The 49,874-nt window shown below is 68.5% G+C and carries 39 protein-coding genes, 1 tRNA gene and 3 pseudogenes (1 of these 43 cut by a window edge); 17 read left to right on the top strand and 26 right to left on the bottom strand.

Features of this window, described 5'->3' with window-relative positions:
- The 12 genes from QZ607_RS10700 to QZ607_RS10645 form a co-directional block, all read left to right on the top strand.
- A partial coding sequence (locus QZ607_RS10700; protein WP_295882570.1) for an AAA family ATPase occupies positions 1-1,297 on the top strand: 1,297 nt, incomplete at its 5' end.
- Positions 1,297-1,836 carry a hypothetical protein gene (locus QZ607_RS10695; protein WP_295882567.1) on the top strand — a complete coding sequence of 180 codons (540 nt, stop codon included), beginning with the start codon at positions 1,297-1,299 and terminating at the stop codon, positions 1,834-1,836. The genes QZ607_RS10700 and QZ607_RS10695, both read left to right, overlap by 1 nt.
- Positions 1,833-2,039: a hypothetical protein gene (locus QZ607_RS10690; RefSeq protein WP_295882565.1), complete on the top strand. Its 207-nt coding sequence runs from the start codon at positions 1,833-1,835 to the stop codon at positions 2,037-2,039. Before QZ607_RS10695 ends, QZ607_RS10690 begins: the two co-directional genes overlap by 4 nt.
- Complete coding sequence (locus QZ607_RS10685; protein WP_295882564.1) at positions 2,029-2,262, top strand: hypothetical protein; 234 nt, start codon at positions 2,029-2,031, stop codon at positions 2,260-2,262. The genes QZ607_RS10690 and QZ607_RS10685 overlap by 11 nt, the downstream gene beginning before the upstream one ends.
- Entirely contained in the window at positions 2,216-2,590 is a 375-nt protein-coding gene (locus QZ607_RS10680; RefSeq protein WP_367268180.1) for an HGGxSTG domain-containing protein, read from the top strand. The genes QZ607_RS10685 and QZ607_RS10680 overlap by 47 nt, the downstream gene beginning before the upstream one ends.
- Positions 2,591-2,850: 260 nt before the next feature.
- Positions 2,851-3,741, top strand: a complete 891-nt coding sequence (locus QZ607_RS10675; protein WP_295882560.1) for a hypothetical protein — start codon at positions 2,851-2,853, stop codon at positions 3,739-3,741.
- A gap of 41 nt (positions 3,742-3,782) precedes the next feature.
- Positions 3,783-4,025 carry a hypothetical protein gene (locus QZ607_RS10670; protein ID WP_295882559.1) on the top strand — a complete coding sequence of 81 codons (243 nt, stop codon included), beginning with the start codon at positions 3,783-3,785 and terminating at the stop codon, positions 4,023-4,025.
- Positions 4,022-6,061, top strand: coding sequence for an N-6 DNA methylase (locus QZ607_RS10665; protein WP_295882557.1), 2,040 nt, complete (start codon positions 4,022-4,024; stop codon positions 6,059-6,061). Before QZ607_RS10670 ends, QZ607_RS10665 begins: the two co-directional genes overlap by 4 nt.
- Positions 6,051-7,382 carry a restriction endonuclease subunit S gene (locus QZ607_RS10660; protein ID WP_295882555.1) on the top strand — a complete coding sequence of 444 codons (1,332 nt, stop codon included), beginning with the start codon at positions 6,051-6,053 and terminating at the stop codon, positions 7,380-7,382. Before QZ607_RS10665 ends, QZ607_RS10660 begins: the two co-directional genes overlap by 11 nt.
- 4 nt (positions 7,383-7,386) lie before the next feature.
- Positions 7,387-10,539 carry a type I restriction endonuclease subunit R gene (locus tag QZ607_RS10655; protein WP_295882553.1) on the top strand — a complete coding sequence of 1,051 codons (3,153 nt, stop codon included), beginning with the start codon at positions 7,387-7,389 and terminating at the stop codon, positions 10,537-10,539.
- A gap of 7 nt (positions 10,540-10,546) precedes the next feature.
- Positions 10,547-11,332, top strand: a complete 786-nt coding sequence (locus tag QZ607_RS10650; RefSeq protein WP_295882551.1) for a M48 family metallopeptidase — start codon at positions 10,547-10,549, stop codon at positions 11,330-11,332.
- Position 11,333: 1 nt separating this feature from the next.
- A complete protein-coding gene (locus tag QZ607_RS10645; RefSeq protein ID WP_295882549.1) occupies positions 11,334-12,335 on the top strand; it encodes an Abi family protein in 1,002 nt (333 codons plus the stop codon).
- A 1,275-nt stretch (positions 12,336-13,610) separates the two neighbouring features.
- Here the strand turns inward: QZ607_RS10645 and QZ607_RS10640 are convergent.
- The 12 genes and pseudogenes from QZ607_RS10640 to QZ607_RS10585 form a co-directional block, all read right to left on the bottom strand.
- Positions 13,611-13,701 (bottom strand) — tRNA-Ser (locus QZ607_RS10640).
- Between the two features lie 345 nt (positions 13,702-14,046).
- Positions 14,047-14,268 carry a carbon storage regulator CsrA gene (gene csrA / locus QZ607_RS10635; protein ID WP_295882547.1) on the bottom strand — a complete coding sequence of 74 codons (222 nt, stop codon included), beginning with the start codon at positions 14,266-14,268 and terminating at the stop codon, positions 14,047-14,049.
- Between the two features lie 281 nt (positions 14,269-14,549).
- Positions 14,550-15,773, bottom strand: a complete 1,224-nt coding sequence (locus QZ607_RS10630; protein WP_295882546.1) for an aspartate kinase — start codon at positions 15,771-15,773, stop codon at positions 14,550-14,552.
- A gap of 430 nt (positions 15,774-16,203) precedes the next feature.
- Positions 16,204-18,819: an alanine--tRNA ligase gene (gene alaS, locus QZ607_RS10625; protein WP_295882544.1), complete on the bottom strand. Its 2,616-nt coding sequence runs from the start codon at positions 18,817-18,819 to the stop codon at positions 16,204-16,206.
- 149 nt (positions 18,820-18,968) lie between these two features.
- Positions 18,969-19,532 carry a regulatory protein RecX gene (locus QZ607_RS10620; protein ID WP_295882542.1) on the bottom strand — a complete coding sequence of 188 codons (564 nt, stop codon included), beginning with the start codon at positions 19,530-19,532 and terminating at the stop codon, positions 18,969-18,971.
- A 19-nt stretch (positions 19,533-19,551) separates the two neighbouring features.
- Positions 19,552-19,992: pseudogene (locus tag QZ607_RS10615) on the bottom strand (DNA recombination/repair protein RecA); the annotation flags it as partial.
- Positions 19,993-20,355: 363 nt separating this feature from the next.
- Positions 20,356-21,084 (bottom strand): annotated as a pseudogene (locus QZ607_RS25840) (recombinase RecA); the annotation flags it as partial.
- Positions 21,076-21,687 (bottom strand): annotated as a pseudogene (gene recA / locus QZ607_RS10605) (recombinase RecA); the annotation flags it as partial. The pseudogenes recA and QZ607_RS25840, both read right to left, overlap by 9 nt.
- Before the next feature lie 146 nt (positions 21,688-21,833).
- A complete protein-coding gene (gene thpR, locus QZ607_RS10600) occupies positions 21,834-22,364 on the bottom strand; it encodes an RNA 2',3'-cyclic phosphodiesterase (RefSeq protein WP_295882541.1) in 531 nt (176 codons plus the stop codon).
- 40 nt (positions 22,365-22,404) lie between these two features.
- Positions 22,405-22,887, bottom strand: coding sequence for a nicotinamide-nucleotide amidase (gene pncC / locus QZ607_RS10595; protein ID WP_295882540.1), 483 nt, complete (start codon positions 22,885-22,887; stop codon positions 22,405-22,407).
- The gene (locus QZ607_RS10590) at positions 22,884-23,321 is read right to left on the bottom strand and encodes a hypothetical protein (RefSeq protein ID WP_295882538.1); all 438 of its coding nucleotides are present in this window, start codon (positions 23,319-23,321) and stop codon (positions 22,884-22,886) included. Before QZ607_RS10590 ends, pncC begins: the two co-directional genes overlap by 4 nt.
- 86 nt (positions 23,322-23,407) lie before the next feature.
- Positions 23,408-23,851: a hypothetical protein gene (locus QZ607_RS10585; protein WP_295882536.1), complete on the bottom strand. Its 444-nt coding sequence runs from the start codon at positions 23,849-23,851 to the stop codon at positions 23,408-23,410.
- Positions 23,852-24,259: 408 nt separating this feature from the next.
- Here QZ607_RS10585 and QZ607_RS10580 point away from each other — a divergent pair, with 408 nt between their 5' ends.
- Both QZ607_RS10580 and QZ607_RS10575 read left to right on the top strand, forming a co-directional pair.
- Positions 24,260-24,493: a ribbon-helix-helix protein, CopG family gene (locus tag QZ607_RS10580; RefSeq protein ID WP_295882534.1), complete on the top strand. Its 234-nt coding sequence runs from the start codon at positions 24,260-24,262 to the stop codon at positions 24,491-24,493.
- Positions 24,478-24,843 (top strand): type II toxin-antitoxin system PemK/MazF family toxin, encoded by a 366-nt coding sequence (locus QZ607_RS10575; RefSeq protein ID WP_295882532.1) that lies wholly within the window; start codon positions 24,478-24,480, stop codon positions 24,841-24,843. Before QZ607_RS10580 ends, QZ607_RS10575 begins: the two co-directional genes overlap by 16 nt.
- 178 nt (positions 24,844-25,021) lie before the next feature.
- Here the strand turns inward: QZ607_RS10575 and QZ607_RS10570 are convergent, their stop codons facing one another.
- Together QZ607_RS10570 and QZ607_RS10565 are read right to left on the bottom strand one after the other, a co-directional pair.
- A complete protein-coding gene (locus tag QZ607_RS10570) occupies positions 25,022-25,168 on the bottom strand; it encodes a hypothetical protein (RefSeq protein ID WP_295882531.1) in 147 nt (48 codons plus the stop codon).
- Positions 25,169-25,257: 89 nt separating this feature from the next.
- Positions 25,258-27,093 carry a formylglycine-generating enzyme family protein gene (locus tag QZ607_RS10565; protein ID WP_295882529.1) on the bottom strand — a complete coding sequence of 612 codons (1,836 nt, stop codon included), beginning with the start codon at positions 27,091-27,093 and terminating at the stop codon, positions 25,258-25,260.
- Positions 27,094-27,322: 229 nt separating this feature from the next.
- On the opposite strand from QZ607_RS10565, the gene QZ607_RS10560 reads away from it, so the two are divergent.
- Together QZ607_RS10560 and QZ607_RS10555 are read left to right on the top strand one after the other, a co-directional pair.
- Positions 27,323-28,294, top strand: a complete 972-nt coding sequence (locus QZ607_RS10560) for a ChaN family lipoprotein (protein WP_295882528.1) — start codon at positions 27,323-27,325, stop codon at positions 28,292-28,294.
- Positions 28,295-28,715: 421 nt separating this feature from the next.
- On the top strand, positions 28,716-28,937 hold the full coding sequence (locus tag QZ607_RS10555; RefSeq protein WP_295882526.1) for a hypothetical protein: 222 nt from the start codon (positions 28,716-28,718) through the stop codon (positions 28,935-28,937).
- A gap of 236 nt (positions 28,938-29,173) precedes the next feature.
- Here QZ607_RS10555 and QZ607_RS10550 read toward each other — a convergent pair whose 3' ends face one another.
- From QZ607_RS10550 to mtnA, 12 genes are all read right to left on the bottom strand, one after another.
- Entirely contained in the window at positions 29,174-30,112 is a 939-nt protein-coding gene (locus tag QZ607_RS10550) for a prephenate dehydrogenase/arogenate dehydrogenase family protein (RefSeq protein ID WP_295882524.1), read from the bottom strand.
- Complete coding sequence (gene hisC / locus QZ607_RS10545; RefSeq protein ID WP_295882522.1) at positions 30,109-31,221, bottom strand: histidinol-phosphate transaminase; 1,113 nt, start codon at positions 31,219-31,221, stop codon at positions 30,109-30,111. Before hisC ends, QZ607_RS10550 begins: the two co-directional genes overlap by 4 nt.
- Positions 31,222-31,268: 47 nt before the next feature.
- Positions 31,269-32,354: a prephenate dehydratase gene (gene pheA, locus QZ607_RS10540; protein WP_295882521.1), complete on the bottom strand. Its 1,086-nt coding sequence runs from the start codon at positions 32,352-32,354 to the stop codon at positions 31,269-31,271.
- 83 nt (positions 32,355-32,437) lie between these two features.
- Positions 32,438-33,643, bottom strand: a complete 1,206-nt coding sequence (locus QZ607_RS10535; RefSeq protein WP_295882519.1) for a phosphoglycerate dehydrogenase — start codon at positions 33,641-33,643, stop codon at positions 32,438-32,440.
- A 638-nt stretch (positions 33,644-34,281) separates the two neighbouring features.
- Positions 34,282-35,364, bottom strand: a complete 1,083-nt coding sequence (gene serC, locus QZ607_RS10530; protein ID WP_295882517.1) for a 3-phosphoserine/phosphohydroxythreonine transaminase — start codon at positions 35,362-35,364, stop codon at positions 34,282-34,284.
- Between the two features lie 299 nt (positions 35,365-35,663).
- Entirely contained in the window at positions 35,664-38,309 is a 2,646-nt protein-coding gene (gene gyrA, locus QZ607_RS10525) for a DNA gyrase subunit A (RefSeq protein ID WP_295882516.1), read from the bottom strand.
- A 381-nt stretch (positions 38,310-38,690) separates the two neighbouring features.
- Complete coding sequence (locus QZ607_RS10520; protein ID WP_295882515.1) at positions 38,691-43,262, bottom strand: TIR domain-containing protein; 4,572 nt, start codon at positions 43,260-43,262, stop codon at positions 38,691-38,693.
- Between the two features lie 202 nt (positions 43,263-43,464).
- Positions 43,465-43,809 (bottom strand): Uma2 family endonuclease, encoded by a 345-nt coding sequence (locus QZ607_RS10515; protein ID WP_295882512.1) that lies wholly within the window; start codon positions 43,807-43,809, stop codon positions 43,465-43,467.
- A 98-nt stretch (positions 43,810-43,907) separates the two neighbouring features.
- Positions 43,908-45,125, bottom strand: a complete 1,218-nt coding sequence (locus tag QZ607_RS10510; RefSeq protein ID WP_295882510.1) for a hypothetical protein — start codon at positions 45,123-45,125, stop codon at positions 43,908-43,910.
- Between the two features lie 289 nt (positions 45,126-45,414).
- Positions 45,415-46,632, bottom strand: coding sequence for a hypothetical protein (locus QZ607_RS10505; protein ID WP_295882508.1), 1,218 nt, complete (start codon positions 46,630-46,632; stop codon positions 45,415-45,417).
- A 246-nt stretch (positions 46,633-46,878) separates the two neighbouring features.
- On the bottom strand, positions 46,879-47,397 hold the full coding sequence (locus QZ607_RS10500) for a cupin domain-containing protein (RefSeq protein ID WP_295882506.1): 519 nt from the start codon (positions 47,395-47,397) through the stop codon (positions 46,879-46,881).
- Positions 47,398-47,598: 201 nt separating this feature from the next.
- Positions 47,599-48,660: an S-methyl-5-thioribose-1-phosphate isomerase gene (mtnA, locus tag QZ607_RS10495; protein ID WP_295882504.1), complete on the bottom strand. Its 1,062-nt coding sequence runs from the start codon at positions 48,658-48,660 to the stop codon at positions 47,599-47,601.
- 411 nt (positions 48,661-49,071) lie between these two features.
- On the opposite strand from mtnA, the gene QZ607_RS10490 reads away from it, so the two are divergent.
- Positions 49,072-49,874: the 5' portion of a TRZ/ATZ family hydrolase gene (locus QZ607_RS10490; RefSeq protein WP_295882502.1), read on the top strand. It continues 553 nt past the right edge of the window; the window shows 803 of its 1,356 coding nt (coding positions 1-803); it begins with the start codon at positions 49,072-49,074; the stop codon falls past the right edge of the window.

Genomic DNA, 49,874 nt, shown 5'->3' with positions numbered 1-49,874 from the left:
GGAACGGCTCGGCGACATCCGACATCGCCGCGCCGGCGCCGCCGGCTGCGTTGGCGGCCGATCATGCTTCAGGGCTGTCGAACTGGCCACCGAAGCGACAAGCAGCGACGCCCGAGACGGCAAGCCGGGGATCGGGCCGAGCCTAGCCCTGATCAGCGGCGCCGACATCCGCCCGGAGCGCGTCAATTGGGTTTGGGTCGGCTGGCTCGCGCGGGGCAAGCTGCACATCGTCGCGGGAGCCCCCGGCACCGGCAAAACGACTTTGGCCATTGCCCTTGGGGCAACCCTGACCATCGGCGGGAAATGGCCTGATGGCACTGCTGCGCCTGCCGGCGATGTCGTGGTCTGGTCCGGCGAGGACGACCCAGCCGATACCCTGCTGCCGCGTTTTATCGCTGCTGGTGGCGACCCGGCCCGCTTACATTTCGTCAGTGACGTGACCGACCGGGAAGGCCGGCGCCCTTTCTCCCCCGCCGCTGATATGCCGCTGCTGTCCAAGGCCATGAACGGACTGAAACGGCCCCCGGCTCTGCTGATCGTCGATCCTGTCGTCAGTGCCGTAGCGGGGGACTCGCATAAGAACGCCGAGGTCCGTCGAGCCCTGCAACCGCTGGTCGACCTTGCCCAGCGTCACAAGTGCGCCGTGCTGGGCATCTCACACTTCAGCAAGGGCACGTCTGGCCGCGATCCTGTGGAGCGCGTGACCGGCTCGCTCGGGTTCGGTGCGTTGGCGCGGGTTGTGATGGCGACTGCAAAGCGGAGCGACGAGGACGGCGGGGGAAGGCTGCTCGCGAAGGCGAAGTCAAACCTAGGCCCCGATGACGGCGGCTTCGTCTACGAGCTTGAGCCCTGCGAGCCGATCTCCGGCATTCAAACGACGCGCGTGCTTTGGGGCGAGGCCCTGGCAGGAAGCGCCCGCGAGTTGCTGGCCAGCGCCGAGAGCGTTGCCGACCCCGAGGACCAAAGCGCCATGGCCGACGCCAAGGGGTTTCTCCGCATGCTGCTGGAGGACGGCCCGGTCCCCTCAAAAAGCGTTCGCGCCGAAGCCGAAGGGGCCGGGCATTCGTGGTCAACGATCCGGCGAGCGAAAGACCAGATCGGGGCTGTCGTCGTCAAGGAGGGCGGTCGATTCGGCGGGACCAAGCAACAGTGGGTCTGGAAGCTCGACGCTGAAGATGCTCAAGGCGCTCACAAGATGCCCATCACAAACGGTGGGCACCTTCAGGTTTCCGTGAGCACCTTCAGCGATTCGTCTCCAAATAGTGAACCCGGCGACATCGGCGAGGACATCATCTGATGGACGCCGTTTCGATCCTGGCGCGCGCCGCGTTCGACGGCTTGAGCCTGACCGCCGAGCCTGCCGGTAAGCTCCGCCTTCGAGGTCCGAGCGACGCCCGCGCCCGCTGGCTGCCCATGGTCCGCGCCCACAAGGCCGACCTGCTGCGCCTGCTGGCCGAGCCCGAGCCCACGCAACGCTGCCCCCCGCCCTTGGCTCCCGAGACCGAGGCGGCGCTGGTCCGCTGGCTCGACGCCATCAACGAAACCGACGCGCAGATTCGAGCCGAGTTCCTGCTGAGTTGCCGCCGCGACCCTGACGGCCTTTCCGGCATCCTCCGGCTGGCAGCAGATCGCGGCATGGTCCCGGCCCCGCCGGTTCCCGCACCTGCCCCGCCCGCCATCACCTGCGGTAGCTGTCTGCACTTCCGGGCGGATGAGGTCGGCGACGGGTCCGGTCTGGGCGCCTGCGGCATCGGCGCCCCAGCGAGCCGCCGAACGCCGGCGCTGTGGCCGAACGCTCCGCACTTGTGCACTGACCACGAGGGAACCGCCCCATGAGCCGCAGCTATCAACCCCCTCCGCGCCCCAGCCGCCGCCGGATCGATGCCGAACTGGCTTTCTTCCAACCGGCCAAACCCGACCACCCGAAGACGATAACCACCAACGCAGACCAAGGCCCTGACAATGACAACCGCAACGCGACAAGCCCGTTGGCGAGCCAGCGACGAGAAGCGACTGATCCAGGTACGGTTGACCGATGAAGCCGTTGACCTGTTGGACGCACTCGTTCAGCGCCACGGCTGGACTGGCCGGGCCGAGGCCATCGAGCGGCTACTGACGGCCGATGCTGGGCGGTCACCGGAATGGATCGGGCATGAAGCGATTCGCTTAGCGAAAGCGTTCCTCCGGGCGACTGGCCGATCTTCGGTGTCGTTGCGTGACGAGCACGCGGTCTACACGATCACGCGGCACATGGAGCGTTGATGTGGCTGGACGACGACGCACCCGCCCCCGATGCGGCGCTCGCACGCGCAAGGGGACCCCATGCCGCTGCAAGGCGCTGGCGACCGGTAGATGTAAGCTTCATGGCGGCATGTCCACCGGCCCGAAGACAGAAGCCGGACGACGGCAGTCCGCCAAGAACCTCGAAGCCGCACGGCGCGCGCTGGCCAAACCCGAACACGCCGCGACACGCTCCGAGGCTGCGCGCAAAGGCTGGGCGACACGACGCCGCGATGCGCGGCGACTTCAGCTTGCGCGTCTCGCCGATGCGGGCGACCCGCTGGCGCTGCTGCTGCTGGCTAGTATGTAGACGCCTGGCAACGGTAGACCGGGCACCCCTGCGCATCAGGCCGGCAACAGCGTGTCGCCTCTGACCCCACCACGCCCGCGCGCGTACCTGTAGGCTTTCCTAGCCTCCCGCCAAGCCGAGCAACGCGCACCGCATAACGGGTTGCGCGGTACCATTGTCTCCAAAAAACCAACCGCGTAATCTGCCGCGTCGTGCGCTGGGAGGCCCATCCCGGCAGGATCGTTCGCCGTCCGTGAACGCGGCAACTCAGAAGGAATGTCATGTCCCCCGACGAATCCACGGGCGCCGCCCCCGAGCAGGCCGACCGCTCGCTGCTGGCGGACCTACTGGAACGCTCGCGGCTCTACCGCACCGGAAAGGACTATCGGGACCTGCTGGATTTCGTCACGCGGCTGCGGAACTTCGCCCCGTTCAACGCCCTGTTGCTGCAAATCCAGAAGCCGGGACTAGCCTACGCCGCATCGGAATACGATTGGCGCACCCGCTTCAACCGCACCATCAAGCCGCACGCCCGACCGCTGCTGATCCTCTGGCCCTTCGGCCCCGTGGCCCTGGTCTACGACGTGCAGGACACCGAAGGCGACCCCCTGCCTGAGGATGTGACCCAGACCTTCCACGCCACCGGCCCCATGGACGAGGATGCACTGGACACCGCCATCAAGGCCGTACGAAAGTGCGGGGTCTACGTCACGGCGGTGGACCTGGGGGACCAGTGGGCCGGCGAGATCAAGATCGGGCGCCGGTCCACCGACAAGAAAGAACGCCCGGACTACCGGGTAGCGATCAACCAGAACCACGAGGTCAACGTCCGCTTCGTCACCCTGGTGCACGAGTTGGGCCACCTGTTTCTCGGCCATTGCGGGCCGGACAAGTACCTGCGCATCGAGCAGCGGCCCCGGCTGAAGCCGAACATTGAGGAGCTTGAAGCCGAGTCCTTGGCCTACCTGGTGTGCAAGCGCCGGGGCATCGCGTCGAAGTCCGAGAGCTACCTGGCCGAGTTCGTAAAGCCCGATACGACGATCGACAGCCTTGACCTCTACCAACTCACCAAGGCCGCGGGCCAAGTCGAAGCCGCGCTCAACATTGCTGCGCATACCCTGTTTGAGCCGCGCAAGAAGGACGCATCGCCGCCGTCGGAGCTCAAGGGCTGAGCGACCGATAGCCAGACATCCGAACCCGCAACCCGACGCCCATGGCATCCAGCAAAGAAAAGTTCCTGCACCTGCTCTACAACGACCTGCTGAAGGTCGATCTTGCCGACCTGGACTTCAGTTTCTACCCCATCCTCGAATGCCCTGCGCCTGGGGCGTTGCCAGACGCGAATCGTATTTGCCGGGCCAACGGTTTAGTCGCGCACAGCCAGACCGTACCGCCTGATGGTGCCGGCAGCACGGCACCTGTGAACACTAACCGCAACTCTCAGTTAAGCACGTGAAGCTCACCCAACAACAACTGGAGGCCCACCTGTGGGGTGCGGCCAACATCCTGCGCGGCAAGACGGCCGGGCAGGACTACAAGAACTACATCCTGTCCCTGATGTTCTACAAACGCCTCTGCGACCAGTGGGAGCACGAGGCGGACGACGCCATCGCCGAGTTGGAACGACAGCAGGGGCGGACCTTCACCGACGCCCAGAAGGCGGTCTTCCGTGCCCGTGGGGAGCATCGGTTCCGGATTCCGGAAGGCAACCGCTGGGGCGACATCCTCGCGTCGTCCATCGACCTGGGGCGCAACCTCACGGCCGCCATGCGTGCCGTCTCCAGCGCCAACCAGGAGCTGCGCGGGGTCTTCACCGTGGACTGGAACGCCCCGGCGCCGGATGGCAGCGGCAAGCCGCTGATCGCCAACGAGGTGGTGCACGCGCTGGTCCAGCACTTCAACACCTACGACCTCTCCAACGCCAGCGTGTCGCCGGACGTGCTGGGCCGTGCCTACGAGTACCTGATCAAGAAGTTCGCCGACGACGCCGGTGCCAAGGCCGGCGAGTTCTTCACCCCGCCCGAGGTGGTGGACACCCTGGTGCGCATCCTGGAGCCCCAGCCCGGCGACACCGTCTACGACCCCACCTGCGGCAGCGGCGGCATGCTGGTGCACTGTGCCGACTACCTGCGCGAGGCCGGCCACAACGCCAACGACGCCCGCTTCTTCGGCCAGGAGATGAACTGGGGCAACGCGGCCATCGGCAAGATCAACTCGGTGCTGCACCGTCTGGAGGCGGAGATCGCCGCCGGCGCCAGCACCATCACCGACCCGGCCTTTCGCGATGCCGAGGGCAAGGTCCGCCGCTTCTCCCTGGTGCTGGCCAATTTCCCGTTCTCCGACGACTTCTGGTGGCTCAAACCCGAGCAGCAGACGGACGACAAGAAGAAGAAGACCAAGCTCAAGCAGCAGGTCTTCGGCAAGGAGGGCTACAAGGACCCGTTCGGCCGCTTCGGTCGCGGCACGCCGTTCCGCGCCCCGCCCGCCAGCACAGGCGATTATGCCTTCATCCTGCACATCCTGGCGTCGCTTACGGCCAACGGCCGCGCCGGCGTGGTCTGCCCCCAGGGCGTGCTGTTCCGCGGCCAGCCGGCCATCGAGGAGGAGACCGGCGAATTCGATGCCGACGGCAACCCCAAGATCAAGCGCCGCAAGGCCGACGACGAGCACTTGATCCGAAAGGCGCTGATCGACGCGCGGCTGGTCGATGCAGTGATCTCGCTGCCACTCAATGTCTTCTACGGCGCTGGTGTGCCGGCCTGCCTGCTGATCCTGCGCAAGCAGCGTCCGCCGGAGCGGCACGCCCAAGTGCTGCTGGTCTATGCTGCCCGCCACTATCGGGAGCTCTCGAACCAGAACGAGCTGCGCCCCCAGGACGTCATGCGCATGCTCGTGCACGTCCATGCCTACGGCGACGCGGCCAAGGTGCCTGGATTGGTGGCGCAGCACAGCCGGCGCATCCACGACCAGATCGATGCCCGCGAGCACGATGAGGTAGAGCGGCTGACGGCCGAGTACGCGGGCCATGTGGAGCGGCTCGCAATGCTCGAGCCACGCATCGCGGAGCAGGAGACCAAGCTCGCCGCCCTCTCGACCAAAGCCGAGCGCGCCAAGGTCGAGAAGGCCCTGTCTCAGCTACGGGGCCAGCGCGACCGCGCCGCGTCCAGGCTGGCGGAGCGCGACGAGAAGATCGCCGAATCCCGCCGCCGCGCCGAGGATGATCGGCAGGCCGTGACCCACGTCGGGGGCGAGCTTGAGGCGCTCTATCAGGACCCGGACGAGCTGCTGAAGCACGCGCGGGTGGTCGGCGTCGATGAGATCGAGGAGAACGAGTTCAATCTGAACATTCCGCGGTATGTGGATACGTTTGAGCCGGAGCCTCGGGTGTCGGTGGAGGATGCAGTAATCGCTCTGCGCGAAGCGGAGTCGAATCTCGTTAAGTCCGAAAAGAATCTAATGCAGCTCTTGAAGGCGGTTGGCTATGGCTGCTGAGACGCCCACAGAGCGCGCGGTCTCAACCTATCGTGACGATTGGAATCGGGTTACCGTCGACTCTCCAGGCTATGGACGTGTAAATCCAGAAACGCTGAGCAGCCGCACCGACGGAGAGTTCTTTTTCCGATACATAGATATTGGCAGTGTGACGCGGGGCGAGATCGATTGGGAGACCGTTGAGTCGATGACCTTTCGCGATTCTCCTAGTCGTGCGAGGCGCGTCGTCAGGAGAGGCGACACGCTGTTGTGCACGGTTCGACCACTATTGGAGGCACACACGAGTTTGCAGCGCGAATCCGAAGATCCCGTTATTTGCTCGACCGGTTTTGCGGTGGTTCGAGCCGAAGAAAATGTGTCAAGCGCTTACCTCCGGCATCTTCCCTTCTGCGAACCTATCAAGCGACAACTCCTCGCATGGCAGTGCGGAACCAATTACCCCGCTGTCAACGAACGCGACATACGCAATCTGGTAGTACCGGTTCCTTCCATCGAGGAACAAGCCGCCATCGCCCGCGTTCTCGATGTGGTGGATACAGCAATAGAAAGGGTTCGAAACACCGCACGAGAGTCGGCCAATCTTGGCAGCGCACTGATCCAGGATTACTTCTATTCCGCGTTGGGTGTAACCGCCTATGCAGATCGCCCCACCAAGGAGTTGCCGCCTGGGTGGCTGCTCAAGCCGATGGAACGACTAATCGAAGGCGAGCCGAAAAACGGAGTTTCTCCGTCGGCGAATACGCAGCCACCGGGCGTGCCGACGTTCAGCATCGCCGCAGTGCGCGATGGGCGCGTGGACCTCGCCAATCCCGACAACCTCAAGTATGCGGACATCAGAGAAGACGTCGCCGAGAAGTATCTTGTGCGGACCGGAGACATTCTAATCGTCCGGGGTAACGCCAATCCTGATCTCGTCGGCAAGGCGGGCCGAATCACGGATTTCCCGCCGGGCTGTATCTATCCCGATATCGCGAAGCGGGTCGTGCTGCGCGACGACGAGGAGCCTTATCTGCTCCCCGAGTTCGCGGTCGCCGCCTGGAATCACTCAATTGTTCACAATCAGATTCTGCGGCGTGCCAAGACTTCGAACGGGACGCTCAAGATCAACAACCGGGACGTAAAGCAGATCGTCGTGCCTGTCCCGCCCCTGCCCGAGCAAGAGCGCTTTGTCGAGATGATCACCGCGGTAGAAGCTAAAATCGACGCGGCAAAAGCCGTGAAATCCGCCTACGAAGAACTCAAGAAATCCCTCATGCACGACCTCCTCACCGGCACGAAACGCATCGACCCTACCCTCTTCCCCCAACTGCTGAAGGGGTAGCCCCATGACCGAGCTAGGCTATGTCGAGCTGCCCGTCATCCAATGGCTTTCAGGCCATGGCAGCACGACGCCGAAGGATCAGTGCCTCGGCTGGACCTACCGCGGCGAGGCGGCCATGGCCGCCTTCGAGCGTCCGCTGGACGACCCGCTGGTGGAGTCCGTGCTCGTGGACGCCATCCTGCGCATCAACGACAAGGTCACGACGGTCGAGCAGGCCCGGCGCGCCATCAACGCGCTGCGACAGGCCATGGCCATGCCGGACCGGCTCACGGCGAACCGCGAGACGCTGGATCGGCTGCGCGACGGGGTACGGGTAGAGCTGACGCCGGGCGAAGACGCCGAGACCGTCCAGTTCATCGCCTTCGAGCCCGAGCGTCAGCACCTCAACGACTTCACGGCCACCAACCAGTATCGCGTCCAGGGCGTGAAGCAGTGCCGCGACGACACCGTGCTGCTGGTCAACGGCATCCCGCTGGTGATCGCCGAGTTCAAGAGCTACATCACCAGCGGCAAGGACTGGACGGAGGGCGTGCACCAACTCCACCGCTACCAGCGCCAGGCACCGCTGATGCTGGCACCCAACGTGTTCTGCGTGGCGGCCGACGAGGACGTTTTCCGCTACGGCACCGTGCTGTTTCACGATGCATCCAAGGACGACATCGAGCGCCACCTGGACACGTGGGGACCCTGGCTGTCGCAGTACCCGGAGACCAAGGGCTGGTGGAACGATGCCGCGGCCGATGACCCGGATGATCCGCTGGAGGTGCCGGTGAAGGGTCTGCTGCGGCTGAAGCCCTGCCATGTGCTCGACTTCCTCCAGCACTTCATCGCGTTCGAGACCAAGAAGGGCCGCACGGTCAAGAAGGTGGCGCGCTATCAGCAGTTCGAGGCCGCCAACGACATGGTGGACCGCACGCTGGCGCTGATCGGCAAGGATGTCCCGGCGCAGGACCGCACCGGTCTGGTCTGGCACACCCAGGGCTCGGGCAAGTCGCTGACCATGGTCTTCGCGGCCTACAAGCTGCGCCGACAGGCCGGGCTGGAAAACCCGACCGTGCTGATCGTCGTGGACCGGCGCGACCTCAAGACCCAGCTCGCCGACGACTTCGACGCCTGCGATTACCCAAACGTGGTCAAGGCGATGGGGGTCGAGGACCTGAAGTCGCGGCTCAGGACCGGCTGGCGCGGCACGCTGGTGACCACGCTCCAGGCCTTCCAGCGCATGGACGACTTGGCCCCGGTGGAGCGGGACAACGTCATCCTGCTGGTGGACGAGTGCCATCGCTCGCAAAGCAGCAAGGGCGCCGACAGCTATGCGATGACCATGCGCACGAAGCTGCCGAAGGCGTTCCGCTACGGGCTCACGGGCACGCCCATCGACCGCACCATGACCAATACCCATCGCGACTTCGGACCGATCCAGGACGCTCAGCAGGAGCGTTATCTGAGCTATTACGGCATCAAGCGCGCGATCAAGGATGGTGCCACGCTGGAGGTGCACTACATCCGCGACAAGGTGGCCTTCGTCGTCGACGAGAAGCAACTGAACGTCAGCTTCGAGCAGATGTGCGACGATGCGGATCTGACTGACGAGGAGGCCAAGGACCTGCTCCAGCGCCAGCGCTCCCAGTGGAAGGAGCTGGCCCGGCACCCGGACCGGGTCGAGACCGTCGTCCGCAAGATGCTGGAGCACTTCCTGGCCTATCCGGACCCGAGCGGCTTCAAGGCGCAGTTGGTGGGCGTGGACCGCACGGCCTGTGCCCGCTTCAAGGACGAGCTGGATAAGCAGCTCACGGCCAAGGGGCTGCCGACGGCCAGGTCGGATGTCATCATCTCCGAGGGCCAGAACGACGACGACGATCTGGAGCGCTTCCACTACGGCAAGCAGAAGCAGGACGAGCTGATCGACTGGTTCAAGCTGACGCCGGCGCAGTGGGAGGAGGCCAATCGCGAGGCCCATGGAGATCATCGCACCAAGTGGCGCCCGGCGCTCAAGGTCCTGATCGTCTGCGACCGGCTGCTGACCGGCTTCGATGCGCCCATCGAGCAGGTGATGTATCTCGACAAGCCGCTGCGTGATCACAACCTGTTGCAGGCCATCGCCCGCACCAACCGGCCGCTGCCGGCCATGAACAAGCGCACGGGCGTGGTGGTGGACTTCTTCGGCGTGTTCGCCGATCTCTCCAAGGCGCTGAACTTCGACGAGAGCCTCCGCGAGGAGGCGCTGATCGACTGGGACGCGCTCAAGGCCACGGTCCCCGGCGAGGTGGCCCGCTGCATGGCCAGCTTCCCGGAGATCCAGATCAGCGATACCCGCGCCTGCCTGTTGGCCGCCCTGCGCGCCATCAAGGACCCGGATGCGGCGAAGACCTTCGAGCAGAACTTCAAGAGCCTGGAACGGCTGTGGGAGGCCCTCTCGCCGGACCCGTGCCTGTATGACCATCGGCGCGTTTACAACTGGCTGTGCGGCATCTACATCGCCCATCGGCGTCGCCAGCGCGGCAACACGTCCGCGACCTACGGCGAGCTGTCGGCGAAAACGCGGGAGCTGATCGAGCAGAACACGGCGTTTCTCGATGCCGCGCAGGCACTGCCGGCGTTCAAGATCGACAAGGACTACATCGCCAAGCTCGACGATCTGCCAAGCGCGGCCGACAAGGCCGCGGCGTTGGAAGCGATGCTGACGGCGGAGTTGTCGGAGGACGAGGCCGGCTTCACCTATCGGCAACTCGGCGAACGGCTGGCGCGGATCAAGCAACGGAAAGATGCGGCAGATGAGGCCGCGGAGAAGCGACTGCGGGAGCTTCAGGAGATTGCCGACGAGATCGTCAAACAGGTGAGCGAGCCCGAAGGTCTTTACCTGACTCAGCCGGGCGAGTATCCGGTCTTCACCGTATTGCAGACGTTTGCGAGTACGGACGATAAAGAATATCTGGCCGGCTGTGCTCGCAAGATGGTCGCGCATCTACGCGACAACGGTCTCCTTGCCGCCGGCTGGAGTACGTCCAAGGGTGGCCGCATGCGCGTTGAACAGTCCTTGCTTGCCGAGTCGTGGAATCCGCACTACGCGAAACTGGGCTTTGATCCGAACGACCCGCATCCGCCGTTCCTGGAGGCGGCGGTGGCCGAGTTGGTGAAGGCCGATGGCACAGGCTGAAACTCCCGTGGGCACGCTGCCCGAGCACCTGCACGCCGGCGGACGGGATGTGGAATGTCGGCTGACCCGCTCACGCTCGGCGCGCAAGCTGCGCATTCGCGTCAAACCGGAATGCATCGACGTGGTATTGCCCCCCGGGCGCAGCGAGGCGGACGCAGCCGATTTTCTACTGCGCAACCTGGGCTGGGTAACCCGCCAGATCGAGCGGGCGGCGCGTATCCGGTCCGCTCGGTTGGTGCCGAAACGGCCGGGGGGTGCGATACCCTTTCGTGGTGCAGAGATTCCCGTCGAGATCCACTCCGTCCCGCACTGGCGGGCGGCAAGCCGGATCGTGTTCGACGGCAAGACGGTCCGCATCGTGACCTCGCAGGATAACCCCGCTCGCTTGGGCAAGGCACTGGAAGGCTGGCTCCGGCGTCAGTCGAAGGCACGCATCGAGGAGTTGATCATCGGTATTGGCGAGCGCATCAATCGGGCGCCGAACCAAGTCTATGTCATGGACCAGCGCACAAAGTGGGGCAACTGCTCGCACCTCGGCAATCTGTCCTTCAGCTGGCGCCTGATCATGGCGCCCGACGACGTGCTCCGCTACATGGTCACCCACGAGATGGTGCATCTGGCAATCCCTGACCACTCCCAGCGCTTCTGGCTGACGGTACAAAGCCTGTGCCCGGACTCGGAGCGGGCGCGGCAATGGCTGGTGGCGAACGCCGACCGCCTGATGCAGATCGATTGCGTTGCCATCTGTGCCGAAACATCGCCCCGCTCCACGATCGCCCGAGATGCCGCCTGAGATGGGCTACAGCAAGCCTTGGCTGAGCTACGAGGACCAACTCGCGAAGCTCACGGACCGCGGCCTGCTGGTGACGGACCGCGCCAAGGCGCTGGAGTACCTCGAACGTATCGGCTACTACCGCCTGAGCGGCTACTGGTTTCCATTCCGGGAGCGCTCCGGCCCCCTGGTCCTGCTCGATGGACCGGGCGGAAGGCCCCGAGACCGAAAGCGGGTCGAGACGATCGCCCTTGATGAGTTCAAGCCCGGCGCGACGTTCGAGCAAGCGGTCCTACTCTATGTCTTTGACAAGCAGTTGCGACTGCTGGCGATGGATGCCCTTGAGCGGATCGAGATCGCGCTGCGGGTGGACATCTCCCATACCCTCGGCCGACTGGACGCCTTCGCCTATCTGCGCCCCGAGCTTTTTCACGAATCCTTCAGCCGTCGGCTCGACCCCAAGACCGGCCTGACTGGACATCATGCGTGGCTGGACAAGCAGGCGCAGCTCATTGTTCGCTCCAAGGAAGAATTTGTCCGCCACAACAAGGCCAAGTACGGTCTGCCGCTGGCGGTTTGGGTATCGTGCGAGGTCTGGGACTTCGGCGCGATGTCCAAGCTTTACGCCGGCATGCGCGTGCAGGAGCAGAACGCCATCGCTGCCAAATACGGCGTTGCGGACGGAAGGGTCTTTGCCAGTTGGCTACGCAGTCTGAACTATCTGCGTAACGTGTGCGCCCACCACAGCCGCTTGTGGAACAGGAACATCGTCGATCAGCCGAAGCTCCCGCCCGCGGCGGAGGTGCCCTGGGTTGTCCACTTCGAGCAGGATAAGCATGCCAGGGCCAGGTGTTTCCTTCTGTTGCGGATCGCTCGGCACGTTCTACAACGCGTAAATCCGGGATCGACGTGGCCGGCACGCTTGCACGAGCACCTTCAATGCTTCCCAGACCTAAACCACCTGGGGTTGGGTCTGACCGATCTTGGCGCCCCGCTGGGCTGGGAGGCCATCTGGCGAGGTTAAGAGCGTTGGCAGGTGCCGGCAAAAAAGAACCCCTCCGCGATCTCCCCGCCGAAGCGGCTTGACCGGGAGGGGCCGTGTTACGAGTGAGGTTAGGGCATCTTGCCCTAGACATCAACCAGCGACCCCAAAATTCGCCAACTGTGCGATGAGGGCGGGATTTTCGCCCTCGGACGCCAACCGGGCTCCCAACCGCTGCCAGATATCTCGCAGTGCGGCCTTACAGCCCGTCCCGCGGGTGCATCCGCCCGAGCCTGGTCGGCTGCACGCGGTTCACACAGTGCCCGAGCGCATCCCCCTGACGCCCAGCTCGCCATTCAGGGCCGCATGTTGTTCCGCTGCGAGACCGGCGGCAGCAACGCGGGGTCTCTCTCGAATCGCGCCTCTCGCCCGCCGCCGTATCAGCCCGCCGGGCGCACTTTCGATCTTGTGCCATGGACACGCCCCCGACATCGCCCTGCGCCTTCAAGGGATGTTGGCACTTCAGCGCGGGCGACAGTATCGAGGCAACAGTAGGTTGCGCGACCGATCGGTTTCGTCGTCGGCATACTGCCCGTCGCTGTATCGCGGGCAATCCCGCCCGATCCCCTCACTGACGAGGATGGCTGCAATGTCCCTCCCGTCATCGAGACGGCAGACCCCGATGCTATGGTCGTTATCGCGGATTCGGCTAAGGCGATTACGGCAACGCCCGGAAGCTGTCTCGGAACATCTGCACCGAGGCACTTGTACTTGAAGCCGGATCGGCACACCAGACACCACGAGGGCGTCGCCGTCGCGTACGTGGTCGACTCCACCGATTAGTGTTTCTGCTGCGGCGAGCAGCGGCACGATAGCTGCGAGAAGGACTAGGGGGCGAGACATGGAGAGAGAACAAGGCTAGCGCCGACCTGGTGCCGATCCACCATCACCCGACCCTAGAGCCGTCGTACCAAAACGCCAGGCTAAAGATCCGTGATTCATAGACTAGATGGCATGGATCAAGAATTGCTAAACCCTCCGCCTGTCTATGCATTGCAGACTGTGTATTCGGCATCACCCGCGCCGCCGCTGCTGAGCTGTCGAGGTGGAGGTCGACAAGGTCGGCACCGGCAGGACGGCATCAAGGTCGGGCGGTGAAGCGCTGAAACAGGCTCAAAGCATGGCCAAGACCAGGTCTTGGGGTGCAAAGGAGCACCAAAGAAGCCTAGAGCACGCTGTCTTGTGGGTAGGTTTGTGGGTATGAGCCGATTCCGTCCGGCGCGTTTCCTTTCAATTCAGGTAGATAGCCTGCATGGATGGCGGAGAGAGAGGGATTCGAACCCTCGATGGGCTATTAACCCATACTCCCTTAGCAGGGGAGCGCCTTCAGCCACTCGGCCATCTCTCCGTTCGGGCCGGATATTGTAGCAGGAACAGCCGGTCTCTGGTCCAACCCTATCGGCGCAACCTGACGCGCGATCAACACAGGTCAGGTGGGCGGATGACGTGAGCGCGTGCACGTGCGTGCCGTCTCTCGCGTTGCACGGGGTACGGCAGCCGCAGGGGTGATGCCCGCCGGCGGGCGAGGGACGCCGGTGGTCCTCGGGAAACGGCCGGTTCGGTCCCGGCCGGGGGTTGAGGGAGCTGGCCTGCTGTCGGGTTGCCTCAGGTCTGCCATGGCAGCGTCGGTGGTGTGCCGGCCTGTCGCCGGCGCGCGCTGCGGTGGGCTCGCCGGAGGCGGGCCGGCTTGAGGTCAGCTGCTGTGTCCGGGCGGCACGCTGGCGTTCTCGCCCTGAGCGGCGGCCTGTTCTTGTTCGCGTTTGATGCGCTCGTAGATTTCCTCGCGATGGACAGCCACGTCGCGCGGCGCATTGACGCCGATGCGAACCTGATTGCCCTTCACGCCCAGAACGGTGACGGTGACATCGTCCCCGATCATCAAGGTCTCCCCGACACGACGGGTCAGTATCAACATAGTTGTCTCCCTAAGGTCCTTTCGGCTAAGTCCTTCGACGAACCGGTGGCGCCTTTGTTCCTGTGCCGGCCGACCGGTATCGAGGGACCGCACTCAACCAAGTTACGGGACGGCCCGATGCCGCCCGAGCTATGGATTGTAGCAGTTGGCCTTTTTTCGGCGCATCAGTCCCGTGTCGGGAACAAGTCGCAAATCCCTTTCATTTGCGGTGTCCAGCGGACCGACGGCGCGCATCGGCGTCATTAGCCGACGAAAGGCAGTAACGTGGACACCGGTCAGCGTCAGACACTTTGGTCGAGCTCGAAGGCGTCGTGCAGGGCGCGGACGCCGAGCTCCAGGTACTTCTCGTCGATGACGACGCTGATCTTGATCTCTGAGGTGCTGATCATGCGGATATTGATGCCCTCGCGCGCGAGGGCCTCGAACATGCGGCTCGCGATGCCCGCGTGGGAGCGCATCCCGACGCCCACCAGACTCACCTTGACGATGTGCTCGTCGCCGTGGACCTCTCGCGCGGACAGCGCCTTGGCGGTGTCCTCCAGGATGGCGAGCGCCTTGGCGTAGTCGTTGCGATGCACCGTGAAGGTGAAGTCCGTGGTCTGCGCATCGGCGGCAATGTTCTGGATGATCATGTCCACCTCGATGTTCGCCGCCGAGATGGGCCCCAGAATCTTGTGCGCGACACCGGGCTGGTCCGGCACGCCCAGGATGGTGAGCTTGGCCTCGTCCTTGGCGAAAGCGATGCCCGCGATCTTGGCCTCTTCCACGTCGTTCTCCTCGAATGTGATGAGCGTGCCCTCGCCCGGCTCGAAGCTGGAGAGCACCCGCAATGGGACCTGGTACTTGCCCGCGAACTCCACGGCACGGATCTGCAGCACCTTGGAGCCGAGGCTCGCCATCTCCAGCATCTCCTCGAAGGTGATGCGCGGCAGGCGACGCGCCCTGGGCTCGATGCGCGGGTCCGTGGTGTAGACGCCGTCCACGTCGGTGTAGATCTGGCACTCGTCGGCGTTGAGCGCGGCGGCCATGGCAACGGCGGAGGTATCGGAGCCGCCGCGCCCCAGGGTGGTGATGTTGCCCTGCTCGTCGATGCCCTGGAAACCCGCCACGACGACGACGCGGCCCATGTCCAGGTCTGCGCGCACTCGGGCGCCGTCAATATCGGTGATGCGTGCCTTGTTGTGCGCGCTGTCGGTGCGGACCTGGACCTGCGCGCCCGTGTAGGAGCGCGCGGGGCAGCCCTGGGCCTCCAGCGCCATGGCGAGCAGTGCGATGGTCACCTGCTCGCCGGTGGACAGCAGCACATCCAGCTCCCGCGGGGACGGCTGCGCCTGGAGGCCATGGGCGAGCCCGAGCAGCCGGTCGGTCTCGCCGGACATGGCGGAGACGACAACCACCACCTGGTGGCCGGCATCACGGCTCGCTTTGACTTTGGCGGCAACGGCCTGGATGCGCTCGATGCTGCCCACCGAGGTGCCGCCGTATTTTTGGACGATCAAGGACATCGGAGTTGCGAGTTGCGAGTTGCGAGTGACGAGTTTCGAGGCGCGAAGCGGCGGAGCGCCGCAACGCCTACACAGCATTTTTGCCGAGCCGCGTTGCAGTGTCGCACGTTACTGAGCGTCTCGCTGGTCATGTCAGCACTGAAACGCAGGGCGACCGCAGAAAGGACCGGAGTTTTGAAACGACGAAATCCACGAAAGACGCGAAACGGGGCCATTTTGCGGTCTGCTCGGGCGTTATCGCGCTTTTTGCGTGTTGCGCAGCTCCTTTTCAGAGGCTCCGCGTTCAGAGGCTCCGCGGCCACGCGGCGCGACCGCAACAACTTTCGCGACGTTGCGCAGACACGGCTCTTTGCTGCGAGTCAGGAGCGTGACGCTTGCTGGTGTGGCCGCCGACGCGGCGAGGCGGCGGGTCTGCGCACCGCGACCCGCGCTACTCGACACTCGCCGCTTTGGACCGCACCCACTCGCCCACCAGATCGAGGGCTGCCGGAATACCGGTTGGGTCGCTGCCGCCGGCCTGGGCCATGTCCGGGCGGCCGCCGCCGCGACCGCCGACTTTCTCGGCGGCGGCCTTCACCAGGTCGCCGGCCTTGAAGCGGTCGGTGAGGTCCTTGGTGACACCGGCGATGAGGTTGACCTTGCCGTCGCTCTCGGTGGCCAGCAGCACGACGCCGGAGCCCACCTTGTTCTTGAGCTGGTCCATGGTGTCGCGCAGGGACTTGGGGTCGGCGCCGTCGAGCCGCGCCGCCAGCACCTTGACGCCGTCCACCTCCACGGTCTTGTCCGCGAGGTCGCTGCCGGCACTGCTGGCGAGCTTCGCCTTCAGCTGCTCCAGCTCCTTCTCCAGCTTGCGCGAGCGCTCCACCAGCTGGGCCACGCGCTCGTCGGCGTCGGCGGTGGCGCCCTTCACCAGGGCCGCGATGCGCGCGAGCCTGGCCTCTTCGTCCGCGATCCAGTCCAGCGCCCGCTCGCCGGCTACGGCCTCGATGCGGCGCACGCCGGAGCTGATGCCGCTCTCAGCGGTGATCTTGAACAGACCGATGTCGCCGACGGCGCGCACATGGGTTCCGCCGCACAGCTCGGTGGAGAAGTCGCCCATGCGCAGCACCCGCACCTGCTCGCCGTACTTCTCGCCGAACAGGGCCATGGCACCGGAGGCCTTGGCGTCTTCCAGGTCCATGATGCGGGTCTCGACGGTGTGGTTCTCGCGGATCTCGCGGTTCACGAGCCGCTCGATGGCCTGAAGCTGCGCCTGGGTCAGGGGCTCGAAGTGGGTGAAGTCGAAGCGCAGCCGATCGGGACCGACGAGGGAGCCGCGCTGCTGGACGTGGTCGCCGAGCACGCTGCGCAGCGCCGCGTGCAGCAGGTGTGTGGCGGAGTGGTGCAGCGCGGTGGCGCGGCGGCGCTCGCCGTCCACACGGGCGGTGATGCGATCGCCCGCCTGCAGCTCGCCGCCGGCCATGTGGCCGATGTGGCAGATGATGCCGTCACCGTGCTTCTGGGTGTCGTCCACCTTGAAACAGGCGCCGCCATCGGTGGTGAGCTCCCCCCGGTCGCCCACCTGACCGCCCGCCTCGGCGTAGAACGGCGTCACGTCCAGCACGACGAGCCCGGACTCGCCGGGTGCGAGGCGCTCGCGCTCCTCGCCGTCGCGGTAGAGGGCCACCACGGTGCCCTGGTCGAGGATGTCCTCGTAGCCGGTGAAGTCGGTCTCGCCCTCCAGCTCGATGGCGATTTCGCTGCCGGCACCGAACTGGCTTGCGGCGCGGGCGCGCTGCTTCTGCTTGGCCATTTCGCGCTCGAACCCCGCGAGGTCGACGCCGAGGCCGCGCTCACGGGCGATGTCGGCCGTCAGGTCCGCCGGGAAGCCATAGGTGTCGTAGAGCCGGAAGACGGCCTCGCCGGGCAGGACGTCGCCCTGCAGCCCCGCGACCACCTCCTCGAAGATCCTGAGGCCCTGGTCCAGGGTATCGGCGAAGCGCTCTTCCTCGGCGCGCAGCACCTGCTCCACGTGGGCCTGCTTGGCGGCCAGCGCCGGGTAGGCCTGGCCCATCTCCGCCACCAGGGGCGCCACCAGCTTGTGGAAGAAGGGCTCGGTGCAGCCGAGCTGATAGCCATGGCGGATGGCGCGGCGGATGATGCGCCGCTGCACATAGCCGCGGCCCTCGTTGCCCGGCGTGACGCCGTCCACCACCAGAAAGGCGGCGGAGCGGATATGGTCGGCGATGACGCGCAGGGACTTGGACTTGAGATCGGCGCAGCCCGTGGCTTCGGCGGCGGCTTGGATCAGTGCCTGGAAGAGGTCGATCTCGTAGTTGCTGTGCACGCCCTGCATGACGGCGGCGAGGCGCTCCAGGCCCATGCCGGTGTCCACCGACGGCCGCGGCAGGGGCGTCAGCTTGCCTGCCGCGTCGCGGTCGTACTGCATGAAGACCAGGTTCCAGATCTCGACATAGCGGTCGCCGTCCTCGTCCGGTGAGCCCGGCGGGCCGCCGGCGATCTCCGGGCCATGGTCGTAGAAGATCTCCGAGCAGGGGCCGCAGGGCCCGGTCTCGCCCATGGACCAGAAGTTGTCCTTCTCGCCGCAGCGCGAGAAGCGTGCCGGGTCTGCGCCGATCTCATCGAGCCAGATGCGGGCGGCCTCGTCGTCCTCGGTGTAGACGGTCACCCACAGCTTCTCGGGCGGCAGGCCCAGCACCTGCGTCAGAAACTCCCAGGCGTAGCCGATGGCCTCGCGCTTGAAGTAGTCGCCGAAGCTGAAGTTGCCGAGCATCTCGAAGAAGGTGTGATGCCGGGCGGTGTAGCCGACGTTCTCCAGGTCGTTGTGCTTGCCGCCGGCACGCACACAGCGCTGGGAGCTGGCGGCGCGGGTGTAGGGACGCTTCTCGCGGCCGAGGAAGACGTCCTTGAACTGCACCATGCCGGCGTTGGTGAAGAGCAGCGTCGGGTCGTTGCCCGGCACCAGCGGGCTGCTCTCGACGACGGTGTGTCCGCGCTCGGCGAAGTAGTCGAGAAAAGCGGATCGGAGCTCGGCACTGCGTTTCATGGGAACGACTCGGATGATCTGGCTCCGGGCGGGCCGGCCGCGGCGCCCCGGGGCGTGGTGGGGGCACTGCGGGCGACCGCCCGACGGAAATGGATGATGCGTGTCTGTGCGGGGTCCATGCGGCCTCTGGCGCAGGCTTTGGCGCAGGCTCAGGACAGGTCGAGGGCGCGGGCGATCAGGTGCGCCGGGAAGCCCCGATATTCCAGGAAGCGCGCACGCTTTGCCAGCGTTTTGCGGTCATCTGCGGGCCTGCGGCCGAATTTTCCCGCATCCACCCGGGCCATCAGGTCCAGGCACCGTGCCTCTTCCAGGGCAAGATGCGGATCGATGGCGGCATCGGAAAGCCCCTTGGCGTGCAGCTCCGAGCGGATGCGCAGGGGCCCGAAGCCCTTCTCCAGCCGCTCGGCGACATAGGCCGCCAGCAGGCGCTCCTCGCTCAGCAGCCCTTCCTCGGCGAGCGCCTCGAGCACCGCCGCCACGGCCTCCGCGGGATAGCCGCGCCGATAGAGCTTGCGCCACAGCTCGTAGCGCGAATGCTCGCGGCTGGTGAGGAGCTTGAGGGCGCGACTGCGGATCTCCGCAGCGGTGTCCACCGGGGCGGCGGCGCCGGGCTCCAGGTCGCCGTCCTCGCCGCTGTCCGGCAGCGCCGACTCCGGGCCTTGCGGGGTGTTGCCGCGCTCGCCGTGCGGCCTGTGGGCATCGGGCCTGTCCATGGTAGGGAGCGGTGGCGGCTCAGGTGTCGGAGGCCGCGGTACCCACCGCATCCGGCTCGGCGCTGGCGCCGGCCGCCGGCTTCTGCGGCAGCAGGGCGGCGCGGATACTGGCCTCGATGGCGTCGGCGAGGTCCGGGTTCTCTTTCAGGAAGCCGCGGACATTGTCCTTGCCCTGGCCGATGCGGTTGCCGTCGTAGCTGTACCAGGCGCCGGACTTCTCGATGATGCCCTGCTGGACGCCCAAGTCGATGATCTCGCCGTGGCGGGAGACGCCCTCGCCGTAGAGGATGTCGAACATCACCTGCTTGAAGGGCGGCGCGACCTTGTTCTTCACCACCTTGACCTTGGTCTCGTTGCCGATGACCTCGTCGCCCTTCTTGATGGCGCCGGTGCGGCGGATGTCGAGCCGCACGGACGCGTAGAACTTGAGCGCGTTGCCGCCGGTGGTGGTCTCGGGCGAATTGTGCACCGCGATATGATCGACCAGGTAACTGTGGTTGCCCTCGATCTCGAGATCGAAACGGGTCCGATGGCGCGGCGCGGCCGGTCGCAGCTCCTTGCGCGTGATGCGCATGGGGACGGCCCGCAGCTGCGTGCGCAGCGACAGACGGCGGCCGTTCAGGTGGGCATCGGAGGTGTCGGGATGCCACTGGAAACGCCCGCGGAAGTCCGGGGGGAGCTTGTAGTCGAGCGACGGATGCAGGTACGGGGCGATCTTTTCATGCAGCGAGCGCGTCCGCTCGCCGCTGAAGACCAGCCTGCTTTCACTGACCGTCGGGCGCCCCATGCCCAGCTCGGCCAGGCGGTCCGCGAGCCGCTCCTTGTCGGCCAGCGACAGGCTGACACAGCCGATCTCGGCCATGCCATGCCCCCACCGCTCACAGCTGCCGGAAAAGGTACCGTCGTCGCCGTACCAGACCGCCACGGCGCGGGCGTCGATCGCTTGCAGCATCCCGTCGCCGATCTTTCGGCCCTGCGCCCCGTAGGCCGCCCGGTGCAGGCCGGCGAGCTGTCCCATCGGGATGGTATCGAAGCCGATGCCGTTACCCGTGGGGGCGATCTCGTGCGCAAAGGGTGCGAGCATTTCCTGCTTCCACGCGCAGTATTCACGCTGGCGCTCCGCGTGCCCGACCCGGAACGCGACATTGTGCTCGGAGGCGTAGCGCAGCGACCCGTCCCCGAGCACCCCGCCGAGGATCAGCTGATTCTGGTCATCGGAGAGCAGATAGTGCTTGGTGGCGACCATCACCTCATCGCCGACCGCAAGCTCACCCGCCGGGCGCTCGCCGGCGGGCGTGAAGATGAGATGGTTCTCCGTGCAGGTGAGCTTGCGGCGACCGCTGCCGCCGCCCGCTTCGACCTCCAGATAGAGCCACTGGTCGGTCTCGCCGTTGCGAAACCAGTCCACCACCGGGCGCGGAACAATGGCCCCGGTCTCCGGGTCCATGGACTGCACCTGCACCGGCAGCCGCTGATTGACGATCTTGCCGATCTTCTCGGTCGAGCCATCGGCCAGCACGACCCGGGCATGGTAGTCGAAGCAGCCGAACATCACGCCGATCTTCATGCGGATCTGGTTGATGAAGATGACGATGGCGTTGGAGCGCTTGATGTTGGCGGTGAGCTTGCGCAGCGCCTGGGACATGAGCCGCGCCTGGAGGCCCACGTGGCTGTCGCCCATCTCGCCTTCGATCTCGGCCTTGGGCGTGAGTGCGGCGACGGAATCCACCACCACCAGGTCCACGGCGCCGGAGCGCACCAGCATGTCGGTGATCTCCAGCGCCTGCTCGCCGGTGTCGGGCTGGGACACCAGCAGCTCGTCCATGTTGACGCCGAGCTTCTCGGCATAGATCGGGTCCAGCGCGTGCTCGGCGTCCACGAAGGCCGCCGTGCCGCCGGCCTTCTGCGCCTCGGCCACGGCATGCAGCGAGAGCGTCGTCTTGCCCGAGGACTCCGGCCCGTAGATCTCGATGACGCGTCCACGCGGCAGCCCGCCGATGCCGAGGGCAACATCGAGGCCGAGGGAGCCGGTGGAGACGGCCTGGATGTTCGGGATGGCGCCGGCGTCGCCCATGCGCATCACCGAGCCCTTGCCGAACTGCTTCTCGATCTGGCTCAGCGCCGCCGCCAGCGCCTTCTTGCGGTTCTCGTCCATCGTCACTCCGGGACAGTCGTGCCTGTGCGTATCGGCATGCGGCCGACGCGGTTGAGCGGAAAATTATCACACAGCCCCGCCGCCGGCATCAGGTGCCGACTGGACGTCGCCCGGCAGCGCGCGCACGCCACACCCAAACCTTGGCACTAATCCAGCACCCAGCGCCGCAGCACCTGATAGCCGCCGCCGTTGCCGCGGCCCGCGACGCCGCTGCGCGCCAGCACGAACGCCCGCGCCGGCCAGTGCACGGCGAGCGGCGCCGGGTCCAGGCGCGCCGCCCGGCGCGCCAGAGTCACGTGCGGGCGGTAGCGCCGGGGCTCGGGCTCGATGCCGCAGGGCAGCAGGTTCTGCTGGAGCTGGCTCACCAGGTTGAACAGGGCCTGCGGTGTCTCGTCCGGGGCCGCCACCAGCAGGCGCTGGCGCGGCCAGGTCTCAACCCGCCGGAGCGCAAGGTCGAAGGCGCTCACCACCACGTCGTCACCGGCGGCCTCGATGCAGGGCAGCGTCTCCGGCGCCACATCGCCGACGAACACCAGCGTCAGATGCAGGTCGTCCGGATGCGTCGGGCGGGCACCCTGGATGCCGCCGTCCCGGGCGCGCAGCAGCGCCGAGCGGATGCCGGGGTCCGGCCACAGGGCGAAGAAGAGGCGGATGCTGGCGCGGCGGTCGTCCTGCATGCTCGGCGTGGGTGCGCTCCGGGGCGAGACGGACTGCGGCTCAAGCCAGTAGGGCGATGAGCCGCGACAGGGCATGGGCCACGGACTGCCGGCGCACGGCCTCCCGGTCCCCGTCGAAGTGGACGGTCTCGGTGCTGACGCCGCCCGGCAGCGCGTAGCCGAAGCAGACGGTGCCCACCGGCTTGTCCGCAGAGCCGCCGCCGGGGCCCGCGATGCCGCTCACGGCCACCGCCACCTGTGCTGCGCTGTGCGCCAGCGCACCCGCGGCCATCTCCTGCACCACGGGCTCGCTGACGGCGCCATACTCGGCGAGGGTCGCCGCGGCCACGCCCAGCATGTCCTGCTTGGCAGCATTGCTGTAGGTGACGAAGCCGCGGTCCAGCCAGGCGCTGCTGCCGGCGATGTCCGTCACGCACTTGGCGATCCAGCCGCCGGTGCAGGATTCGGCCGTCGCGAGCATCAGACCGGCGGCGGCGAGCCGGTCGCCGAGCTGCCGGGCGAGATGGGCCGGGTCGTCGGTCATGCGGCCGGCGATGCGACCTCGCCCCAGCACTGGTCGAGGTCGTCCTGCAGGGCGCGGATCAGGGCCGCCTCGTCGGCCGCATCGAGGGCCGTCGGATCGTACGCTGTGGCACCGGGCTCGGCCGCCAGGCGCAGCGTCATGCCCACCCGGGGGTTGCGCTGAAGCCAGCCCCGCAGGGCCTGCAACAGCGCCGGGAGCATTGGCGGCAGCACCGCCAGCGAGACGGCGCCGAGGTCCACCGCCGGCCGCCGGTCCGCGGCGGCGGTCAGCACCGGCGGGCGCGCCGTGGGCGCCACCGAGAGCACGGTGCCGCTCTGGCGCAGCTCGTGGCGCAGCGCCGCGGTGCGGTCGAGGGCGTCGTCCGCGGCGAGCGGGGCGCCCGTCGGGTCCAGGAGGCAGAGGGTGAGATTCGGGGTATCCAGGGAATCGATCATGGGTTTCCGGAGGTGGCCGCGACCTGTCAAGGATGCACCAGCGGCGCGCCGTTGACAAAGGCCCGGGTCAAACGGCGGGCGGCGCCTCAGCCCGGGGCATCACCCCCGGCATCAGCCTGACCGCCGGCGGCCAGGCGCGCCCGGAGCTGGTCCGTCAGCGCCAGGACCTCCTCCTGCGCCACGCTGCCGGGGTTGCAGCGCAGCCGAATGCGCTCCTCGCCGCGGCCCACCTCGATCTCCACCTCACCCACGTCGCTGTTGCGCATCAGCCAGGCCCGCAGCCACTCCAAGAGCGGCCCCACCATCGCCGGCAGGATGGCGAGCGCCAGGGCGCCGATGGTCAGCACCTCCCCGGCGTCCTTGCAGCCCGGCTCCGCGGGGGCGTCGCTCACGGCCAGTTCAGCGGACAGCACGAAGTCGGCATCCTGCAATTCCTCGCGCAGGGCGCGGGCGCGCTCCCAGGCGGTGTCATCGTCCAGCGGGCGGCCTTGCGGGTCGGTGAGCGCCATGGTCAGGGTCGGTGTGGTCATGGGGACTCCTTGGTTTTCGCCGGTGAGGCCGGAGGACGGACCGGGCGCGACGGGAAGGGACTCAGCGCGGACTGAAAAGGCTGCGTCGGCGAAGGCGACATCACGGACGAAGAGGGCACTACGAAAGACGCGAAAGACGCGAAAGGGCCGATTCAAAGCCGGTTTCGACCGACCATGTTTCGCGCTTCTTGCGTGTGTCTCAGTGCCTTGAGCTCGATGCCTCCGGTCACTCTCGCCAACCGCCACCGGGTTGGTCAGGCAGGCGGTGTGCCGCAGTTTGCGGCGCACAGGCATCGCCTATGCCCTGCCGACAGACCAGCCTGATCGAGGCCAGCTCGCTGACGCGCCGTTGATATCGCGACGGACGGATGCTCCAATGTGGAGCCGTACCCCACATTCGGGCGCCACATGAAAGCCATACAGATCTCCATCGACGAGGACCTGCTGCGACGACTGGACGCGGACCCCGACGTGCAGCGCCTGGGCCGCTCCGCGGTCATGCGCCGCGCGGTCGCTGCCTATCTGCATGAGCGCCGTGCGCGCGAGATCGCCGAAGCCTATCGGGCGGGCTATGGGCAGGACCACGGCATCGATGCCGAATTCACCGGCTGGGGAGAAGAAGGGCAGTGGCCAGAGGACTGACCCGGTCCGGGCCGCGTCGCGGTGAGATCTGGATGTATCGGTTCCGCTCACCCGATAAGCGCGGGCCCGTGCTCATCCTGTCGCGCCCCGAAGCAATCGACTGGTTGCACACGGTCACGGTCGCACCGATCACGAGCACCATCCGCGGATTGCCGAGCGAGGTCGTTGTGGGCACCGATGCCGGCCTCAAGCACGATTCGGCCGTCAACCTGGACCACGTGCAGACCGTGGAGCAGGCGCAGATCGAGCGCTTCATCGGCTCACTGAATGCTGTCCGGATGCAGGAGGTCTGCGCTGCGCTGGCCGTGGCGCTGGGATGCCAGGAGGCGGGCCCCAGCGCGACGCATTGACGGGCGAGTCGCAGACCGAGCACGGTTTACCAGGCGAGCCCTCCACGACAGAAGATGCGGTCCTTTGCGGCCAGCCGAACCGCGGGGCGTACAACGGCGCACGAAACGCAACAGGCGACCGGTTGCCCATTCTGACAGCATTGGCACCAGACAAAGGCAGATGGCGGCCGACCCGGCCTCAGCATGACCGGCCGCGGTCTTGCATCCGGTCTCCCAGCAGGAAGCGCTGGCTGCGCGGGAAACCCTCCAGCGTCGGCACCAGCCAGAGCACGAAGCGGTACATGGCCTCCAGTGCGGCACCGGTCTCGCGGGCGTTGTCGGTCAAAGGGGGAGTCCTCCTGCGTGAGCGGAGCGCCGGGAATGGACACTTATCGCGCACATCAGGAACATCGCGCGTAACAAGGAGGTAGAGTGTTAACGCGGTAAGGGGGAAAAGGTCCTGGCGAGCCGGAAACCGATGAAGCTGCCGCGGCTGCTCGGTTGGCCCCCGCTGCGGTAGGCGGCGCGGAGGAAGCCGGGATTGTATTCCCAGGAGCCGCCCCGCAGCACGACGGCGCCGGCACGGCTTTTGCGTACGCAGCACGTGCGCGAACCCTGACTGTTGGCGTCCAATGGATCGGCGGCATCGTACTCGGAACAGGTCCACTCCAACACGTTGCCCAGCACCTCGTGCAGCCCCCCGGGGTTGGCCGGCAGTATGCCCACCGGGACGGTTCGCTCGCGGTAGAGGCCGGTCTTCGCGCCGCAGTCGTCGTAATCAAAGTTGCCGTTGTAGTTGGCTTCGTCCGTGTGGATGCACGCGCCGGTCCAGAAAGGGGTCTCGGTGCCGGCACGGGCGGCGTATTCCCACTCGGCCTCGGTGGGCAGCCGATAGGCGTCGCCGGTCTGCTGGCTGAGCCAGTCGGCATAGGCGTTGGCGTCGTTCCAGCTCACGCAGACGACAGGCTCGTCGTTGGCCTGCTCGAATCCGGGATCTCGCCAATTACTGTCTTTCCGCTGATCCCAGCTGCCGCCCACATTGGTGACGCAGCCACCCCTTCCCTCGGCATCAGTCTGGTAGTCAGTGCGCTCCACGAACCGCCGGAACTCACCAACCGTGACCTCGGTCCGGCCGATGGCGAAGGCATCGACACAGACCTCGTGCTGGCGCTCGTCGCCATCACGGTCAGGCTCCTTCTCGGGGCTGCCCATCTCGAAGCAGTCGCCCGGCAGCGCGATCATTGCCGGGCCTTCGCTGCCGTCCTTCAGGCGGTCTTGGAACACGCTGAAGGGCTCGGGCGCGGTCTCGGTCTGCTGGACCGCATCCTGCCGGGGCGCGTCGGTCGCCAGCTCGGTTTGCTGGAAGCCCCCGCGTGCCAGCCACAGGCCGGCTGCGAGCAGGGGCAGCAGCAGGAGCCAGAGCGGCGACGCCCGACGAGCGCTGCCGTCTCCGGACCTGGTGCCTTTGCCGGTACCCTTCCGTCGATCTCTGACAGGGGATTCTTCTTGCGGTGGGCGGATAGGCCGGCCAGGCGCAGCCGTTGCCTGCTCCGGGGGCGACTTCGCCGGCTCGGCGCCGGGTCCGGCTCGAGGCGTCGCCGCGGCTGGCGCCGAAGCCGCTCGGGGCTTGGCGACAGGCTCCGGCCGCGAGCTCGGTGGGCTCGACGCCCCGGCGGCCCCGAGGGCGGTGTCGATGGTCTCCAGTACATCGAGGTGGCGCTCCTCCTGCCGGTGCTGCTCCAGCACGGCCACGAGCCCGTCGCGCGCCTCCCCGCTCGCCCGGTCGATGAGCCGTCCCACGGCGAGGACCGCGCCCACGCGGGTCAGGTGATTCGCATCCTCCAGCGCCGCCCGCAGCTCCGGTCGCAGCGGGTCCGGCGGTGTGGACGCGGGCGGATTGGGGTTGCGGGCGATGATCAGATCACCGGTCTGCGGCCCGTCCAGCCAGAGCTGCGGGGTCTGTTTGGACTGGTGCGCCAGCACCTCGCGGTGGGCGTAGTCGTAGAGGTCGCGGATGCGGACCTCGGCCGCGTCCGGGGCGGCGGCGCCGGTCTGGAGCCCTTCGACCAGGTGATGGGTGAAGAGCGAGCGGTCGGTGTCGCCGATGATCCGCTCGCGCAGGACGGCCTCGAAGGCGCGCACGTCCCGCTCCGGCACCGCGAGCCGGGCGAGGCGTTTATCGGCGTAGGCGGCGTTGCCGATGAGCAGGGCGCGGCGGCTGGGGGTCGGGCTGGGGCTGGGGCTGGGGCTGGGGCTGGGGCTGGGCGGCACTGATGGGCGTCCCTGACATGCCTCGGCCGTACTTTCGCCGCGGGTGTGTGGAGGGTCAAGCAGCGCCCGGCCGTTTCGGCGCATCCGGAGCAGGCGGCTTGGCGAGGCTTGCTTGAAACCGAGGGGCCGGGCGCAACCTCGTGTCAAAGTCAATGCGCTGCATCAAGCCCGGCGTGGATGTCGCCGGGCCGCAAGCCCACTCCCGCCGCCGACCGCTCCGGAGCAGCCCATGCCACAATCCCGCACCGTCCGCACCACCCCCGCCCGCCCGGTTGCGTCCGGGATCTGGTCCTGGCCCGCCGTGCTCATCGCCGGCATGGGTATGTTCGCGCTCGGCGCCGGGCTCATGTCCCTGGCGCTGGCCCATCCGCATCCGGAGGCAGACACCGTGACCGCGAAGCTCGTGAACCCCGCCGACGAGGCGCAGATCGCGGCGCTGGTGGACGCGGTCGCGGACCACCGCGTGGTGATGGTCGGCGAGACGCACGACCGCTACGACCACCACCTGAACCAGCTCGCGATCATCCGCGGCCTACACGCCCGCGGGGTGCCGGTCGCCATCGGCATGGAGTGGTTCCAGCGGCCGTTTCAGGCGCATCTGGACGATTTCTCGGCCGGGCGGATTACGCTGAGCGAGCTGCTGGAGCGCACCGAATGGAGCTCGCGCTGGCGGTTCGACGTGGGCCTGTATCAGGACATCCTGCAGTACGCCCAGCGGCACCGCATACCGCTGGTGGCGCTGAACGCGGCCACGGAGACGGTCTCGGCGGTCTCCGACGGCGGCATCGAGGGGCTGGACGCCGAGCGACGCGCGCTCTTCCCGCCACGCATCGAGCTGGCCACCGGTGCTTACCGCACGCAGCTCGAGCGGATGTTCGCCATGCACGGCGCGACCACGCCCGAGCGTCAGGAGCGCTTCCTGCAGGTGCAGTACGTCTGGGACCAGACCATGGCCCGCACCGCCGGCGACTACCTGACTGCCAACCCCGGGCGCACCCTGGTGCTGCTGGCGGGCTCGGGCCACCTGCTGCACGACAACGCCATCCCCGAGCGCCTGCGGCGGATCAACCCCGCCCGCCAGAGCGTGCTGGTGACCGAGACCGGCTACATGCCCGCCGGCGCCGAGCCCGACTTCGTCTTCGCTGCGCGTGACATCGCGGTGCAAAACGATGAGCAGGTGGCGGAGCTGAACCTGGACTAGTGCCGCGCCGGGAACGTCGCGAGGCGGCGCCGGGCACGCCGACTTCAGTGGGCACCCTGGGGCGGGCGGACTACAGTCCGCCCCGACGGCAAGTGTGCCCTGCCCTCAGGTCTTCCGCGGCGCGGCTACCAACCTGCCGGCAGCCCGCCGGCATCGGCAGACACCTCCTGTCGGCTGTTGCTTTCACGACGCGGACGGCGGGCTGCGTCGGCGCCGGATGTCGGCCTTCCGACCACGACGCCGGGGAAGGCCCCGGTACCGCGGCCTACCCCTTCTCGGCAGACCCTGTGTCAGCACAGTTGCACGCTGTGGCGACGCCCGACGCGGTGCACGACATGCGACGCGCTCAACATTTTCACCATAGACAATTGGTGGAAAATCCATTAGCATTTGCTTAAATGCTGTCAGAGGAGACAAGCCCATGTTCAACTGTCGTTCCATGCGCGCCGCGGTCATCGTCTCGGGCCTGCTGCTGGCGGCAGGTCTGCTGCTCGGATTGCTCGCGGTGTCCGCGCCGCTCACCATGCCCTACACGCAGACGGCCCTGATGCTGGTGCTGGCTGGCGCTGCGGTGCTGTCGGTGGCCTTCATCGATGCACTGCTGCCGGGAGCCGACCAGCGTCTGGATGGCTGCCAGCACTGACGCCTAACCCGACGCTCAAGGCGTGCCCGGTGTCGGGTCACGCCGCGCTGACCCGACCTACACGGGATTCGTGTTCGGCGGGAGAGCAGAAAATGGTCTGCACGGGTGATCGGTCAGCAGGCGCCGCATCGAGCCCCCTGCCCGGCCCGAGCAGCGAGGCGCCCGCTCGGCCCGGTTAGGCTCGTGGCCCGTCGCGCCGTTGCGTGAAGCCCAGCCGCGCGCGAGATGCGTGGAGATCAGCCTGACTGATCCGGGCTCTCGCCCGGCTGGGGGCTCGGCTGGGGGCTCGGCTGGGGGCTCGGCTGGGGGCCCGTCACCCCATCCACGTAGGCATCCCGTGCGGTCTTCGCACGGGTGAAGATCTCCAGCAGATGCGCGCCGTCGCGGCGGCGGATGGTCTCGGCGAGGTCGGTCATCTCCTCGCCGAAGCGGGCCAGCATACCGCTCAGGGCCTCGGCGTTGGCGATGCAGATGTCCCGCCACATGACCGGATTGCTGGAGGCGATGCGGGTGAAGTCCCGGAAGCCGCCGGCGGCGTAGCGGAAGATCTCGTCGTGCTCCTGCTGCCGTGCCAGCAGGTCCACCAGGCCGAAGGCGAGCATGTGCGGCAGATGGCTGGTGGCGGCCAGCACCGCGTCGTGGTGGGCGACATCCATCTCGGTGACGACGGCCCCCGCCGCCTGCCACATGGCACGCACCCGCTCAAGCGCATCGGTGTCGGTCTGCGGCAGCGGGGTCAGGATGACGCGGCGGTTGTGGTACAACTCCGGGAAGGAGGCAGCCACGCCGCTGTGCTCGGTGCCGGCGATGGGGTGTCCGGGCACCAGGCGCTGCGGCACAGCACCGAAGGCCGCCGCCGCGTCCGCCACCACGCTGCCCTTGACGCTGCCGCCGTCGGTGATCACGGCATCCTCCCGCAGCCGGCCGTGGATGCGCTCGAAGACACCGCGCATCGCCCCCAGGGGCACGGCAACGAAGACCATGTCGGCGTCCTCCACGGCCACCGCCGGGTCCCGGGTACAGCCGTCGATGACGCCGAGATCGAAGGCAAGCTCCAGGTTCTGCGCCGAGCGCCCGCAGCCGATGACCTCGCCGACCGCGCCGGCACCCCGCAGCGCCCGGGCCAGCGAGCCGCCGATGAGCCCGACGCCGATGAGGGCGAGCCGCTCGATCACGTCGTCAGCACCCGTTCCAGCGCCGCCAGCATGCGCGTGTTCTCCTCGGCCAGACCGATGCTGATGCGCAGATGATTGGGCAGGCCGTAGTTGCCCACCGGGCGGCAGATGACGCCCTCCCGCAGCAGTGCCTGCTCCACCGGACCCGCAGGCCGGCCAAGGTCGGCGGTGACGAAGTTGCATACGGACGGGATGCAGCCGATGCCCAGCTGCTCCAGCCCCGCCGTGACCCGGGCCATCTCGGCACGGTTGTGCGCCACCGAGCGCTGCACATGGGCTCGATCACCAAGGGCGGCGATGGCCGCCGCCTGTGCCGGGGCATTGACGTTGAACGGATGCCGCACCCGATTCAGGAGCTCGGCCAGGTCCGGATGGCTCAGCCCGTAGCCCACCCGCAGCGCCGCGAGGCCATACACCTTGGCGAAGGTCCGGGTGACAATGAGGTTCGGGAAGTCCGCGAGCCAGCGGCTGGTGTCCGGATAGTCCGGCGCCGTGACATATTCGAAGTAGGCCTCGTCCACCACCACCAGGGCGTGCGCCGGGAGCCCGGCAATGAAGGCCCGCAACGGCTCCGCGGCGAGCCAGGTGCCGGTGGGATTGTTCGGATTCGCGATCCAGACCACCCGCGTACGCTCGCTCACCAGCGCCGCCATGGCCGCCAGGTCGTGCCCGAAGTCCCGCGCCGGCGCAACCCGGGCGGTGGCCCCCACCGCCTGGGTGGCGAGGGGATAGACGGCGAAGGCATGCTCGGAGAACACCGACTCCACGCCCGGGTGCAGGAAAGTACGCGCCACCAGGTCCAGCACGTCGTTGGAGCCGTTGCCGACGGTGACCTGCGCCGCATCGACCCCGTGGTGCTCGGCGATGGCCCGACGCAGCGCGAAGGCACCGCCGTCCGGATAACGGCCCAGCTCCGCCGCGCAGTCGACATAGGCCGCCTGCGCCGCCTCGCCGCAGCCGAGCGGGTTCTCGTTGGAAGCGAGCTTCACCGCCGAGCTGATGCCGAGCTCACGCGCCAGCTCCGACAGGGGCTTGCCCGGCACGTAGGGCGTCAGGCCGGCGATCTGAGGGGCGGCGAGGGCCAGGAAGGGGTTGCCAGGGTTGGGCATCGGATCATCAGGGGTCGCGCTGTCTAACGATGTGGGTGCTTCAAAAACTAGAGTACCGCCTCCGGATAAGACCCCAACACCTTACACAACCGCGCCACCGACTTGAGCTGCACCAGGGCAGCGGCGACGCCGGGCTCGCCGCGGTGGCCGCAGATGTCCACGAAGAAGACATAGTCCCAGACGCCCTGGTGGGAGGGGCGGGATTCAATGCGCGTCATGCTGATGCCCTGCTCGGCGAACGGGCTGATGAGGCTGTGCAGGCCGCCCGCCTCGTTACGGCAGGAGAGCAGCAGGCTGGTCTTGTCGCTGCCGCTCGGCGGCGCGTCCTCGCGGCCGATGATGAGGAAGCGGGTGGTGTTGCCGGGCTCGTCCTCGATGCGCTGGGCCAGCATGCGCAGCTCATAGAGCTCCGCGGCGGCCTCGCCGGCCACAGCGGCGCAGTCGCCGGACCTCGCGGCGAGCTTCGCCGCCTCCGCGTTGCTGCCGACGGCAATGCGCTCGGCGGCGGGCAGATAGCGGTCGAGCCAGCCGCGGCACTGGGCCAGCGACTGCTGGTGCGAATACACGCGGCGGACCGCACCCACCTCCGTCGCCCGGCTCAGCAGGTGATGGTGGATGCGCAGCATGACCTCGCCCGCAATCAGCAGCGGTGAGCGCATGAACATGTCCAGCGTATGGTTCACCACACCCTCGGTGCTGTTCTCCACCGGCACGACGCCGAAGTCGCAGGAGCCGGCCTCCACCTCACGGAAGATGTCGCCGATGGTGCCGAAGGGCTGGGTGTGCACCGAGTGGCCGAAGTGCTTCAGCGCCGCGGCCTGGGTGAAGGTGCCCTCGGGCCCGAGATAGCCCACGGCAAGGGGGCGCTCCAGCGCCAGGCAGGCGGACATGATCTCCCGGAACAGCCGGGCCATCTCCTCGCCGCCCAGCGGCCCCGGGTTCTGCGCCTTGATGCGGCGCAGGATCTCCGCCTCGCGCTCCGGGCGGTAGTAGTGCGTGGTCTGCCCCGCAGCCGCCTTGATTTTGGCGACCTCGCGGGCGCAGTCGGCGCGCTCGGAAATGAGCCGCAGCAGCTCCGCATCGATGGCATCGATGCGTGCGCGGATGGGGGCGAGGGCGTCCTCGGCACTCATGTCGGCTCCCGTTGGCTGCTGCCGTGATCCCGGGTGTGTTCCAAGCTTGCTGCTGAAACCTGATCCCGATCCGGATGATCGTCTCAGCCCCGCACCTCGCCACCGGCGCCCGTGCCGTCGGCGGCGCCCAGGCAGCGCACCGACAGCACCCCGTCGATGCCTGCGATGCGCTGCGCGGTCTCCCGCGGGCACTGCCGCTCGATGTCGATGAGTGTGACGGCCAGCTCGCCGCGGGAGCGGTTCAGCATGTCCACGATGTTGAGGCCCGCCTCGGCGAGGTCGGTGGAGATCTGGCCCACCATGTTCGGCACGTTGCGGTTCACCACGGCGATGCGATGTCCACCATTGCGCGGCAGCACGATCTCCGGAAAGTTGACGGAGTTGGTGACATTACCGTCCTCCAGGTAAGCGCGCACCTGGTCCGCCACCATCATGGCGCAGTTGTCCTCCGCCTCGCGCGTGGAGGCGCCGAGGTGCGGCAGGGCCACCACCCGCGGGTGATCCTTGAGCAGATTCGAAGGAAAGTCGCAGACGTAGGCGTAGAGCTTGCCGGTATCCAGCGCGGTGACGGCGGCGTCGTCGTCGATGATGCCGCTGCGCGAGAAGTTGAGCAGCACCGCGCCGTCCGGCATGTTGGCGATGCGCTCGGCATTGATCATGTGCCGGGTCTGGTCGGTGAGCGGCACATGGAAGGTGATGAAGTCGGACCGGGCCACCAGGTCATCCACCGACAGCGCCGCCTCCACGTCGGACTGGAGCTTCCAGGCCGCGCGCACGGTGATGCTCGGGTCATAGCCGATGACCTTCATGCCGAGCGCCCGGGCGGCATTGGCCACCAGCACACCGATGGCGCCGAGGCCGATGACGCCCAGGGTGCGCCCCGGCAGCTCGAAGCCGACGAACTGCTTCTTCCCCGCCTCCACGGCCTTGTTGATGGCCGCGTCGTCGCCTTCCAGCCCGCGGGCGAACTTGGCCGCCTGGGCGATGTTGCGCGCAGCGATGAGCATGCCGGCGAGCACCAGCTCCTTCACCGCGTTGGCGTTGGCGCCGGGGGCATTGAACACGGCGATGCCGCGCTCGCTCATGTCCGCAACGGGGATGTTGTTGACACCGGCGCCGGCCCGACCGATGGCCTTGACGGTGTCCGGGACGGGCATGTCATGCATCTTCGCCGAGCGCACCAGGATGGCGTCCGGGTGGCCGACCTCCGAGGCGATCTCGTAGGACGCCCGCGGCAGCCGGTTCAGGCCGGCGACGGAGATGTTGTTGAGGGTTTGAATCTTGAACATGTAAAACGTCTCCACCTGCGGTGCTTCAGTGCTGCGCTCGCGGCTGCTTCGGAATGTGTCTCACGCAAAGACAGAAGACGCGAAAGTCGGGCCGCGACGGGATTGCCCAGGCATACCTGTGCTCCTGAGGCCAGATGGTCTCACGCGAAGACGCGAAGACGCGAAGACGCGAAGACGCGAAGACACCAGCCCCAGAGCATCGCTCGCGCCAAAGCCTGGATAAGCCAGGAAAGACGACGCGTCTGCCCGGCACCACTCCCTGCACATTCTACGCTTCGCACCTCCCCCTTCGCGCCTTCGCATGCCACTCCCCTCCGCGCCTTTCCCTCCGCGTCTTTCCCTTCGCGTCTTCGCGTCTTCGCGTGCCACTCTTCCCCGCGCCCTTCCCTCCGCGCCCTTCCCTCCGCGTCTTTCCCTTCGCGTCTTCCCCTTCGCGTCTTCGCGTCTTCGCGTGCCACTCTTCCCCGCGCCCTTCCCTCCGCGTCTTTCCCTTCGCGTCTTTCCCTTCGCGTCTTTCCCTTCGCGTCTTCGCGTCTTCGCGTGCCACTCTTCTCCGCGCCCTTCCCTCCCCGTCTTCGCGTGCCACTCTTCTCCGCGTCCTTCCCTCCGCGTCTTCGCGCGCCAATCAGCCGCTCAGCTCAGCCCCTGGTGCGCTCGAACTCCGCCATGAAGTCGATCAAAGCATCCACACCCGCCTCCGGCATCGCATTGTAGATGCTCGCACGCATGCCGCCGACCGAGCGGTGGCCCTTCAGCGTGAGAAGGTATGCGTCCTTGGCGCCCGCAAGGAAGTCCGCGTCGAGCTTGGCGTCGGCCAGCGTGAAGGGCACGTTCATCCAGGAGCGGCAGTCCGGCTGCACCGGGTTGGCGTAGAAGTCCGAGCCGTCGATAGCCGCGTAGAGCTTGCCCGCCTTGCGCTGGTTGATCTCGGCCATGCCGGCAAGCCCGCCCAGGTCCTTGAGCCACTGGAACACCAGCCCCGCCAGGTACCAGGCGTAGGTGGGCGGGGTGTTGTACATGGACTCGGCGTCGGCGTGGGTCTTGTAGTCCAGCATCGCCGGCGTGCCGGCGATGGGGCTGCCGATGAGATCGTCGCGGACGATGACCAATGTGAGTCCCGCCGGGCCGATGTTCTTCTGCGCGCCGGCGTAGATGATGCCGAACTTCGACACGTCGATGGGGCGCGACAGAATGGTCGAGGACATGTCCGCCACCAATGGCTTATCGGTCTCGGGCACGTAAGGGAACTCGACGCCCTGAATGGTCTCGTTGGGCGTGTAGTGCAGGTAGGCGGCGTCCGCGGACAGGCTCAGCTCGGCCTGCGCCGGTGCACGGGTGAAGGTGCCGTCCTGCTCGGTGCTGGCGGCGACGTTGACCGTCGCGAAGCGCTTGGCCTCGGCAATGGCCTTCTTGGACCAGCTGCCGGTGTTGAGGTAGTCCGCCTGCTTCGCGTCCCCCAGCAGATTCATCGGTGCCATTGCAAACTGCAGCGACGCACCGCCCTGCAGGAACAGCACCCTGTAGTTGTCGGGAACCGCGAGCAGCTCGCGCAGGTCGGCCTCCGCCTGCTGGGCGATGGACAGGAACTCCTTGCCGCGGTGGCTCATCTCCGCCACGCACATGCCGCTGCCGTGCCAGTCGAGCATCTCTTCCTGTGCGCGCTTGAGGACGGGCTCCGGCAGCATCGCCGGGCCGGCGCTGAAGTTGTAGGGTCTGGACATGGGTTGGCTCCGTGGTTGGCGGTTTGAATTCGGGGTGGCGATGCGGGCGCTGAACGGCTGGCGCTCATGCTCCGACCGAGGAGCAGGCAGCGACGCTCAAGCGTCGCGTGCCGGCGCCGCAAAACGCGACGGGCCACGCACCGCTGGAGCAGTGCCGGGACACGCCCGCGCTCGGGCCCGGGAGCGAGACAAACCGACATGGTCGCAGTGGAGCGAGCGCTCACACCTCGGTCTTGCAGCCCCCGTTGCGCCGGTGGCCCGTTGCGCCGTTGCGCGAGACCCTGCCTTGCGAGGCGGGATCACTCAGTATCCGCCGGCGCCCCCGGATCATCGTCGCTGTCGTCACCGCTGTCGCCGTCGCGCACATCATCCTCGCCGCCGCTGTCGTCCCCGCTGTCGTCACCGTTCAGGGCCACGATCCGCTCAATGCCGGCGAGCTTCTGGTCCTCGCCCAGGTTGATGAGCTTCACGCCCCAGGTGTTGCGGCTCATGACGTTGATGCCGTCCACGGCTGTGCGCACCAGGGTGCCGGCCTCGGTGATGAGCATGATCTCATCTCCGGGGCGCACCAGCACGGCGCCCACCTGCTCCGCATTGCGCTCGCCGATGCGCATGGAGATGACGCCCTTGGTGCCGCGGCCCTTGGTGGGGAACTCCTCCACCGGGGTGCGCTTGCCATAGCCGTTGGCGCCGACGGTGAGCACGGTGCCGGGCTCCGCCACCAGCAGCGAGATGACCCGCTGGCCGTCGTCGAGGGAGATGCCGCGCACGCCGTGGGCCGTGCGGCCCATGGAGCGGACTTCGGACTCGTTGAAGCGCACGGCTTTGCCGGCGGTGGAGAAGAGCATCAGGTCCTGGCGGCCGTCGGTGACGGCCACGCCGATCAGATACTCGTCCTCATGCAGGTCGATGGCGATGATGCCGCGGGCGAGGGGTCGCTGAAAGTCCTTGAGCGGCGTCTTCTTGACCGTGCCCTTGCTGGTGGCCATGAAGACGAAGCTGCCCTCTTCGTACTCCGGTACCGGCAGGGTGGCGTTGATGCGCTCGCCCGCTTCCAGCGGCAGCAGGTTGACAATGGGCCGCCCGCGGGCACCGTAGCTCGCCTGGGGCAGCTCGTAGACCTTGAGCCAGTAGACCTTGCCGTGGCTGGAGAAGCACAGCACGGTGTCGTGGCTGTTGGCGACGAAGAGCCGGTCGATGAAGTCCTCGTCCTTGGTGCTGGCGGCGCTGCGGCCCTTGCCGCCGCGGCGCTGGGCCTGGTATTCAGACAGCGGCTGGGCCTTGACATAACCGGCGTGGGAGAGCGTCACCACCACGTCTTCCGGCGCAATGAGGTCCAACAGGGTCAGATCGTTTTGATCCTGGACGATCTCGGTGCGGCGCTCGTCGCCGTACTGCTCCTTGATGGCCTCGAGCTCTTCGCGGATCACCTGCATCAGCCGGTCCGGGTTGCGCAGGATCTCCAGCAGGTCCGCGATCTTGTCCAGGATCTCCTCGTATTCCTTGACGATCTTGTCCTGCTCCAGGCCCGTCAGGCGCTGGAGCTGGAGGTCCAGGATGGCGCGGGCCTGGCGCTCGCTCAGCTTGTATTGGCCGGCGTCATCTCCTTCCGAGATCAACCCGAAGCCCCTCTCGAGGTCGTCCGGGCGCGTCTCCTCGGCGCCGGCGCGCTGCAGCATCCCGGATACGGCGCCGGGCGGCCAGGTGCGCGCCATCAACCCCTCGCGCGCGGCGGCGGGGCTCTCGGAGGCCTTGATGAGCGCGATCACCTCGTCGATGTTGGCGAGCGCCACCGTGTAGCCTTCCAGGATGTGGGCGCGCTCGCGGGCCTTGCGCAGCTCGTAGATCGTCCGCCGCGTGACCACGTCGCGGCGGTGGCGCAGGAAGTGCTCCAGGGTCTGCTTGAGCGTCAGGGTGCGCGGCTGGCCGTCCACCAGCGCCACCATGTTGATGCCGAACACCGTCTGCATCTGTGTGTGCTGATACAGGTTGTTCAGCACCACGTCCGGGTAATGGTCGCGCTTGATCTCGATGACCATGCGCATGCCGTCCTTGTCGGACTCGTCGCGCAGCTCGGCGATGCCCTCCAGGCGCTTTTCCTTCACCAGCTCCGCCATCTTCTCCAGGAGCCGCGCCTTGTTCACCTGGTACGGCAGCTCGGTGACGATGATGGACTCGCGGCCCGAGCGCTTGTTCGTCTCGGTGTGGGTCCGGGCGCGCAGCTGCACCCGGCCGCGGCCGGTGCGGTAGGCCTCGCGGATGCCGCGGATACCGTTGATGATGGCGGCGGTGGGGAAGTCCGGCCCCGGGATCAGCTCCATCAGGCGCTCATCGCCCACCAACGGGTCTTCGATGATGGCGAGGCAGCCGTCGATGACCTCACGCAGGTTGTGCGGCGGGATGTTGGTGGCCATGCCCACCGCGATGCCGGCGCTGCCGTTCACCAGCAGGTTCGGGAAGCGCGCGGGCAGGACCGTCGGCTCGTGCTCGGATTCGTCGTAGTTCGGGACGAAGTCGACGGTCTCCTTGTCGAGGTCGTCCAGCAGGGTCGAGGCGATGCGCGCCATGCGCACTTCCGTGTAGCGCATGGCCGCCGGCGAGTCGCCGTCCACGGAGCCGAAATTGCCCTGCCCGTCCACCAGCATGTAGCGCATGGAAAACGACTGCGCCATGCGCACGATGGTGTCGTAGACCGCCGTGTCGCCGTGGGGATGGTACTTACCGATGACGTCGCCGACGACGCGGGCCGATTTCTTGTAGGGCTTGTTCCAGTCGTTGCCGAGCTCGCTCATCGCGTACAGCACGCGACGGTGCACGGGCTTCAGGCCGTCGCGCACGTCCGGCAGCGCCCGCCCCACGATGACGCTCATGGCGTAGTCGAGATACGACTGGCGCATCTCGTCTTCGAGCCGGACAGGGAGGACTTCTCGGGCGAAATCTGGCATGGGCGGGTGGCGTCAGCGGGTCCGTCGGCGCACGGGCGGGAACAGCAGGGCGGCGGCGCCGCAAGACGCCCGGCGGACGCGCCTCAGGGCGCCGAGCCGGGCCTGAAAAAAGTCCGTAATGATAGCACGCTCATGGGGTCGGCAGGCGTTCTGCGCGCGATACCGATGCCGGCCTGCGCCACGAACAGGCGATGGGTTTGCATTCTGGGATGCGATGCTGGTGCAGACCGCCCGCGGCGCGGGCGTCACGCGCCTCCTGACAGCAGACATGCAGGACGGCCGGCGCGTAGGGCCTCTGCTGCTGGAGAATCCCTTCAGGGCCGGCTTCACGCTGTAGCCGGCGGTTGTGGGAGCGCCGTCCCCGGCGCGATGGGCACGGGCTCAGCGCAGCGCCTCGAGCAGGGCGTCGGCGAGCTGGTCCAGCGGCTCGGGCAGGGCGGGCGGTGCCGGGGTCCGGCCGTCGGCGATGGCCTGGAAGAAGGCGCCGAGGCCGCCCAGCGGCGCCGGCAGGCCGGCGAGCTGGGCCAGGGCCTCGGCGGCGTCCGGCGGCAGCGGCTCGCCCGCGGTGCGGGCCTGGTGGACGGCGCGGGCGAGCGCGAGCAGGGCGTCCATGAGCTGCTGGTCCGGCGCCGTGCCGGCGCCCGCGCCGGGGTCCGCATCGGGCCCGCCACCGGCAGGGTCGCCGGTGTCGTCGCCGCGTGCGCGGCGTTCCTGCGCCTCCCGCTGCGTATCGGCCTTCGCCTGCCAGTCCGCGGCCGTGGCGGCGTCGCCGCAGGCGCGGGCGATGTCGGCGAGGCTGGCGTAGACCTTCCAGGTCTCCGGATGGCTCAGCGGCTCGCGGATGGCCAGCGCGTGGCGCGCCTCGGCCTCGGCCCGGTCCAGGTCGCCGCGCAGCCGATGCAGCTGCGAGAGCTGGGTGTGGGAGCTGGCCGCGCCGAGCCGGTCGTTCCGTTGCTGGTTGATGGCCAGGCTCGCCTCGATCTCGGCCACCGCGGCGGCGAGCCAGCGCGCGCGCTCGGGCGCCGCCGCCGGGTCGTCGCCTGGCAGCCCCTCGGCGCGGTGCTGGAACAGGATGCCGAGGTTCTGCCGCGTCCCGCCGACCTGTGCCTGCACGCCGAGCTGCTCGGCGAGGCCAAGGGCCTTGCGGTACCAGGCCTCGGCCGGGTCGAGGCGGCCGAGCATTTGCTCGGCCGTGCCCAGCAGGTCGCAGGTCTGCATCTCCCCGACGCCGTTGCCGGCCTGCTGGAACAGCCGCAGCGCCCGCCTCAGGGTGTCCACCGACGCGGCGGTGCGGCCGGTGTCCTGTTGCAGGACGCCCAAGTGCGCCAGCGTAGTGCCCTGCAGCTCCAGGTCGCCGACGCGCTCGGCGGCGGCCAGGGCCTCGCCATAGCGGGCCTCGGCCTCGGCGTGGCGGCCGGCGGCCCTCAGGATCGCGGCGGTCCGGCCCAGGCCGGCGGCGAGCGCGCGGTCATGGCCCAGCGCGCGGTTGATGGTGAGGCCCTCATCGGCGGCGGCCAGCGCCGGCTCGGTGCGGCCAAGGGCGCTGAGGGCATTGGCGAGGTCGCCGAGGGCCGCGGACAGGTTGGCGCGCTCGGCGTCGCCCAGGGTGCGGAGGGCGTTAATGGCCTGCTCCAGCGGTGTCAGGGCCAGGTCCGGGCGATCGGCGGTGAGCAGGATGCGCCCGCGGTACCAGCGGGCCAGCGCCAGCTCCCGCGCAGCGTCGCCATCGACCAGCTCACAGGCGCCCCCGCCGGCCCCGAGCCGCCGTTCCAGGTCCTGCACCGCGTCCAGGGCCTGCTGCGCCTGGCCGCGCGTGAACAGGCTCCAGGCGTGCTGGCGGATCGCCGCGCACGCGGCCGGGTCGAGCCGGTCCGCCGGCATGGCCGAGCGCACCCGCTCCACCAGCCGGTCGCGCTCCCGCAGCCGGCCGGCGCGATTCAGGAACTTGCCCAGCGTATCGCCGAGCGCCCAGCCGTCCCGGTGCCGCCCGGCCGCGAAGGCCAGCTCCAGTGCCCGGCGCAGGTTGGCGAGCTCCAGCCGGGTCAGGGCCATGCCGGCGGCGGGCCGGGAGCCGCCGAGGGCGCCGTCGATCATGCGCCCGACCTGCAGGTAGACATCCACGAAGCGGCCGGCGCGCGTGTCGTCGCCGGCCGCGGGCTCGGCGCTCACCGCGTCGGCCAGGGTCGGGTGCAGCTTCAGGTACGGGGTGTTGAATTCCGGCAGGTCCTCGACCCGCAGCAGCGCGGTGGCCACCAGCTCGGCGCGGATGGCGGACCAGTCGGACGCCGGGATCTCGCTGAAGTCGAGCAGGAACCGCTCGAACATGCCGCCCTGGAACCAGCCGAGCCAGGGCAGGGCGTCGCGGGCGCGGGGGCTGAGCCGGCCGCGGGAGAAGTCCAGCGACGCGAGCAGGGAGCGGTTGCGGCCCTCGGCGTGGGCCGGGTCCTGGAACTGGTGCAGGCGTTGGGCGAGCTCGTCGGCGATGCGCGTGGGCGTCAGGTCCTTCAGGTGCGGCGCAATCAGCTCGATGGAGAGCGGGTGGTCTTCGAGTCGCTCCAGCAGGGCCTCGATGGCGTCGCGGCCGTAGCCGGGGCGGCCCAGGTCGATCTCGCGGCGGTCCACGATGCCGCGCAGCAGGTGCAGGGCGTCCGGGCGGGCGAGGCCGGCTAGCCCGAAGCCCGCGATGCCGTCCAGGCCGGTCTCCGCCGGGCGGCAGGTGACCAGCAGGCGGCCGCGCAGGCGCTTGGGGTCGTCGGTGTCGGTGAGGTCGCGGTAGAGGCGCTGGAGGTCCGGGAGCAGGTCGTGGAGCGCCGGCGTCCCGCCGGCTGCATCGGCCGGCTCACCGCGCGGGGCTTCCGCGGGTGCTAGGGGTGGGGGCGGTGGGCCGTCGGTGGATGCTGCTTCCGGGGCTGGCGCGGACGCGGACCCGGCGTCCGCGGGCCGGCTGGAAGCCGGCGCCCCCAGGAAGGCGGGCAGCACGGACTCGAAGTTGTCCCAGACCAGCAGCAGCCGGCTGGCGCGGAAAAGCCGCACCGCCTCGGCCCATTGCGCGTCCGGGCCGAGGCTGGCGAAGCCCTCGCCGCCGAGCGCTTCGCCGATGGCCTGCACCACGGCCTCGGCGCCGGCGGCGGTCTCGAAGCTGTGGAAGACGGCGTGCGGGAAACGGCCGGTGCGCCGCCACCAGTGGGCGGCCTCGCGGGCGAGCGCGGTCTTGCCCATGCCGCCGCCGGCGTGCAGCAGCACGGCGGGGTGGCGCTGGAACAGCCGCTCCAGGCGCAGCAGCTCGCGGGCGCGGCCCTGGAAGCGGTACCGGGGCGGCGGCGGGAAGCCGGGCAGGCGCACGTCGTCAACGGGCAGCTCGTCGGCATCCGCCGGGGCGGCCTGGTGCGCGGGCACCAGGGCCGGGTCCGCGCCGGCCTGGTAGAGCTGCGGCACCACCCAGTCCTGGAGCTTCACCGTCGGGGCGTCCGGCGCGGTGGTGAGCCAGCGCTCGCGCCGGGCATGGAGCCGGCTGCGGGCCTCCTCCAGCGCGGCGCCGATGCTGCGGCCCTGGATGAGCTGCTGGTAGAGGCGCTCGCTCACCAGCCGGGCGGCCTCCACGTGCACCGATTGGGAGAAGGCGATGACGCTGCCGACGCCGGCGCGCAGCAGCGCCGGCGCGACGGCGCCGAACACGGGCCGGTCCGACAGCTGCGCGCCGCGGCAGGCCTCCAGCAGCACCAGCGGCACCTGGAGCCGGCTCAGCAGGTCGCCCAGGCGCGGGCCGGGCACCAGCTGGGTCCGGCCGCGGTCGTCCTCGAAGCAGAGGGCGCCGACGCCGGTGTCGGGGGAATACTGGCCGTGGCCGTCGAAGTGGACAATGTGATACGGCTCGCCGGCGGTTCGGGCACGCGAGAGCCGGCGCTCCAGCTCCGGGAGGGTCGGCGGCTCGCAGAAGTCGACCCGGATGCGGGCGTCGGCGTCGTCCGCCCCCTGCCGCAGGGCGCCGAGGGCGTCCAGCACGGGCCGCACGCTGGTGCGCGGGTCGATAAAGCCCGTGTCCTCCGGGCGGCTCACGATCAAGAGCAGCCGCAGCGGCAGGCCGGGCTGGAAGCCGGCCGCCGGCGCCTCGTCCCGGCGCAGCCGCCGGCGCAGGGTCAACCCGCGCAGGGCCAGCGGGCCGCGGGCGTCGCGGAGCATCTCCCAGGGGCGGATCAGGAAGGCGGGGCTGTCCGCGGCCAGGGTCAGCAGCACGCGCTGCGCCGGGTCGGCGTCCAGGAAGTCGCGGATGCCGGCGTAGATCGCGTTCTGCTCGCCGCCGGGGAAGAGGGCGTCACGCAGGGCGACGCCCCAGTCTTGCAGCCGGGACTCCAGCGCCGCGGCGCGGGCCTGCTCGCCGGCGTCCGGCCAGTCGATGTAGCGCTCCAGGTACCAGGCGAGCTCGTCCAGGTCCGCCTTGGTGAGCGGCAGCGCGAGGGGGAACTCGTTGCCGCCGTCCCAGCGCGCCGTCAGCGCCTCGCCGTCGGCACGGACCTCGAGAGTGTGCTCGCGCGGCGGCGGGGGCGGCGGCGGGGCCGGGCGGGCGGTCAGGGCGGCGAGCAGGCGCTCGAAGTCTGCCCCCTGCGGACCGTCGGCGAGGTCCGCGTGGCCGTATTGGCCGAGCAGCGGCGGCGTTGGCGCGGCATCCGTCAGCAGCACGGGGATCACCGGCTTGCCCTCGCGGCGGGCCTGGCCCAGGGCCGCCGAGACCTCTTCCTGCTGCACCGGGCCGATGCCGTTCGGCCCCAGCAGCACCACCACCGCGGTGCAGTCCGTGAGCCCCTGCTCCAAGAGCGGCAGCCAGGTCTTGCCCGGCGGGAGCTGCTCCTGGTCGATCCAGGGCTCGATGCCGCGGGCCTTCAGCGCCTCCACCAACGGCAGGGCGAGCGCGCGGTCCTTGCTGTTATAGCTGATGAAGACCCGGGGTTGGGGCATGTCCGCTGCTCCTGTGTCCTTTGCCCGCGCGATTGACCGCGCTGGGGCGATGCGGTTGCTTGCCGTCAGCGGCTAAGGTTAACGCATCGGGTCCGTCCGGCGCCGCGGGAGCCCCGTCCCCGGTGCGATCAGAGCCCCGGCAGGCGCCCGGTCGGGAGTCGTCGCGGCTCGGCCGGCGCGGCGGAGGTCGCGGGGATCCTGCTCAGAGCAGGGCGGAGAGGTCCAGCTCCAGGTCCGGCAGCATCACCGGCCGGATCAGCCCGGGCGACTCCAACAGGAAGCTGGTGGCGTAGCTGCCCTGGGCCGGCTGCGGATCACGATGGATGGTCACTGCCCGGCCGCCGATGTCGATAAGCCAGACCTCGGGGACGCCGAAGCGGGCGTAGAGGGGGAGCCTGCGGTGGCGGTCGTGGGCGGGGCTGGTGTCGGCAACCTCGACGAGCAGCAGCACGTCGTCCGGGTGCGGGTGCCCGGTCGCGTAGAAGTCCTCCCGCGGCTTCAGCACGGCAATGTCAGGCTGCGGGGCATTGAGATCGCCGAGTATCACGGGGTTTTGGGTCCGACACGGGTCGTCGCGTGGCCCCAATGCACTGCCTGCTGCGCGCGGGGCACCGGCGCGGCGCGGGCCGGAGCCGCGCCGGCAGGTCAGCGCGCGAAGAGTCGGCGCACCTGGGCGTAGCGCCGCCGCAGGGGGTGGGCGACGCGCGGATGCAGCGCCAGGCGGCTCAGCAGAGCCGGCATCGGGTCGGTGAGGCGCAGATAGGCGTCGTAGGCACGCCCACGGCCGGGACGCAGCGGCGGCAGCGGCAGGCCGCGGGCGCGCAGATGGTGCCGGGCACGGCGGGTGGTGATGGAATTGAGCCAGGTGTGCGCCTGCGGCGACGTCCGCTCCCGCGGCAGCGGCAGGCCCACCTGGTCGCAATAGGCGCAATGGGGCCGGTTGACGCCGTTGAGGATGGCAACCTCTTCCAGCTGCTCGGTGCGTCCGATGCTGGGCTCGATGACGTAAAAGGACCCGGTGCGCGGGTCGCGCTTCAGCTCGATGCCGCAGAATCCCGTTAGGTCCAGGCGCCCGAAGAAGGCATCGGCGAGTGCCTCCACCTCGGCGCGGTGCTCGCCCGCCGCCGTGCAGGCGGCGGTGGCGCCCTTGCCCGGCGGCCAGGAGTACAGATTGCGGCCGACGAAGGAGGCTAAGCGACCGTGCGCGGGGCTGCGGTACTGGAGACAGAAATACAGCGCATCATCGCCGCCCGGAATCCATTCCTGGGCGACCAGCTCGCGGTGATGGGGCCAGATGGCGCGAACCCGCACCTGGAGCGCCTCGGCATCGTCCAGAATGTAGGCCTTCTCGAAGCGCTGCATGTAGCCGAGGTCGTTGTCCACCGGCTTCAGGATGACCGGGAAGCGCAGCCCGCAAGCCTCGGCCAGGGCAGCCTCCCCGTGCAGGACCAGCGTGCGGGGCAGGCGGAGCTCACTGCCGGCGATCAGGCCGCCGAGGTGCGCCTTGTTCTCCGCGTCCCGCACGATTGCATGGTCCGGCAGCACGAAACGAAACGCGCTCTCCAGCCGTGCCCGGTGCGCCGAGATCAGCAGCGAGGGCAGCCGCAGCGTCGCCATCAGCACCGGACGCTCGGGCAGCTCCCGGGCGAGGTGCAGCAGCCCGTCGATGAGCCGTTCGGAGCGGATGGGCAGGATGACCTTCCGCCGGGCGTGCCGGGTGGCCATTTCCGCCGCGTGCGGGTCGTCGTGCACGGCGATGACGGGCACGCCGGCGGCGGCGAGCCCACGGACCGCCGCGAGACCGCCGAGGTGCATGCCGACCACCACCGCCGGCACCCGATGCATTTGCGGCGATCTGGCCATCCACGCGAGCAGCGCTGCTGAGAGCGCCGACGCGGCGCAGGGGGCTGGGATTCTCCCCCATCTCCGCCACCATGAAAACCCTCATCGCCTGGCCAAGCAAACGCCAGGCGGGTGCGCGCACCCGCAACGCACCGCGGCGCACAACGCTTGCAGCCATTGCGTCGCGGCCCAGTGCCGGAGCAGGCGCTTGCGCCCAGCTCGGGCGGGCAACACGCGTGTGGACCGCCTCGCCCTGCCGAGCCATGCACACCGGCCAGGGGGCGGCTTGGACGGACCCAGGGAAGGGACCTCAGCGCACGGCCAGCCGACGCATGAAGGCGTAGGAGCGGCGCAGCGGCCTGCCGATGCGCGGCATCAGCGCAAGCCTGCCGAGAACCCCAGGCGCCGGATCGGTCAGGCGGAAGTAGGCATCGTGCACCGCACCGCCGCCGACGCGGAGCCCCGGCCGGGGCTCGCCCTGCGCGCGCAGTTGCTGGCGCGCCCAGCGGGTGGCGATGGGGTTGACCCAGGTCTGCGGGCGTTCCGCGGGCCGCATGTCCGGCAACGGCAGACCCAGCTGATCGCAATAGCCGATGTAGGGGAGATTGATGCCGTTCAGCATGGCAACCTCCTCCTGCTGGTCGGTGCGGCCGACGGTGGGCTCGATCAGGAAGAGCTCACCGGTGTGGCGATGACGCTTGAGCTCGATGCTCCCGAAGCCGTTGGCCCCGATGCCGCCGAGCAGGGCATCGGTGACCGCACGCACCTCGCCGGTGTACTGGTGATCTGCGGTACAGGCCGCCGTCGCCCCTTTGCCGGGGGGCCAGGAGTACAGCTTGCGACCGACGAACGAGCCGCGCACCTCGCCCGCTGCGCTCCGATACTGGAGGCAGAAATAGAGGTGGTCGTCGCCGCCGGGGATCCATTCCTGGAGCACCAGGTCCTGGTAGTAGGGCCAGATGGACCGCACCAGGGTCGTCAGCACCTCCGGCGCCTCCAGGATATAGGCCTTCTTGAAGCGGCGCATGTAGGCCGGATCGTTGTCGGCGGGCTTGAGGATCACCGGGTAGCGAAAGCCGGCGGCGGATGCCAGGGCGGTCTCGTCCTTCAGCACCAGCGTGCGCGGCAGTTGCAGGCCGGCACGCTCGGCCATCGGCAAGAGCCGCTCCTTGTTCTCCCCATCCTGCACCACGGCGTGCGGTGGCAGCACGAACCGATACGCTTCTTCCAGGCGCGCGCGATATTCCGAGATGAGCAGCAGCGGCAGACGCACCGTCGCAATCAGGACGGGGCGTTCCGGCAGCTCCCGGGCGAGCTCGAGCAAGCCGTCGATGAGGCCCTGTGTGCGGATGGGCAGCACGATCCGCCGGCTGATGCGGCGGCTGGCCATCTCCGGCGCCTCGGCCGAATCATGGACCGCGATGACCGGCACACCGGCGGCGGCCAGGCTGCGCGTCACACCAAGACCGCCGAGGTGCATGCCAACCACCACCGCCGGCACGGCATGCCGCTGCCTAGAAGCTGTCATGTGTCGAGACCGGCCGCCAATGAGTGGATGGCGGCGTGAAGATTCCGGCTCGCCGCCACCGTAGGTACGCACCTCCGGCCCTTGGAGCCGCCCCGGTGCACGCGCGCTTAGGTTGCCGGATGGCAGCGGCTCCGCCGTTGGAGGGAAGGCCGTGCAGAGGGGTGCGGGAAACGCGGGTCTCGCCTTCGGGCGGCACCGTGGGGCCGCACCCCTGCCCGCGGGAGGAAAGGCGCCGCCGATGTGCCGTCAGGGCGTTGGCGAGCCTGCCTGGGCGGCGGCGTCCGCGGCCGGATCGTAAGGAATGACGTGCTCCTGCTCGTTGGGGTCGTTGCGGGAGACAATGGCCCGGGCGGGCTCCGTATCGCTCAGGTTGACGGGCTGGTGCGGAACATTGGGCGGGATGAACAGAAAGTCGCCGGCCTCGTTGATCACGGACTGCTTGAGGCCGGGTCCATAGCGTGTCTCGACACGGCCCTCCAACAGGTAGACAACGCTCTCATAACCGGAGTGAGTGTGCGGCTCCGCGGCCGCACCGGGCGGAATCACCACGAGGTTCATGGAAAGCCCGGTGGCGCCGGCGGTGGCCCCGGAGATGCCGACGAACTGCGGCAGCCGCTGCCTGGACACGATCTCCTCCGGCGCAGAGACCACCACGATGCCCTGCTCGCCACCGGCAGCTTGCGCGTATTCCCCGGTCGCCGGCGCCTCCTCATGGTCATGCGCGGCGGTCAGGCCGCCGGCGAGGATCAGCGGCAACGCGAGCACGGCCAGACGCCGTGACACATGACGAGAACAAGGATGGAAGGTGCGGTGTCGCATGCTTGCTTGACCCGTATAGGGTGACTGTGAGCCAGGTGTGGTCACTGATGTCTTTGCGCACTTGCCCGCCGTGCGGCGGTGAGCGCCCCGTCCACCCAATGTTGGAGCGCCGCTGGCTCCTCCAAGGCATCTGCCGGCGGCGGATAGTCAGACGGCGGCCATCAGCGCCCGGATCTTGTCCACATCCGGCTGCCGGACGACCCCGCGCTCGGTGACGATGCAGTCCACCAGCGCCGCCGGCGTCACATCGAACACGGGATTGTGGGCGCCCACGCCCTCCGGGCCGATGCGCTTGCCGCCGCAGGCGAGCACCTCCTGCGGATCGCGCTCCTCGATGGGGATGTCGGCGCCGCTCTCGACCTGCATGTCGATGGTGGACGTGGGCGCCGCCACCATGAAGCCGACCCCGTGATGGCGCGCCAGCACTGCCAGGGCATAGGTGCCGATCTTGTTGCAGACGTCGCCGTTGGCGGCGATGCGGTCCGAGCCGACGACGACCCAGCCCACCTCGCCCCGGGCCATCATGCTCGCGGCGACGTTGTCCGATTGCACGGTGACCGGGATGCCGGACTGCGCCAGCTCCCAGGCCGTCAGGCGCGAGCCCTGGAGCCAGGGCCGGGTCTCATCCGCATAGACCATCCGCACCTTGCCCGCAGCGTGGGCGCTGCGCACCACGCCGAGCGCCGTGCCATAGCCACCGGTGGCGAGCGCCCCGGCGTTGCAGTGGGTGATGATGTCCGTCGGCCCGTGGATCAGCTCGGCGCCGAAGTCGCCCATGGCGCGGTTGGCGGCGGCGTCTTCCTCGTGAATCCTGCGCGCCTCGGTGAGCAGGGCGGGCACCGGGTCGGCGGCCTCCAGCGCATTGATGAGCCGGCGCATGCGCTCCAGCGCCCAGAACAGGTTCACCGCCGTGGGCCGGCTCGCCGCCAGCAGCTCGATGTCCGCGCCCACGCCGTCGCGCCAGCCGGCCGGGTCTCCCCGGAACCTGTCCCGCGCCGCGAGCACCACGCCATAGGCGGCCGTGATCCCGATGGCGGGCGCCCCGCGCACCACCATGTCTTTGATCGCCGCAGCCGTTTCGGCCGCGGAGGCGCAGGCCAGAAACCGCGTCTCCCCGGGCAGGATGCGCTGATCGAGCAGATAGAGCCTGTCGTCGTGCCAGACGATGGCGTTGTCGGGGTGGATGGCGAGGGGGTCAGGGATGTTCATTGGGCAGCAGCGGCGGCACAGAGTCGAAGTCTGGGGCGCATTCTTGACCGGCGGCCGCCCCAGCTCAAGGGGCGGACGCCGAGCGGAAGCAGTCTCCCCAGGTACGCGGACTTCAGTCGGCCATCGGCTGCGCCGGCTTCAGTCATCCGCCGGAGCAGCCGAACGTCCGCCCGCCCCGGCAACCTCTGCCCCGGGCGACTGAAGTCGCCTCTCCCCAGGGGCCGGATGAATCCGGCGTACCCGGGCGGCCGGCGCCAGCGACATGGCCGGGCTATGGGCATGGCGCAGCCGGCTTTGCGTCGTCCGCCGCGTTGCGCTAGAACGGCCCTGCTGCTGACCCCGATGCCGGCACCCGGGGCAGTCGCATCCGCGGCCCAGGCCACACCAGCTACACCGACGCAGAGCAACCATATGCAGACAGAGCTCCTGATCCACGCCGACTGGGTCCTGCCCGTGGACGCAAGCGATGCCACCCTGGAAAAGCACAGCCTCGGCATCGCCGACGGGCGCATTGCCGCCCTGCTGCCGCGGGCCGAGGCCGAGGCCCAGATCGAGGCCGCCAGAACCCTGGACCTGGCGGGCCACGCCCTGATGCCCGGACTCATCAACGCCCACACCCACTCGCCCATGAGCCTGCTGCGCGGGCTGGCGGACGACCTGCCGCTGATGACCTGGCTGCACGAGCACATCTGGCCCGCCGAGGGGCGCTGGGTGGATGCGGAATTCGTCGCCGACGGCACACGGCTCGCACTGCTGGAGATGCTGCGCGGCGGCATCACCTGCTTCAACGACATGTATTTCCACGCGGAGGTCACGGCGCGGGTCTGCGCGGAGGCCGGCATGCGCGTGCTGGCCGGCATGATCGTCGTGGACTTTCCGACCCGCTACGCCGACAACGCCGACGACTACCTGCGCCGGGGCCTGGAGCTCTACGACCGCTGGCGCGACCACCCGCTGGTGCGCCCGGCCTTCGCCCCGCACAGCACCTATGCCGTGTCGGAGGCACCGCTCACGCGCGTGCGCACCCTGGCGGACGAGCTGGAGGTGCCCGTGCACATCCATCTGCACGAGACCCGCGACGAGGTGCAGCAGGTGCTGCGCGCCCACGGCGAGCGGCCCATCGCCCGGCTCGACCGGCTCGGACTGCTGGGCCCGCAACTGATCGCGGTGCACATGACGCAGCTGGAGGATGAGGAGATCGCACGCCTGGCCGA

Source organism: uncultured Thiohalocapsa sp. (assembly GCF_913063425.1).
Lineage (GTDB): Bacteria > Pseudomonadota > Gammaproteobacteria > Chromatiales > Chromatiaceae > Thiohalocapsa.
The sequence above is the reverse complement of the archived record's forward strand: the minus strand, read 5'-3'. Positions and strand labels throughout refer to the sequence as shown.

Bases quoted from the DNA above. Each gene is read 5' to 3' on its own strand.
- QZ607_RS10660 (WP_295882555.1), top strand. From the start codon at position 6,051: ATGGCTGCTGAGACGCCCACAGAGCGCGCGGTCTCAACCTATCGTGAC.
- QZ607_RS10580 (WP_295882534.1), top strand. From the start codon at position 24,260: ATGAAAGCCATACAGATCTCCATCGACGAGGACCTGCTGCGACGACTG.
- QZ607_RS10535 (WP_295882519.1), bottom strand. From the start codon at position 33,643: ATGTTCAAGATTCAAACCCTCAACAACATCTCCGTCGCCGGCCTGAAC.
- thpR (WP_295882541.1), bottom strand. From the start codon at position 22,364: ATGCAGGACGACCGCCGCGCCAGCATCCGCCTCTTCTTCGCCCTGTGG.
- QZ607_RS10555 (WP_295882526.1), top strand. From the start codon at position 28,716: ATGTTCAACTGTCGTTCCATGCGCGCCGCGGTCATCGTCTCGGGCCTG.
- QZ607_RS10520 (WP_295882515.1), bottom strand. From the start codon at position 43,262: ATGCCCCAACCCCGGGTCTTCATCAGCTATAACAGCAAGGACCGCGCG.
- QZ607_RS10560 (WP_295882528.1), top strand. From the start codon at position 27,323: ATGCCACAATCCCGCACCGTCCGCACCACCCCCGCCCGCCCGGTTGCG.
- serC (WP_295882517.1), bottom strand. From the start codon at position 35,364: ATGTCCAGACCCTACAACTTCAGCGCCGGCCCGGCGATGCTGCCGGAG.
- pheA (WP_295882521.1), bottom strand. From the start codon at position 32,354: ATGAGTGCCGAGGACGCCCTCGCCCCCATCCGCGCACGCATCGATGCC.
- QZ607_RS10630 (WP_295882546.1), bottom strand. From the start codon at position 15,773: ATGTCCTTGATCGTCCAAAAATACGGCGGCACCTCGGTGGGCAGCATC.
- QZ607_RS10645 (WP_295882549.1), top strand. From the start codon at position 11,334: ATGGGCTACAGCAAGCCTTGGCTGAGCTACGAGGACCAACTCGCGAAG.
- QZ607_RS10655 (WP_295882553.1), top strand. From the start codon at position 7,387: ATGACCGAGCTAGGCTATGTCGAGCTGCCCGTCATCCAATGGCTTTCA.
- hisC (WP_295882522.1), bottom strand. From the start codon at position 31,221: ATGCCCAACCCTGGCAACCCCTTCCTGGCCCTCGCCGCCCCTCAGATC.
- pncC (WP_295882540.1), bottom strand. From the start codon at position 22,887: ATGACCGACGACCCGGCCCATCTCGCCCGGCAGCTCGGCGACCGGCTC.
- mtnA (WP_295882504.1), bottom strand. From the start codon at position 48,660: ATGAACATCCCTGACCCCCTCGCCATCCACCCCGACAACGCCATCGTC.
- QZ607_RS10505 (WP_295882508.1), bottom strand. From the start codon at position 46,632: ATGACAGCTTCTAGGCAGCGGCATGCCGTGCCGGCGGTGGTGGTTGGC.
- gyrA (WP_295882516.1), bottom strand. From the start codon at position 38,309: ATGCCAGATTTCGCCCGAGAAGTCCTCCCTGTCCGGCTCGAAGACGAG.
- QZ607_RS10510 (WP_295882510.1), bottom strand. From the start codon at position 45,125: ATGGCCAGATCGCCGCAAATGCATCGGGTGCCGGCGGTGGTGGTCGGC.
- QZ607_RS10585 (WP_295882536.1), bottom strand. From the start codon at position 23,851: ATGACCACACCGACCCTGACCATGGCGCTCACCGACCCGCAAGGCCGC.
- QZ607_RS10675 (WP_295882560.1), top strand. From the start codon at position 2,851: ATGTCCCCCGACGAATCCACGGGCGCCGCCCCCGAGCAGGCCGACCGC.
- QZ607_RS10670 (WP_295882559.1), top strand. From the start codon at position 3,783: ATGGCATCCAGCAAAGAAAAGTTCCTGCACCTGCTCTACAACGACCTG.
- QZ607_RS10695 (WP_295882567.1), top strand. From the start codon at position 1,297: ATGGACGCCGTTTCGATCCTGGCGCGCGCCGCGTTCGACGGCTTGAGC.
- csrA (WP_295882547.1), bottom strand. From the start codon at position 14,268: ATGTTGATACTGACCCGTCGTGTCGGGGAGACCTTGATGATCGGGGAC.
- alaS (WP_295882544.1), bottom strand. From the start codon at position 18,819: ATGAAACGCAGTGCCGAGCTCCGATCCGCTTTTCTCGACTACTTCGCC.
- QZ607_RS10590 (WP_295882538.1), bottom strand. From the start codon at position 23,321: ATGATCGATTCCCTGGATACCCCGAATCTCACCCTCTGCCTCCTGGAC.
- QZ607_RS10620 (WP_295882542.1), bottom strand. From the start codon at position 19,532: ATGGACAGGCCCGATGCCCACAGGCCGCACGGCGAGCGCGGCAACACC.
- QZ607_RS10690 (WP_295882565.1), top strand. From the start codon at position 1,833: ATGAGCCGCAGCTATCAACCCCCTCCGCGCCCCAGCCGCCGCCGGATC.